Here is a 57,505-nt window from a genome sequence, read left to right as displayed (position 1 = left end):
CAGGACTTAAGATATTACAGTAACAGTTTAGGATATTTGCTAGGGCTTAAATAAGCCTTAGCAGTTGGGAGGGTTAGCTATGAAGGAAGTATATTTATTTGACCCAATAACACAAGACAGAAGACTTGTAACAATAAAAAAGGCTGCTGATATACTTGGTGTTAAGGAGTGCACAATATCAAGTATAAAAAGTAAAGGGATTGCAAATAAAGGATTTTATATTTTAGATGATGTTACAAGTAAGACAATAAAACCACTAATACAGATAGGGGATTTACTAGAAGAAGTATGGAGGTTAATCCCTGGATCAAGCGTGGAGGTTAGTAGCAGGGGAAGATATAGAGGTAAGCGTGGGATACTTGTACTAAATGCTAGAAATAACAAGCCAACAATAACGATAAATGTTGATGGTAAAAATATGTCTTTAAGGGCGCATTACTGGGTAGAACAGTTATTTATGGAAGATAAACCGAAAGGTAAGAAAACTGCTCATAAAGATGGAAATAGCTTCAATAACAAGGTTGAGAATCTTATATATGTTTCAAAAGGGTATATAAACAAACAAATAGCCTTATCAAGTACGGCAATACCTGTTTTACAGCTTGACCCAGTTACTCATGAGGTCGTAGAGGAATATGTAAGCATGAGTGAAGCAGCAAGAGCATTATATACAACAAGAGATACGATTTATAGGGCAGTAGTTGAGAAAAGGCAAAGCTTGGGGTTTATATGGGTTAAAGATGTAGAAGTAATTAATTAAATTTGGAGGAGAAAATGGACAATAATAAGCATTTTACAGAAAAGAAATATGTTGTATACAAGAGGCGTGTAGCGTGGCACCAATACTACACAGATAGGGTTGAGGAAGTAGCAAGAGACCTTAGTTATACAAAGGCATTAAACATGGTTAATTTTAAGCTAACAAGATATAACGATGAATTGCCTCTTGATGTTGCTAGACGATTATACTCATATGTTGAGCAAGATGAGTTCGACAAGTACCAAGATGATTTAAAAAAACAGCTTACAATATGTGAATTAGATGCACCAGGTATTAAAGTAAACGAAGATTACTCAGATTTTAATATGGAATGTAACTAAAATAAGCAGGTGATATTATGGGAGATGTAAAACAGGCAAAAGGATATAGAAAGCTTAGTGATCCAGCGAAGAAGTTTTTCGAAATGATGTATAATAAACATATGAAAGTATGTGGGAAAGAGTTAAAAGCTAAGTGGCTACCAGTAAAGGTGACAGAACACAAAGACCACTTAAAAGTATATATGTGTAATGGTGATTGGTTTCATTATTACGCAGATGGTACCTGGGGGTAAAGACTATGGGTATCGGCAATGAAATAAGAATTTGAGAAGGTGAAAGGATGAAGAACTTAAAAGAGCGAATATTAAATGCTTTGAAAGAAAGTGAGTTTATTACACCTAATGAAAGTGCTTTTCAAGATGAAGAATTTAGTAGCGTTATGAACGCTATACAAGAACTTGTTGATGATGAAATACTTATTAAGAGGGAGTGCGAAGGAATTGCTTATGAGTTAAGGAGTAACTTCCCAAAGTGTTTTAAAGATAACATGCCTAGTAATAAGTGTTACGGTGCACCATATACAACGTTGGGGGCAGTACCAAGAAAATGTGTAAAGTGTAGTCATTTTGCATTTGGAAGTAAATAAAATCAGAGTTTGAAAGGAGTAAGCTATGACAATTACTATTGGTTGTACAGTAGGTGTGCAAGATATGTGCAATAAACATTTATACAGAGTTGGTAAGGTAAAAGAAATTATCAGTGAAAACTGCTGTGTAGTTGAAACTAAAGAGATTGAAGATGGTGAAATGGTCTTTTATGATTTCATAGCATACACTACTGAAATTGATTACTGTAAGGGAACAAAAGGGGGAAATTAAAATGAAAGACAACAAAGACATATTAATTCAAATAGCCTTAATGTGGGCAGTGCAATATGAAAAGGGGAATAAAGAAGCATGTGATATGTTAGTGGTATACTATAGAAAAGAGTTAGGAAATGAATAACAAAGGGAAGCGTTTAAATCAAATTGCAATTAAGTGGCACGAACAATATAATATAAGGAAATAATATGATTTGTGATATATTACTTAGTCATTTTAAATGGTTGTTAGAAAATTAGAGGGCATGAAATTTCGCCCTCTTTTCGTTACCCTATTTGGAATCTTGGAGAACCTAGACTTCTTACAATGATGGCTCCAGCCGTATTTGATGAAATTGGCCTTAACTTATGCCGTACAGTATGCTTAAATGAACTTGAAGATGTATGCCGCTGTAATTCAAGGGATTATACGGATATTTTATTTGACGGTTTAAGCAAAGATGACTTAGCAGAAGCAGATAAAATCCAATTACAAGTAGTAGATGTTAACTTTAATTTTGACAATAATAAATGCGATAGATATTCAGAAATCAAACCAGCAAAAGGTAACCCAAACTTAAGCCGTATTACACTTAAAGATGTAGACGTAACATTAGCAGTACAATGTATTAGCGAATGCTGTAAAGTAACAAAGAGTGGTATGATGACAATTAGATATTTAGGCAGTGAAGACAACTGTGGATATGACTCTTGTACAAATCCATCATCAGTTACTTTTGACCTGTACACACCATATGGTGTAGGTTATGAAAAAGATGACCCAGAAGGTTGCTATAAATTAACACCAACTATTAATTATATGGGATATGTTACAAGTACAGATGACGTAGAAAGATGCAGAGAAAACGGTAGCTTTAATGTAAATAATACAATTCAACAAGGTATTTCAGCCCAAGCACTTGCAAAAGTTATTGCTCAAAATGATGACTGCTTTGCTATTGGTTTAACACTTTATGTAAAAGCTATTTACTTTGTACAATACAAGTTCAAACATGAAGGACTTACAGTTCCACCTAAATTAACACCTATTGATGAATCAAGTAACAATAGTTGCTTAGATTTCGTATGCGGTGACTTACTTGAAGCTAGCATTCAACCACTTGAAGTAGGCAAAAATGCAAAGACACTTGGCAGTAACCAGGATAAAGATGACTGCAGTTGTGTAAGCAATAAATGTAATTGCTCAACATGTGGATGCAGTAAAGGCGCTGGAAGTAACTAAATTCAATCCATGGTCAGATGGCACGAAAGTGCTATCTGGCCTTTTTGAGTAATGTGATTATAGATTTTACATTCATAAATTTTAGTTATTCATAGTTTTGAGTCATGTGAAATTATTGAGAGAAACCTATTTACATACATATATATTTCAAGGTTTTAGTTGTTTTCTCTATAAATGAAATTAAAACAAAAGCGTATGAATGAATATTTGGAAAAATGTGATATAATAGAGGCGTTAATATAATGTTTTAAGCAGGAAGGTGGGAAATATAATGGCTGGGAGAGTGGAAGAAGTCATACCATTATTTCAAGGGGGATTTAATTGTTCTCAAATTGTTCTTATGAGTTTTTGTGAAAAATATGGTTTAGATAAAAAGCAAGCATTGAAGCTTGGATGTGGGCTTGGTGGTGGAATGCGCAGCGGAGAAGTATGCGGTGCCGTATCTGGGGCTATATTAGTGATTGGACTTAAGTATGGACAAAGTGATATGAAGGATCAAGCAACAAAAGAAACTTGTTATGCTAAGACCACAGAGTTTATAAACTTATTTAAGGAAAAGAAACAATCTATTATATGTAGAGATTTATTAGGATATGATTTGAGCAAAGAAGGAGAACGGGAAAGCGCGACTAGAGATGAGATATTTAAAAAAGTCTGTCCTGAAATGATTATAAGTGCAATACAATTATTAGAGGAATTAGGGTATTAATTTGCAATGTAAAAAGGAGATATCATGAAATTGATACCTCCTTTTGTTGTGTGTTGTTGTGTGATATTAGCTGGCAGGTTTGAAAGCTAAGTTGTCGAAGTTACTTACATCAAGGGTATCCCCATAAGTTTCATAGCTGATAGTTACTTCATCGCCTACCTCGGTTAAAGTGATTTCTTCTGAGACAGCAGAAGTTGTACTTAAAATATAGTTACCTAAAGTGTCCAGTGTGAAATAGTAGTAAGTTGTCCCCCCTTGAACATCTTGTCCGATACGAGTGACTTTACCTGTTACTTCTTTTACGCCTGAACTAGAACCTAGGTTTACATTATTTCCTTTAGATTTCAGAACTTCTTTATAGCTTTTAAGTGCTTTTTGTTTTGTTTCACCAAGTCCTACAAGACTGTAATCTTCAACTGAAACAAAAGCAACCATTTTAATAAGGCCAGCTTTATCTTTAAGGGAGATGACGTAAGTAGGTGAACCAAGAACATTGTACATAACTGGTGTTGTGGCAGAGTATCCTTTTTCTTGAACTTTACCCTCAGCAGAACGCATAGCTGCTGTTTCTGTAGCACCTGGTTGTTTGTAAAGTTTAGCCTCTTTTGTACGTGTATTTACAAGAATGAAGCCAATAGTAGAATCATCTGAACCAGAAGAAGTGATACCTGTATACCAGTAAGACTTACCGTCGTCGCCATAAACTAGCGAAGTACCAGGTGTCGCTTTAAGTACGCCTTCTTCAGCAATCATGGCATTTAGATAGCCATTTACGTAAGTACCCCAAGAATTGATTTGACTTTCGATGAAATATTCTGGTTGGATACGATCAATCCAGCTAGGTGCATCTTCTATGCTATAGCGATTGATTTCACCTGTAGCAGGATCAACAGTGGCAACGCCTGTAGCATCAGAACCCGCGAAACCTACTTTGTGTTCATATAAAGTTACAATCCAATAAGGTTTCCCTTCATCATTAATTTCAAATGTGAAATCAGTAAGACCAATATTAGCAAATCCATGTGTATAGAGATGACGTGCTAAATCTTGGTGGAGATATGCGTTTGGTTGATATGTAATATTAATTGGCTGTCCGTTAACATCTTGAATGAAACGTACATCTTGTGGGTTGGTAGCAGATACCATGATATAACCATTTGTTCCATTTAAATTAGTCACCCATTTGATGAAATCACGATGCACGATAGGTGCAACCCAGTAAAGTTCACCCTGAATGCTTTGAATATGAAAGTCTCCAAGTTGGGCAACGCTACCAAGCCCAGGAACTTCCCCTAATTTCTTAACGCCTAGGTTTCTAGCGTTAGCTTCATCTACAAGGCGGATATCTTCTACACTGACAGGACTTACGTCTTTGTTAAAGTCACTTTCCACTACATCACCAAGTAAAGTTCTATAACTATTGGCATGGAAGAAAGGTGTACTTGTAACAAAAGGTACGACAAAGATATAAGCAACTAGAAGAGTGGCTAAGCCGAAACATACCTTTGCTGTTTTAGAAAAAGGATTCATGTCTGAGGCTTTAAAATCTAAGTTTAAGAAACCAAATAAAGCAAGGAACATAATCAGTATCACATAGAAAGATGTGAAGTCTGGTTTTAAAACGGGTAGTTGCACATAAGCAAAGATTGCTAGAACAACTAAGGTGAATATAAAAGATAATATTTTCTTTTTCATTAAAGACTCCTTAAAAAATAAATAGTAATGGTAGTGTAGCATATAAATATGAAGAATAAAAGTGGGGTGAAGGGAAGGAGAAAGCGCCATTGGGAGAGAAAGAAAGGAGGAGGTTGAGATTTTAATTCGAGAGGAATATACGTGTCCATTGGAAATTGTGCATGATATTGTGAAGGGGAAATGGAAGACTTTGATTGTTTTTTTGCTAAGGAGGGGGAGAATGGGACTTGCGGAGCTGCGGCGTGGGATTGAGGGGATTTCTGAGAAGATGCTATTGCAGCAGTTGAAGGAATTGAGGGAGTTTGGACTGGTGGAGAAGGAAAGTTTTGAAGGATATCCATTACATGTGGAATATTTTTTGACACCTAGAGGGGAGAAACTTTTGGAAGCTGTGAAAATTATGCAGGAGATTGGCATTGAGTATATGATTGAGCATGGACAGTCTGATGTTTTAGAAAAGAAAGGAATTTGCAGTGACAACCTATACCCACCAAAAAGTAAGTAATTTACCAATATATTTTTAAGCATATAATTTAAGTATAAGGAAGTAAGTTGCTTATACAAATAAAAATAGAGGTGATTCTTATGAAACAGGGATTATTGCTTATTGATATTCAAAATGATTATTTTCCAGGTGGCAAGTATGAACTGGAAGCACCAGAAAAGGCAGCTGAGGAGACTGCAAAAGTATTAAAATATTTTCGTGAAAGAAACTTACCTATTTTTCATATATGTCATATTAATACAAGTCTTAATGCTGCTTTTTTTAAGCCTAACTCAGTTGGAACAGAATTTTTTAAAACAGTAGCACCTAAAGAAAATGAAACAAAAATTATAAAGCATAGTCCAGATAGCTTTTTAAAAACGAACTTAAAGGAAAAGCTGGAAGCAAAAGGCATCACACATTTAGTAGTATGTGGCATGATGACACATATGTGTGTTGATACAACAGTAAGAGCTGCTGCTAAGTATGGTTATGATGTAACATTAATTAGCGATGCATGTGCCACAAGGGATTTAGTGTGGGAGGATGAAGTGATTTCTGCTAAAGAAGTGCAAGGAGCATTCTTAGCTGCATTGGCTAGCGGCTTTGCAAAGGTTATAAAAGCAGAAAAATGGCTTAAAATGCAAGAATGAGATGAGTAGATAGCATAATAGAATGTGATAAAGTAGACTGCTAGATATTTGAGAGATATGAAAAAGAGAAAAAAGATGCCGCCGATCATAATCTAAGTAGATTCAAATCGGCGGCTAGCATTTTTTGTAACCTAAGTTGTAGAGATTTAAATTTTACGTCTCCTTTGTGGTTTACGCCAAAGAAGTGGAAGTAAGGAGACAATCACAATAGCACCAGCAATGACACCAGCTATTTCAAATGTAAGGGTCGCATAGTTAACCGCTTGAGCATAGTTGGAATCTAGAACGGCTGACATTGTACGGTATAGCCCAAGTCCTGGAACTAAAGGGATAATCCCTGCAATTAAAAAAACTGTAACAGGTGTCTTGCGTCTTCGAGATAAAACATAGGAAAGTTGTGTAACAAGTAAACTTGCTAAAAAAGTAGCAAGTACATCTGTAAGACCTATCTTCATACCAACTAAATAAATAAACCAGCCTAGGGCCCCAACTGTTCCACATATTAAAAGGTGCTTTCTTTGTACGTGAAATACTATGGAAAAACCAATAGTAGAAATAAATGCACTAAATACGCTAATAATCATAAGAGCCCCCCTAACCAGTAACTTAGACCAAGTGATACACCCACACCGGAAGCAATAGCAACGGCTACTAGAAGCGCCTCTACTCCTCTTGAAATACCAGAAAGAAGTTCATCACCAATTGCATCACGAACAGCAGTAGTGAAAGCTACCCCTGGTAAAAGCGGCATAATACAACCAATTACCATAGATTCAACATTGACTTTATCCATAAAAAGAAAGTGGCAAAGGCTTACAGCAAACCCAATAAATATAGAACATAAGAATAAGTTAAAGAAATTAACGAGTCCTTTTTTTCCTAAAAGAGATTGTAAAAATCCGACGCCAGCGCCTACGAAAAATGAGAGGAAGAAGTCTAGAAGATTTCCTTTAAACATAATAGAGAAGAAAGCACAGCTGACGCCAATCCAAAAGATAACGGTTTGAGATGAATAACAGCTAGGCATATTTTTAAGTTCTTCCAAGCGAGCTTCCGCAGTAGGAAGGTCTAACTTTCCATCAACATAATCTCTTGAGAGTTGATTTATAAGTTCAATTCTATCAAGACGTGTACTTCTGTGTTTGACACGAACAACTTTTGTAATCATAGCAAAGGAATCATCATTAATGGTGACCATAATGCCTGTTGGAATAACAAAAGTGTCAACATTTCTATATTTATGTACCTCTAGAATACGGGTAATAGTATCTTCTACGCGATAAGTTTCGGCGCCACTTTTTAACATGAATTCCCCTGTGTAGACAGCGAAGTTTAAAATGCGTTCGTGAAGATGAAATTCAGGCACTTTTATTCCTCCTTTTGTAAGATGTTTTGTTTAAAAATTTACTTCATTACTCTATGTAGAGTATATGCAATTTAAGAAAAATTACTTGTAAAAAGCATAAGTAATCTTATGATTAAAAAACAGTATACACGTCTTAAAAATGAGTGTAAAGCTATAGCCTAGATGTGCCAAAAATATTTAAAAAACTACATTTATATATAAAAGCTTGAAATATACAGAATAATGATGATATGATATGTATAAATTGCATTAGAAAGTCAAAACCAGCTTTAAACAAATAACCAAGGAAATGAGGGAGATATAAGATGAAAAAGTTGATGCTTGGAAATGAAGCGATTGCTCGCGGCGTTTATGAAGCAGGTGCAACGGTTGCTGTAGCTTATCCAGGAACACCAAGTACTGAGATTACAGAGTTCATTGCAAAATATGAAGATATCTATGCAGAATGGGCACCGAATGAAAAGGTGGCTATGGAAGTAGCTATTGGAAGTAGTATTGCAGGTGCAAGATCTGTTGTAGCTATGAAGCATGTTGGCTTAAATGTTGCAGCAGATCCCCTTTTTACAGCTGCTTACACAGGGGTAAATGGTGGTCTTGTGGCTTTTGTAGCAGATGATCCTGGTATGCATAGTTCACAAAATGAACAAGATACAAGAATGATTGCAAGAGCAGCAAATGTTCCAGTAATCGAGCCATCTAACAGTACAGAGTGTAAAGAGTATGTAAAAAAAGCAATGGCAATTAGTGAAGCTTATGATACGCCAGTTATCTTAAGACTTACAACAAGAGTTGCGCATTCACAAAGTATCGTAGAGCTTGGTGAAAAAGAGGCTTATACACTTAAACCATATGAAAAAAATATTAAAAAATACGTTATGACACCAGCGAATGCTAAGCCAAGACATATTGTCGTAGAAGAACGTATGAATAGATTAAGTCAAGATGCAGAAAAGTTAGGTCTTTTTAGCATTGAAAAGACAGATAGTAAAATTGGTATTATCACAAGTGGTATTTGTTATCAATATGTAAAGGAAACAGGTATTAAAGCTAATATTATGAAGCTTGCAATGCTAAATCCACTGCCAATTGAAGCGATTAAACAATTTGCAGAAGGCTTAGATGAAATTTACATAGTAGAAGAATTAGAGCCAGTTATTGAAGAACAAGTAAAAGCAGCAGGCATTAAGGCTAAAGGTAAAGAAATTTTTGGCAGACAAGGTGAAATCACTGTAAGACAACTTAAAACAGCATTTGGTATGGATGTGCCAAGCTTTAGAGAAGCAGAAAAGTTACCTGTTAGGCCACCCGTACTTTGTCCTGGATGTCCACATAGAAGCGTTTATACAGTTATAAATAAACTTAAACTTACTGTAACAGGTGATATCGGCTGTTATACATTAGGGGCAGCTCCTCCACATGGCGCTATTGATACTTGTGTATGTATGGGGGCAAGTATTGGCATGGCTCACGGTATGGAAAAAGCAAGAGGTACAGAATTTACTAAAAATGTAGTCGGAATTATCGGAGATTCTACATTTATTCATTCAGGAATTACAGGACTTGTAGATATCGTGTATAATAAAGGTGTTTCAACAATTATTATCGCAGATAATTCCATTACAGGGATGACTGGTCATCAGCAAAACCCGGGTACAGGCAAAACTTTAAAAGGTGAACAAACTTATGCCTTAGATCTCCCAACACTTTGCAAGGCAGTAGGTATTGAAAATGTAGTTACTGTGAACGCCTATGATATGAAAGCTGTAGAAAAGGCCCTTAGAGAAGAAACAGCTAAAGAGGAACCATCTGTTATTATAACAAAAGCACCATGTAAACTAATTATTAAAGAAAAATGGCCAGTACACAATGTAGACCATGATAAATGTGTAGGCTGTGGTGCTTGTTTAAAACTTGGTTGTCCAGCTATTCAAAAAGGAGATAAGAAAGTAACAATCAATACAGCTTTATGTGCAGGCTGTGGTGTATGTGCAACAGTCTGTCCAAAAGGTGCCATTAGCAAGGGGGTAAACTAAGATGACTAAAAATATATTAATCGTAGGTGTAGGTGGTCAAGGAACCCTTTTAACAGGACGTATCATTGGAAACTATGCCTTATCTAAGAATTATGATGTAAAAATGTCAGAAGTACATGGTATGTCACAACGTGGCGGAAGTGTTGTCATGCAAGTAAAATATGGTGAAGCTGTACATTCACCCCTTGTAGAGCTTGGAGAAGCGGATATCATCTTTGCTTTTGAAAAGTTAGAGGCCTTAAGATATTTACCTTTCTTAAAAGAAGATGGTGTACTCATTGTAAATACACAAGAAATCGATCCAATGCCAGTTGTTATGGGTGTAGAACCATATCCAGCTCATATTGAAGAAACACTTAAAGCAAGTTGCAAAAATATTTGTTTAATGGATGCCTTATCTATAGCAGAGGAGTTAGGTAGCGTCAGAGTGGTCAATATGATTATGATAGGAGCTTATGCAGCTTATGTTGGAGATCTACTTGAAGAGTGGGAAGAACTTGTAGAGAAAACTGTACCACCACATACTATTGAAATGAACAAAGAAGCTGTAAGAAGAGGATATGCAGCATATTTGAACAAATAGAGGTATAGCTACAGTAAAAACATGTCATATTAAGGAAATAGGTATGAGAAAAGCATGTTGTGTAATAAACATAAGTATTAAAAAATAAATTAGAAAATAAATCAAAAAATAAATTGAAAAATCATGGGAGGCTTAAATGTATTCATTAGACGAGTTAAAAAATGTAGATCCAGAAATGGCAGAACTTATTGTAGAGGAAACAAATAGACAAAATAATAAAATTGAACTTATTGCTTCAGAAAACTTTGTATCAAAAGCTGTAATGGCAGCTATGGGAAGCACACTTACCAATAAATATGCAGAAGGTTACCCAGGCAAACGTTACTATGGTGGATGCGAAGTTGTTGATAAAGTAGAAGATTTAGCAAGAGACCGTGCTTGTAAGCTTTTTGGAGCTGAACATGCTAACGTACAACCAAACTCAGGTTCACAAGCTAACCAAGCAGTATTCTTTGCTGTACTTAAACCAGAAGATACTGTAATGGGGATGAACCTTAGCCATGGTGGCCACTTAACACATGGTAGCCCTGTTAATATTTCTGGTAAACACTACAATATCGTATCTTATGAAGTAGATAGAGAAACAGAGACAATCGATTATGATGTTGTTAGAAGTCTTGCAATCACACATAAACCTAAAATGATTATTGCAGGTGCAAGTAACTATTCTCGTATTATTGACTTTAAGAAATTTAGAGAGATTGCAGATGAAGTTGGCGCATACCTTATGGTAGATATGGCACATATTGCAGGACTTGTAGCTGCAGGACTTCACCCAAGCCCAGTACCATATGCACACTTTGTAACAACTACAACACATAAAACACTTAGAGGACCTCGTGGTGGTATGATTCTTTGCTCAAAAGAATTTGCACCAATTATTGATAAAGCAATTTTCCCTGGTATTCAAGGTGGCCCATTAATGCACGTAATTGCTGCAAAAGCTGTAAGCTTTAAAGAAGCACTTGAACCAGAATTTAAAGCTTATCAAGAACAAATTATCAAAAATGCACAAGCACTTGCAAATGGCTTAATGAATAGAGGATTACGTATCGTATCTGGTGGAACAGATAATCACGTTATGAGCTTAGATGTAAGAAGCCTTAATGTAACAGGTAAAGAAGCAGAACATATGCTTGATGAAATTGGTGTAACATGTAATAAAAATACAATTCCATTTGATCCAGCTTCTCCATTTGTAACAAGTGGTGTAAGACTTGGAACACCTGCTGTCACAACAAGAGGTATGGTCGAATCAGATATGGATGAAATTGCAGAAATTATATTCCTTACACTTTCTAACTTTGAAGCAAACAAAGAAGAATGTACAAAACGTGTGGCGGCTTTACTTGCTAAATATCCACTTTACTAGAAGGAAATAGAGTAAAGATTTTATTAAAACAATCTTAATGAATATGAAGAGGCTATCACTAAAATTATTTATAACTTTAGTGGTAGTCTTTTTTTTGTTTTGAAAAATAGTTGATTTACTATGAAAAATTCGTAAAGGGATATTTTTTGTCTAATTTTACTAATAAAATTAGTTATTTTTAAGTTAGCCATAGATTAAAAATAAAATTTTTAAGTTATATCTATTGATATATTGTGAAAATAATAATAAAATAAAGAAAATAAAATATATTATTTCGCATTGCTAAAAACTATAGAGAAACCAAGTAAAAATTTGAAATATACATCTAGGTAAATGGGTTTCTCTCAATGATTTCACATTACTAAAACTATGAATAACTAAATTTTATAAATGTGAAATCTATATGAATAACTAAAATTGATAAATGTGAAATCTATAGTAAGTTAAAAGTCAATAAACTAATGGAGGTTGATTATGAATTACGGTTTCTTTGATGAAAAAAACAGAGAGTATGTTATTACTAATCCTAACACGCCAGCACCTTGGGCAAATTATTTAGGCTCACCTGAGTATGGTGCAATTGTATCTCATAATGCTGGTGGTTATAGTTTCGTAAAAAGTGGTGCTAATGGCCGTATCTTACGTTATATCTTTAATCAAGAAGATAAGCCAGGCCGCTACATTTATTTAAGAGATGATGACACAAATGATTACTGGTCAGCATCTTGGCAACCAGTAGGTAAAAGTCTTGATGTTTATAAAAGTGAGTGCCATCATGGAACAGCTTATACAAATATTAAAGCTGATTATGTAGGTATTCATTCAGAAGCTTTATACTATGTACCTCTTAACAAAACTTATGAAGTATGGCGTGTGAAAGTGACGAATACAAGTGATAAACCTAGAAATCTTTCTGTATTTGGTTATGCCGAATTTACTAATGAAAACAACTATGAAAATGACCAAGTTAACTTACAATATACTTTATTTATTACACGTACATATTTTAAAGGTAATAAAATCCTTCAAACAATTAATGAAAACTGTCACAAAGATTGCAATGGTAGCAACCACAATGAACGTTTCTTAGGCCTCGTGGGTTCACCAGTTGCTTCTTATAATGGTGATAAAGCAAGTTTTATTGGACGTTATCGTAGCTATGGCAATCCTATTGCTGTAGAAAAAGGTGAATGTGACAATACACTTAACTATAACAGCAATGGCTGTGGTGCCCTTCAAACTAAAATGACATTAGCACCAGGAGAAACAAAAGAAATCGCTTTTGTACTTGGTCAAAAAAATGATGAAGAAGCTAATGAGATTTTAGCAAGTTATGAAAACTTGGGTACAGTGGACAAAGAATTAGAAGAACTTAAAGCTTATTGGCATGGTAAACTTAGCAACCTTGTTGTTAAGACGCCAAGTAGTGAGTTTAACAATATGGTTAATACATGGAATGCCTATCAATGTTTCATTACATTTATCTGGTCAAGAGCTGCATCTTTCATTTACTGTGGCCTTAGAAATGGTTACGGTTACCGTGACACAGTTCAAGATATTCAAGGGATCATTCATCTTGACCCAGCCATGGCAAAAGAAAAAATTAAATTTATGTTATCTGCACAAGTTGATAATGGTGGTGGATTACCACTTGTTAAATTTAATCATAATGCCGGGCATGAAGATACACCAGATGATATGTCGTATGTACAAGCAACAGGTCACCCTGCATATCGCGCAGATGATGCCTTATGGTTATTCCCAACTATATTAAAATATATTGGTGAATCAGGAGATAAAGACTTTATCAAAGAAGTCATTCCTTATGCAAATAAAGATGAGGGCACAGTTTATGACCATCTAAAACGTGCAATTAATTTCTCTATGGAACGCCTTGGTAGCCATCATATGCCAGCGGGTTTGCATGCTGACTGGAATGACTGCTTAAGACTTGGTAAAAAAGGTGAATCTACATTCGTAGCTTTTCAGCTTTATTATGCAATGAGTGTGCTTCGTGACTTTGCGAAGGATTTAAATGATACAGAGTATATTGCATACTTAGATGAAGTTCAAAAAGTGCTGGGTGATACAATTCAAGATAACTGTTGGGAAGATGACCGTTTCATCCGTGGTTTCAAAGAAGATGGAGAAGTTATTGGTTCTAAAAAGGACTTAGAAGCGAGTATGTGGCTTAATCCACAATCTTGGGCTGTTATCAGTGGCCTTGCTACAAAAGAACAAGCAGAAAAAGCACTTGAATCAGTACATAGAGAGCTAAATACACCATTTGGTGTACGTGTTATGGCGCCATCTTATAAAGAACATGCTTTTGATGGTGCATTAGCGCTTCTTTTCAATGGTTCAACAAAAGAAAATGGTGGAATCTTCTCACAACCACAAGGTTGGATTATTTTAGCTGAATCTTTAATGGAACATGGTAATCGTGCATTTGAATATTTCATGGAAAGTGCACCAGCAGCGCAAAACGACAATGCGGATGTACGTGTTCTTGAACCATATGTACATGGTCAATTTACAGAAAGCACAGAAAGCCCATTTGAAGGTCGTTCACATGTTCACTGGCTTACAGGTACAGCATCTACTGTTATGGTAGGATGCGTAGAAGGTATATTAGGCCTTCGCCCTGACCTTAATGGACTTAAAATTGCACCAGCTATTCCAAGTGATTGGAAAGGATTCACAATGGATAAAGTTTTCCGTGGTAAAAAACTTCATATCATAGTTAATAATCCAAATGGTGCAGAAGGTGGCGTAAAAGCTTGCTACTTAAATGGTGAAAAATTAGAGAGCAATTACATTTTAGCTAGTAAATTAAATGATGAAAATGAAATTACAATAGAGATGTAAGCATTTTAAAAATAAAAAGAATTAAATTATAAAAAGGCGTAGACTATAAGAGAAATCATATAGGCTGCGCCTTTTTAAAGTTGTATTAAAAGATGCGACAAAGTAACACGGTAAATAGAAGTCTAAATAATTTATTGTTTTACAACTTGTAGAATGATTGCTAATATATACTCATGAAGAAAATTTAAACTATTAAAGCAGAAGAGGTTGATTTATGCGTAAAATGACAGAAGGAAATATTGCAAGACATTTACTTACATATGCGATTCCATTGATATTAGGAAATTTTTTTCAACTGACGTATAATGCAGTAGATTCTATCATTATTGGAAAATATGCTGGAGAGGAAGCGTTAGCAGCTGTTGGGGCAGCAAATCCAGTGATGACGATTATGATATTGGGCGTATCAGGGATTGGCATTGGCGCCTCTGTATTAATGAGTAAGTTTTATGGAGCGGATGATATTGTAAATTTGAAACGGGAAGTGTCGACAACCATTGTTTTTGGTGGGATTTGTTCTTTCGTTGTATTTTTAGTAGGGATGGCTTTATCAGGACATATTTTGAAACTGATGAATGTGCCGGCTGAAATTATGGGGATTGCCAATACGTATCTAAGGATTATATTTATAGGTTTTTTATTTACATTTCAATATAATGTCATGTCGGCGGCGCTTAGAAGTGTTGGTGATTCTAAGACACCAGTTAAGTTTCTAGCCATAGCCTCAGTTCTGAATGCCGGACTTGATATATTATTTATATATGGTTTACATATGGGAGTTGTGGGTGCAGGATTGGCAACAGTTATAGCTGAAGGTGTATCAGCTATTTTATGCTTCGGTTATGTATATATGAAAGTGCCAGAGTTACAGATTAAGCCATCAGAATTCATTATAGATAAGAAATTATTGCGTGAAACTATTCAGAGTGGTTCTATAACAGCATTGCAGCAATCTTGTCAGCCAATTGGCAAGGTCTTTATTCAAAGTGTCATTAATACACAAGGAATTAGTGCTATTGCAGCCTTTAATGCAGTAAATAGGGTGGATGATTTCGCCTGTATTCCAGAGCAAAGCATATCACATGGCATGATGACGTGTATTGCGCAGAATAAAGGTGCGGGGAATGAGGATAGGATTAGGGAAACTTTAAGAGTAGGGCTTATGTTAGAAGCATGCTATTGGGTACTTATCTGTATGGCTACATTGCTCTTAAAAACTTCTATTATGAAGCTGTTTGCTTCAGAGAAAAGTGCAGAGATGATAACTATTGGTGTGCAGTATTTGACGATTATGGCATTCTTTTATTTGTTACCTGGTTTTACAAATGGGATGCAAGGTTATTTTCGTGGTATTGGAAAGATGAGAGTGACCTTAATAGGGACATTGATTCAAATTTCCATAAGAGTGATAGTTGTCTTTGGATTAGTACCAAGGATTGGACTAAATGGTGCAGCGTATGCTTGCTTGATAGGCTGGAGTTGTATGCTTCTTTATGAAGGGGGATATTATGTGATGTTAATGAAAGCTGAGAAAGCAAATAAAGCCGTTTTACAAGCTGAAAAATAAATGTAGTTAAAGGTAGATGCTAATTTAAAGACCTTGAAATTGCCTATACCTAGCAATAGGTATGAAGTCGCTGCAAATGGCTAGTTGTAGAAAGTTATAAAGGCGGTTTATGTAGATTAAGTCTAGTAAGTGGTCTTATGGAGAGCACCTAAATCTCTTCTATACGTATAATCTTGATATAAAATTGGTATAAGCCGCATATAAAATAATATCTATCTCTTATAAAGAAGGTGTTAAAAGTGAGAATCATAGTAACATTTATAGTTTTTGCTATACTTGTAGTCGTTTTACTTTTTGCACTCAGTTTTCTAATTGATTTTATCGGATGGCTTTTTACAAGAGATAAGCATAAATAAAAAGGTGGTGGTGCAAAAGCACCGCCGCCTTTTTGTGAGTTAAGAGACATACTAACGTTTTAGACAGACGCAGTCTTTGGGGCCTAATTTAAGATATTATATATCCTCGGAAGGGGTTGTGCGTGAAGTCATTTTTCCAAATAAATCAGATATATCTTTTAAGTCACAATCTGACTCTAGAGACTGGCTAGTGGCGCCAAAGGCTTGATTATAATCATGCAAATGCCATGTATCAGGCGGTGTTTTCTTATGTAATATTTTTTTTGTTGCAAAGATCATTAAACTGCAAGAGATTAAAAGCAGTAAGATGAATATAGCAGCAAATATTGGAATGACTTGAGAAATAGGTCCCAATAATTCTGATTTTAAAAGGAGTGACATGATAAACCAATTGGTATAAGGAACTTGAACAATACTGCTGACATAAATATTATTGTCGATGGATAGTTCAAGGCTAGTTAATGTATCTTTGGTAAGTATGTCAAGTGTATCTAACTGAAAAATATTTAAATCAGACATGAATTTAAGTACATTTTCAGGACTCTTGCTATCTGCTAAGATTAGTCCAGTAACATCAAATAACATAAAGAACCCAGTATCACTAATAGTTATTTTTGTAGATAATAATTCGCTCAGATAAGTCTGTGAAACATCTATACCAATAATGCCCAATATATCTCCATCAGGATTATAAACAGGCGATATATGACTAATAATAGCATTATTTCTCGTGTCTAGATGAGGTGGTGATTTAAAAACGTTATTACCTGTAGACTGAAAATAGGTAATAAGCGTATTTAATGTAGTTTTATAGGGACTATCTAGATCTGAAATAGGCCACTGAACCTGAGTGCCATCTGGAGTTAAAAAATAAACTGATTGAATTCCGGAATGATTAGTAGCATATTGGGTCAATAAGTAGTAGATGGATTGATTTAATTCAGGAGAGGATTTACTGCTATGTGATGTGAGTGAAGGATGGTTTGCAAATAAATCAAGATCTTCATTAATTCGAAAGTAAAATTTACTGATGGATTGAGCAACTAGGGCCATTTGTTCGGAAGAGTTTACTATGTAATCAGAAGTAAGTCTCTTTTCTATAATTTTAGTGCTTGTTATTAGGAACACAAGACTGATTGTTATCAATAAAGCTATCATAAACGCTAAGAAGGTAGTTGTTATTGATTTGAGGTTCATACCAGTAGTCCTTTCTGATGTAATATATAAATGATTGCATATCATCCCAAAACAATGGATGGTTAAAATCTATGAATGTTAATAATTTGTGCTTATTATTATGCATAAATAATATGTCCAAACTTTTAACAAAATGTATACATTATGACAGGAAAATTAATATGAGGAGCTTGAGCTATATGGTAAGGAAAGACAATAAGAAATGAAACAAGATATGAATTTAAGGAAATATTTCTAAAAAGTGGTATTTTACAAGACGCCTTAAAATAAATATGTAAGTAACAGATAGTTCATCCAATGAAATATCTTACCGAAGGAGGGGTTTTGTATGAAAATATATGAGACAAAGGACATTAGGAATGTTGCCTTAATTGGGCACGGCAGTAGTGGCAAGACGACTTTGGTAGAATCAATGCTTTTTAATGCCGGGGTAACTAATAGGATGGGAAGGGTGGAACAAGGAAATACTGTTTCTGACTTTGAGCAAGAGGAGATAAGGCGTAAGTTTTCGATTCGAACATCTATAGTCCCTATTGAATGGCAAGACCATAAAATCAATGTGTTAGATACTCCTGGATATTTTGATTTCGTTGGTGGCGTAAAAGAAGCTATGAGTGTAGCAGATAGTGCACTTATTGTGGTAAAAGCTTCACAAGGCATAGAAGTGGGTACTGAAAAAGCTTGGGAATATGCTGAGGAAGCTGGCATACCAAAGATGATATTTATTACAGAAATGGACGCACCGGATCAAGATTTTGAAGGCCTACTACAAAATTGTCAACAGAAGTTTGGAAGCAGTATTGCGCCGATTCAAGTGCCTTGGTATGAAGAGGGACAATTCGTAGGTTATGTTCATGTACTTAAAATGATAGGGCGTAAATTTGATGGTTCTAAAGTAGTAGATTGCCCTATCCCTACTCATTTAGAAGATGAGATAAAATCAGTTCGGACAATGATTTTAGAAGCTGTAGCTGAGACAGATGAGACATTGATGGAAAAGTATTTTGCAGAAGAAGAATTAACGGAAGAAGAAATAGAGGAGGCATTTAAAAAAGGTGTTGTAAGCGGTGAGATAGTCCCTGTGCTTTGTGGCAGCAGTCTAAATGGTACAGGAGTTACAGTTTTAATGAACACTATCATTTCATTATTCCCATCACCGGATGAACGCATGAAGGCTGTAGCACAAAATGTAGAGACTGAGGAGATTGAAGAAGTAGCATGTACGGATGAAGAACCTAGTTCCATATTTATTTTTAAAACCTTAGTTGACCCCTTCATTGGAAAGTTTTCGTTATTTAAAGTAAAATCCGGTAAAGTAAAGACGGAGGATACATTATATAATCCTAAGACAGGTGATAGCGAGCGTATGGCACATATTTATGTGTTATGTGGTAAAGAGCAAAAAGAAGTAGCAGAACTTTGTGCTGGAGATATTGGCGCTGTTCCTAAACTTAAAACGCCAAAAACAGGGGATACCTTTGCTGAAAAAGGATTTAATAAAGTTTATCCTGATATTACATTTCCACAAGCATTCGTTAAGATGGCTGTTTTCCCAGTAGGCAAAGGCGATGAAGAAAAAATGTCTACCAGCCTTTATAAATTGATGTCAGAAGATCATACCTTTAGTGTGGAGTATGATCGGGAAACGCATGAAACAATTATCGATGCCATAGGCCAACAGCAGATAGATGTGATTATAAGCATGCTTAAAAATAAGTTCAAGGTAGAAGTTTATATTCAAAACCCAACTACGCCGTATCGTGAAACGATTAAAGGGAAGGCCAATGTACGTGGTAAGCATAAGAAACAATCAGGTGGCCATGGCCAATATGGAGATGTGGTGATGGAGTTTGAGCCTTCAGGGGATTTAGATATGCCATATGTCTTTGAGGAGAAAATTTTCGGAGGTTCTGTCCCTAAACAATACTTCCCAGCAGTAGAAAAAGGACTAGAAGAATGTGTTTCAAGGGGAGTTCTAGCAGGCTATCCAGTAGTAGGAATAAAGGCTATATTATTAGATGGTTCATACCATCCAGTAGATTCTTCGGAAATGGCATTTAAGATGGCGACAACTATTGCTTTTAAAGAAGGCATTACTAAGGCAAAGCCAATTATATTGGAGCCTATTGCCCATGTAGAGATTGTTGTACCTGAAGAATATACAGGAGATATTTTAGGGGATCTGAAAAAGCGTCGTGGCCGCATGATGGGCTTAGATATTGTTGGTAAAAAACAAAAAATCATGGCAGAGATTCCATTAGCAGAGCTTTATTCATATCCTACAGATGTAAGGTCTATGACCCAAGGTAGGGGTGAGGTGGCATATAATTTTGAGCGTTATGAAGAGGCACCTCAGGATATTCAAGAAAAAGTGATTGCAGCTAGAGCCTAAAGTAAAGGGAAAGAAGGGATTTATAGCGCATAAAAATTGCAGAAAGGGAAATACTATAGTATAATGAATATAGTCAAGTAGAAAATGAAAAGCAGTTAACCCCATGAACCTATGTGTGTTCATGGGGTATTTATTGTGATAACAGAAGAAAAGAGGTGCAAGGATGGAATGGATTAAACAAGTTTTAAAGGAGAATACAGAGCGGGGGAAGTTTGACAGCGGTGTGGCGATGTACAAGAATAATGTAGTGACAGAAGCTTATGCAAAAGAACGTGGCCAAGAAGTTTTATTTTATGGTAATGTGCATGATGAGTATCGCAGACAAACATATAGCTGTATGATAAGTGTAGATTTATTGAGACGACGCATTATTGAAAGTAGCTGTGACTGTCATAATATGTTAGCAGAGCATGTAGGACCTAATATTTGTGCACATGTAGTGGCAGTAGCTTATAAGGGACTCAATGTATTAAAGCAGAAAAATACTGAGCCGGATGAACAGTCAATTTTAACGCCTAATATCTATATGACTATGGGGAGCCTGAAAAAAGGGTATTTTGGTATGGGCTTTGAAATAGAAGGTGTACCAAAAAGTGAATATCGAAAAATATTTACAGCCTACAAAGAACGTAAGAAATTATTTTATTTAGGTAATGGGCATTATTTAAATCTAGAGGAAGAAAAATTACAACAAGCTTTATCACTAATTGATATTTTGGGTGTTTATAATGAAATTGAACAAATTAAAATTCCAGAGCAAAAGGCATTATTTCTAGCTGACCAGCTGGAAGAAATGGATTTTGTAGAAGGAAAAGATAATGTTAAAACAGCCCTTAAAAAACTAGTGAAAACGAAAGTAAATGAAAGTGTTCCAGCTTACCTGGAGGATACTTTAAGGAGTTATCAAAAAGAGGGGTTTGACTTTTTGGTAACTGCAGCACGTTATGGCTTAGGGGGAATTTTAGCAGATGAAATGGGTCTCGGAAAGACACTGCAAATGATTGCTTTCTTAGCAGCACAGTCAGGGACGAAAAGTTTAGTTATTACGCCTACTGCCCTTGTTTACAACTGGAAAAATGAAATTGAACGCTTTGCACCTTCTTTAAAAGTAGGTATTGTGCATGGTAGCAGGGAAAAACGTTTAAAAGTATTAGCCGAACATAATGAGTATGATATTTTACTAACGACTTATGGGACTTATAGAAATGATGAAGCTCACTATGAAGATATGGTTTTTGATTACTGCGTTTTAGATGAAGCACAGCAGATTAAAAATGCTAAATCTCAGATTACACAAACGATTAAAGGTGTAAAAAGTAAAGTACGTTTTGCTTTAACAGGAACGCCTATGGAAAATAATTTAATGGAATTATGGTCTATTATGGACTTTATTATGCCAGGGTATTTATATAATTCACTGCGTTTCCAAAATATCTTTATGACTGAACCGCCACAAATTGAGGCGCTTAGAAGTCTGATTAGTCCTTTTATGCTAAGACGTACAAAAAAGGAAGTATTAGATGAATTGCCAGATAAGATTGAACAGAAGGTTGTAGTTACTCTTGACCCGTATCATCAAAGAGCTTATGCAGCGATGAAAAAGCTCATTAAGGAAAAAATTCAAGTAGATGAAGCAAACCGCGCGGCACTGCTTGCATATTTAACAAAGCTTCGTCAAATCTGCTTGGTGCCAGAACGTATGGTGAAACAATATAAAGGCAGAAATTCGAAGTTAGATTACTTAATGAACCTGCTTGAAGAAATAGCTGACCAAAAGGTACTTATCTTCTCACAATTTACAACAGTACTTGGTGAAATTAGAGAGCGCTTGGAAGAAGCTGATATCAGTTATAGTTATTTAGATGGTCAGACTGAAGCTAAGCAGCGTGTAGCGCTTGTAGATGCGTTTAATGAAGACCCAAATAAAAGAGTATTCTTAATTTCACTTAAAGCAGGTGGCACAGGGCTTAATCTAACAAGTGCCAGCACAGTTATTCACTTTGATCCATGGTGGAATCCGGCAGTAGAAAATCAAGCAAGTGATAGAGCGCACCGTATGGGTCAAAAGCAGGTTGTAACAGTTATTAAGCTTATTGCTGAAGGAACGATTGAAGAGCGTGTTATTGCCTTGCAAGAGGAGAAAAAAGAGCTCATTGAACAAGTTATGAGCGGCCAGGCTCAAAATAATTTAAGTGGCTTATCAGAAGATGAACTGATGCAGTTACTGACTAGTGAGTTATAATAAATTAATAAATTAAGTAAAAAGGCCTATTGCGAAATTAGTTTCGTAATAGGCTTTTTATGATAGTGAGTTTAAATAGACCTAGAAAAGGCAAATTATTTGTTTGGTGAGTTAATCCATGTGGCAATATCATTAATATAAGTTGTATCTGCAAAACTATCAAATAAATATTCATCAGGCGTGCTGGGTTTACTACCGCTTACGTAAAGGTGATTAAGGCTGGGGTAAGATTTAAAGGTGAAGTTATCAAAATCTTTAAGTGCTTCTTGCCAAAGGTTGAAGTCTTCCATGGTTACTTGATAGTCTCTTTCGCCTTGTGTAATTAAGGTTGGTACAGAGATTTTTTGGGCTTTAGCTTGTTGGTCATAGGTATTAAGAGCAGCCCAGAAGAGGTCATTGAAGCCTGCAAGACCTAATGTATCACCAGCAGTGCTTACGGTAGCATTTTTAGCAGCATCTACAAAATATTGAACTTGTTCCATATAGCCAACTTTATCAGCTTCAGATAAGGTAGTATCAAGTGATGTTAAATATTTGTACTGCTCAAGTACAACATCAGGCAGGGCTCTAGCAGGTGCACTGGCCATAATATATCCAGCTACATGAGTAGTTTTTTCATTGAGCATAGGAACGAGCATTGCACCAAGACTATGGCCTAATACATAGACTTGATTTGAGTTGATATGTTCTGTTTGCCCCATTAAATCAATGGCTGCGAGTGCATCGTCGATAACTTCTTCATCCAGTGTAAGTGTTGTGCTACCTGTTAATTCTTCTGCATATGTAAAAGTACGTTTGTCATAGCGGAAAGTTGCAATGCCTCTTTCGGCAAGCCCATAAGCTACATCACGAAAGAATTTTGTATTATAGACTGTTTCATCTTGGTCAAGAGGACCAGAACCATGAACTAAGACAACAACTGGATAATTGCCTTCTTTATTAGGCAGTATTAATGTACCTGTTAAAGGATAAGCAGAGTCTGCGCCAAATGTAATTTCTTTTTCTACGGCACCTGCAGGTAAGTTTATTTTTGGTGTATATTGATTGGTATGAATACCGCTAATCTGTTTTTCTTCATTAATAACTACAGCAAGGCTGACAGTAGTTTGTGCATATTTTAATAAGACATCGCCTTCTTCATAGTTATCAAAGCTGCCAGTTTGGAGATAGCTATAAGACTGAATAGGCCCTAAGACAGATTCTAGCTGCGCAAAGACATTTTCTAGATCCTCGGTAGTAAGTGAGGCTGAAAGGGTAGAATCAAATAGGGCGACAATAGGCTCAAACTTTTTATTTTTAATACATTCGGCTACATCTAAAGCTATTTGTTGGATGTTAGTCTTTGAGATTGCTGAGGCTTTAGACAGTGCGACCGTTTGAGATTTACCATCCCAAGAGACATTGTAGCCTAGACCTTCAGAAACCATACGAAGCGGTAAGTAAGCTTTATTATTTTTGAGGATAGCACCTTTGCCAGAAGGTGCAGTGAGGATAGGGAGCGTAAGGACAATATCAGAAGGTGTTGAAATAATGATTTGGCCCTTTTCTTTATCATAGCGTGTATGATAACCTAAAGCATCAGAAAAACTTCTTAAAGGAAGATACACATTTTCACCGACAAAAATAGGCTCTTCTGTAAGTTCTAAGGGTTGAGTATTTAACTTGACAGTAATGGAAGACGCCAATAAATAAGGTGTCATCAAAGAAAAAGCAAGGCAACCGCAAAGCAATTTTTTAAAACGCATAATACAACCTCCTTGTAGGAAAAATAATAAGAATATTCTTTGTATTGATTATAGATTAAAGTATATAGAGAAAACAACTAAAAGCTTGAAATATATATGTAGGTAAATCGGTTTTTAGAAAAAATGGTATTGAAAGGTGGTGGCGTAAAAGTGCTACCGCCTTTCAATACCATTTAAGTACGTTTAGAAAATTCATGATGGCATTTTGGGCAAGTGATACGAATATTACCACGTCCTTTAGGTACACGGAGCGTTTTTTTACAGTTAGGACATTTGTAATATTTATGGTCTTTATCTTTAAGTTGTGTTACCTTTTTTTGAACTTTATTTTTAAAACCTAAAATCTTTTGCCAAATAGGGTGCCAGAAGTTCATGAACTTGCGATTTTCTTCATAACGCTTAGAGATATTTTTAGAGAACATACGATAAATACAAAGAATAAGTGGAATATAAGAGATGATTGCTACAATTGGTGAACCTGTAAGTGGTGATAAAAAGGACAAGAGAATTGAAACAATCAGTAATGCAAGACAAAGTTGATCACTTCCGTAGCGCCCTTGCATAAAGCTTCTAAATTTGTTTCCCATATTATTAAGCCAATTCATAGATAGACCCCTTTCGTAAAATTTCCTAGTCACACCTCTTTAAAACTCTTATAATATTTTTATAAGAGAGTAAAGAAGGCGGAGGAAAAGTAATGAGTGTTTTAATAACAGGTGCTTCAAGTGGCATTGGTTTGGAGCTTGCCAAGGTCTTTGCACACCATGGATATGATTTGATTATAGCAGCTAGAAGTAAAGAAAAAATGGATATATTAAAAAGCGAGTTGGAGACGAAATATAATATTAAAGTTGATGTATGTAAAGTCGATTTAGCACAAGAAGATGGTGCAAGTTTCTTATATGACGAAGTAAAGGCATTAGGTGTTGAAGTAGAAATTTTAGTGAATAATGCTGGAGTAGGTTATGTTGGGGAATTTGTAAAGGCTGGATATGAAAAAGACTTAAGTATGATGGAACTTAATATGACAAATTTAACTTTATTAACTAAATATTTTTCCCGGGAAATGATGAAAAATGGTAGAGGTAAGATTCTAAATGTAGCTTCAACAGGCTCCTATCATCCGGGGCCTTATACAGCAATTTATTATGCAACTAAGGCGTATGTACTATCACTTTCAGAAGCCTTATGGTTAGAATTAAAACCATATAATATTACAGTGTCAGCATTATGCCCAGGTGCAACCAAAACAAATTTTGCTAAAGTAGCAGGTAAAGCAGATCCGCGTATGGCGATGTCACCAGAATTTATGGCGAAGGCAGCTTATAAAGGACTGATGAAAGGCAAGCGTGTCATCGTACCAGGATTTCGTAATAAACTATTTGTCAAATTGCCTAGATGGTTAGTAATTGGTATGATTGGAAGGTATCAAGCTTCTTTAGCTAGTAAAGCAAATGAAAGATAAAATAATGGGTCAGCCCTTAGAGGCATAGGAAAAGCTACTTTCATCATATATATGCTAGTGGTAAATTCATCAGTAAAGGTGTGATAAAAGTGATTGAACCTAACGAGTTTAAAGGTGAAAACATGATGCATAGTATTAAGAGCATGGGGAAATGCGATTCAGATAATGATGATGAAAGTGTTATGAAGAAAGAAAAGAAGCAAAAACAAGAGCAAGATAAAAAGCAGATGAAAGATATGGATTACAATAAAAAAGAAGGAAAGCAGCAAGAATTTGGTTGGAATACGGATTGGTCTACTAAGATAGGAAAAGAATCCGAGTGTGAGAAGAAGCAAGAAAAGAAGGAAATGAATAAGTGTGAGCCAAATAAGTGCGAGCCAAATAAGAAGTATAGTAAAGCGGAGATGTGTAAAGGCAGTAAAATGGAGAAGATGTCTGAAGGCAATATGAATATGGGAATGAAATGCATAATGATGCAAGAGAATATGAAACCATGTAAAGGTGTTACAATAGGTGATAAAATGCCTAAGATGAAAGTACAGACAACTATGGGTAACAAGACATTGCCAGATGATTATTTAGGTAAATGGCTTATTTTATTTAGTCATCCAGGAGATTTTACACCTGTATGCACGACGGAGTTCGTGTCTTTTGCTAAGAACTATGAGAATTTCAAGCAGTTAGATACAGAACTTTTAGGTCTTTCAGTAGATCAAGTACAGCCACACATTAAATGGGTAGAGTGGATTGAACAAAATCTATGCACACCTATACCATTTCCAATTATTGCAGATTCTATGGGGAAGGTAGCAAGCGAACTCGGCATGGTACATAGTGCCAAAACAACTCAGACGGTTCGCGCTGTTTTCTTTGTAGACCCTACAGGAACGATACGTATGATTTTATATTATCCATCAGAAGTTGGGCGTAATATGGAAGAAATCATAAGAGCGCTAGCAGCTCTCCAGATTGCGGATAAACATAAAGTTGCAATGCCAGCTAATTGGCCAAACAATGAACTTATTGGGGACCAAGTTATCGTGCCACCAGCAACAACTATTGAAGGTGCAGAAAAGAATAAGACAGAGAATTGCTGTTATGACTGGTGGTTCTGCTATAAACCTTTAGAGTGATGAGCAATTAATAAATAAGATGATAAAAACAGCGGTACTTCTAAATTGAGGTGCCGCTGTTTTTATCATAGGTGCAATATATGATTAATTGTTGTATAATTTAGTAAATGGTGAAAACTATTGTGAAAATAGGTGAAAGGTAAATAAAAGGAGAGTCTGTAGTATGGAAAGCAAGCTTAGCGAATTAAAACAAAAGATAGATAAGGAAAAAAAGAAACAATATATCAGACAATTAAATGAACCACCACATTTAACATTAGGAGAGGAGGTAGGAAATGCAGTAACCCATGGTGTAGGTGCAATGCTGGCTATTGCGGGGATGATACTACTACTGCTTAAGTCGGATACAGGCTTAAAGGTGATGGCATCTTGCTTTTATGGCATTAGTTTAGTGATGTTGATGCTAATGAGTTGTTTATATCATGCTTTTAGAAGTGGGTCAGGTGTTAAAAGATTGTGGAGAAGATTTGATTATTCTTCGATTTATCTTTTAATTGGAGGAACTTTTGCACCCTTATATCTGGTATATTGGGGAAATACATTAGGGATTGTGCTTTTTTGTGTTCAGTGGGGACTGATTATTTTAGGGATTACCATGATAGGTGTGTTTGGACCTGGCAGGTTGCAGTGGTTACATTTTAGTTTATATTTTGTAATTGGTTGGAGTGCGCTTATGTTCATACCAGATTGGCTAAAGAATGATAGACCATTATTTTGGTTTATTATTATAGGAGGAATTATTTATACAGTAGGAATGATTCCTTTTTCAAAAGGTAAAAAGTATACCCATTTTATTTGGCATTTCTTTGTACTTGCGGGTGCTGTACTGCATTGGTTTGGGATATATTTGTTTGTCTATTAAAGATATAAAATAGGGCACTGTTTTGAGGGGCAATTTGATTTAGTTGCCATGACAGTAAATACAGCTAATGCACCGCATTGTTATGAGATTACGCGAAGGTTTCAAAAGAAAGGAAGTAAAGTGGTTTTTGAGGGGCCTCATGCTACATTGCTGCCAGAGGAAGGAAGATTATTAACCCATGATTGGTCATATTATAATGGAAAAACGCGCGTAGCGTTTCGTCCTAAAAATATGAATCAGGAGGAATTGTTTGAAGGATATATGTGGTTTAGGCGAAACTTTTACTCTCTCAGGTCAATTGTAATACGGTTAACAAAATCAAGGGCTAACATTTTGTATAATTTAATAGTTAATTTGGGGTATAAAGCATCTATAAGAAATTAATAAAAATTTAAAAAATAAAAAATGGAACAATTTTAAATAAAACACGTCATATATAGAGAAACCAACTAAAAACTTGAATACGTGTCGGTAAATAGAATTCTCCCAATGATTTCACATGACTAAAAATCATGAATAACTAAAATTTATAAATGTGAAGTCTATATAGATGTGAAATCTATAGTATAGATTAAATTTAAATTATAAAAGGAGAGCAGTTATGAAGAGGCAATGGGGAAAAATAAGTGGCGCTTTATTAGGGTTGTTAATGGTAAGTTTAACTGTAGGATGTGGCAGCAGTAGCGATAAAACAGGTGTAACAGAGAATTATACAGCATCTCAGGATAGTAGTATATATGAAAATGCTGAAATTACGGAAGAAACAAGTGATGAGGCGGGAGGTGATAACTCATCTGTACCGGAGATTAATACAGAGATTGATTATAATCGTAAGATTATTAAAAATGGAACAATACATATTCAAACAGAGCATTTTAATGAAAGTGTCAATAAACTTACAGAGTATGTGCAATCTTTAAAGGGATATATTGAGAACTCTAATATTCAAGGTGCTGATTTTTATGAGGATTATACAACATCTAGAACGGCTAGTTTAACAGTCAGGATTCCGCAGAAATCTTTTGATACATTTATGAATAAAGGAGGAGACTTTGGGAATGTTTCTTATTTAACTTCTAATAGTGAAGATATCACAAGTCAATATGTGGATACAGAAACGCGAATGAAGGCACTTAATATAAGGAAGGAGCACTTACTGGCATTGCTAGAGCAATCAGGCGATTTAAAAGACCTTTTTGAGATTGAGAAGGAGCTAGGAGATGTAACTTATGAAATAGAGTCTCTAAAGGGAACACTTCAAAGTTATGATAGCTTAGTGGATATGTCCACAATAGAGGTAGAAATTCAAGAGGTAGGTAAGATACAGGTTACTAAACCAGTTAAAACTTTTGGTGATCAAGTCAAAGCAACATTTAATGAGTCTATTCAAGGTGTTATCCGTATCTTTAAGGGATTGGCATTATTTATTATTGCACTGATTCCGTTCTTAGTTATTTTAGTACCAGTAGGTATCCTAGTTTATATTATTTTAAAAAGAAAGAAGCAGCGTGAGGCAGCTAGGGGAGAAAAGCAGACGAAGGAGCAGAAAAAATAGAAATGATTTTACAAGGTTATGGTATAGAAAAGAAGAAGCCTGGGAATAATACATCAAATGTAAAGTAAGGGCAACATGTGGTAAGTAAAGTAAAAAATATGCGGAAGTCGTTGATTTTCATAAAATGATATGTTAGAATTGCCTAAGTAAATATTATAAACTAAAGACTATGAAGCGAAGTAGTAGTAAGAGTCCTTTTTTTCAGAGAGCTATTGGGTGGTGTGAAATAGTAGAAAGCTTTTATGAACTCGTCGCCAAGTTCCAGGCTGAAATGGTAGTAGGTCATGGCGGGACTTCCCGTTATAGAAGAATGAGTGTGCAAATTTAAATTATTGAATTTTTAATAAGTAAAAGTTCAAAGTTTAAAATTGCAAATAAGAGTGGTAACGCGGAAATACAACCTTTCGTCTCTTAAGTGCTTTCATTAGAAGGTCATTTGAGAAGCGAGAGGTTTTTTTATTGTTTTCGTTCATTACAAAGGAGGAGAAGAAAAGTGCAATATAATCACAAAGAAATTGAACAAAAGTGGAGAAAACACTGGGAAGAACATCCAGTAAACGTTGAAACACCAGATAAAAAACCTTATTACTGCCTAGATATGTTCCCATATCCATCAGGAAATGGTCTTCATGTAGGTCACTGGAGAGGTTATGTGCTTTCAGATGTATGGAGCCGTTATAAAATGCTTCAAGGTCATTATGTACTTCATCCAATGGGATGGGATGCATTTGGTCTTCCAGCAGAAAACTATGCAATTCAAAAGAAAGTACACCCAGCTATTGCTACAGCTGAGAATGTAGCAAACTTCAAACGTCAGCTTCATGATATCAGTGCAATTTATGACTGGGATAAAGAAGTTAACACAACAGATCCAGAATTCTACAAATGGACACAATGGATTTTCCTTAAAATGTTTGAAAATGGCTTAGCTTATGAAAAAGAAATGCCAATCAACTGGTGTCCATCTTGTAAAACAGGTCTTGCAAATGAAGAAGTTAAAGAAGGATGCTGTGAACGTTGTGGTTCTACAGTAACTAAGAAAAATCTTCGTCAATGGATGCTCAAAATTACAAACTATGCAGAAAGACTTCTTAATGACTTAGATGGTCTTGATTGGCCAGAAAAAGTTAAAAAAATGCAAGCTGACTGGATTGGTAAAAGCTATGGTGCTGAAATCGACTTCGGAATCGAAGGCACAGATGAAAAAATCAAAGTTTTCACAACTAGACCAGATACACTTTACGGTGCAAGCTTCATGGTAATGGCGCCAGAACATGCAAAAGTAATGGCACTTACTACAGAAGAACAAAAAGCAGAAGTTGAAAAATATGTATTTGATGCGTCTACAAAATCATCAGTAGACCGTATGGCAGATAAAGAAAAAACAGGTGTATTCTTAGGTAGATATGCTATTAACCCACTTAATGGTGCTAAAATTCCAGTATGGATTTCTGATTATGTACTTGCAGATTATGGTACAGGTGCGATTATGTGTGTACCAGCTCATGATGATAGAGACTTTGCATTTGCTAAGAAATTTGACTTACCAATTATCCAAGTTATCTCTAAATCAGGTGAAGAAGAAGAACTTACAGAAGCTTATACAGAACCTGGTGTAATGATTAACTCAGGTGATTTCAATGGTATGCCATCTGAAGAAGCTAAAAAAGCTATTCCAGAATTCCTTGAAACTAAAAATATCGGTAAGAAAACAACTAATTATAAACTTCGTGACTGGGTATTCTCTCGTCAAAGATATTGGGGAGAACCAATTCCAGTAGTTCACTGTGATAAATGTGGTATTGTAGGCGTTAAAGAAGAAGATCTTCCAGTACGTCTTCCGGATGTAGAAAGCTATGAGCCAACAGGTACAGGTGAATCACCACTTGCAGCTATTGAAGAGTGGGTAAATACAACTTGTCCTTGTTGTGGTGGTCCTGCTAAACGTGAAACAAACACTATGCCACAATGGGCTGGTTCATCTTGGTACTTCTTAAGATATCCAAATCCACACAATACACAAGAACTTATCAGCAAAGAAGATATGAAAAAATGGTTACCAGTAGATATGTACGTTGGTGGTATTGAACATGCCGTACTTCACCTTCTTTATGCACGTTTCTATACTAAATTCTTATATGATATCGGTGTAGTAGACTTCGAAGAACCATTCAAACGTCTCTTCAACCAAGGTATGGTAACTAAAGCTGGCGCTAAAATGAGTAAATCTAAAGGAAACGTTGTTTCTCCAGATGAGCTTGTTGAAAAATATGGTTGTGACTCACTTCGTATGTACGAACTCTTCATCGGACCACCAGAACTTGATTCTGAATGGGATGATAGAGGTATTGAAGGGGTTTACCGTTTCATCAATAAAGTATGGAAACTTGTAGATGAAAATACACCAGTTGCTGAAACAAAAGAAATGGAAAGACTTCGTCACAAACTTGTTCGCGATATTACTGTACGTATGGAAAGCTTCAACCTTAATACAGTAGTAAGTGGTTTCATGGAATATACAAATAAATTCATTGAAATCCAAAAGAAAGAAGGCGGTATTGCAAACGAAACACTTAAAGCACTTATCGTTCTTTTAGCACCATTCATTCCTCACGTAAGTGAAGAATTATGGAGCAAAGTTGGCGGTGAAGGAGATGTATTTGATAATACATGGCCTTGCTTCGACGAAGAAAAAATGAAAGAAGACGAAGTAGAAGTTGCTGTTCAAATTACAGGTAAAATCGCAGCACGTATGATGATTTCACCAGAAGCACCACAAGAAGAAGCGATTGCAAAAGCAAAAGAACTTGTAGCTCAAAAATTAGAAGGCAAAACTATCGTTAAAGAAATTTATGTTAAAGGTCGTATTGTAAACCTTGTAGCAAAATAAATGAAATAAAAGACGTTGTATATTAATTTATACAACGCCTTTTATTTAATATAGATTTCACATTTATAAATTTAAGTTATTCATGATTTTTAGTCATGTGAAATCATTGAGAGAAAACAATTTATGTACATGTATATTTCAAGTTTTTAGTTGTTTTCTCTATATAGATTTCACATTTATAAATTTAAGTTGTTCATAGTTTCTGGTCATGTGAAGTCATTGAGAAACAAATTAAAGAGATGATTAAATTTTTGGTTTGTTTACATATATTTAATAATATAAAAAATAATTGAAATAATATTATATTTTTGAGGGTCATTGATTAGCCTGTATGTGTATAGTAGTATGGACGTGGAGAGAGATAGATATATTAACTAAAGTGGAGGAATTTTAAGTGAATAAAAAGCTAATCTTGACTGGAATATTACTAGGTACATTGACAATGAGTTCTGTAACTTATGGTGGGGTAAGAAATATAGTTATAGAGAATCAGTTGGCTCAAGTAGATACTGAGGAGCATGCTTTATATCCTTTAAGAAAAGTATGCGAAATGCTAGGTATACAAATTAGTAGTGTTACAGAGGAGCATATTATTTTAAAACAAAATAACAATGTCGTAACAGTTAACAGAAATAATCAGTATTTAAAGAATAGTAAGGGCTATTTCATCAGTAAATCAATTCCGATTCAAAAGGATGGACAAACATATATTTCTTTAGATGTAATTGAAAAGATGTTTGGTTATACAAGTGTACAAACAGATACAGGTTTAGTAATGAGTAAAGTAAGTGCTTTTAGCTTACCAGAGCCAACACAGGTAGGAAAAAGGCTACATAATGATTTAAACTATATAGAATTAGTAGAAGAAAAAATTAATGTAAGTTACTATAGAGCAGCAATTCAAACAGGTATTAAGGAGTATAATATCGAGACGCTTACAACAGCAAGGCAAAGATTAAATCAAGATATGAGCATGATTAGTGAGGTAGAGAAGTATTTACAAAGTGATACAGGAAAAGCTGTGATAACAAGTTATAAGGAATTATTGAATGCATATAATCTTATTTTAAATAATGCGTTTAATTTAAATGTTGGTGATATGAGTTATTATTTTGTAAGTCTTATGGAAGCTGAGGATCATGTAAAGATGGCGACGATTAACTTTACAAAGGTACTTGAAAAGAATGCAACAAAATTATAGTAACAAGAGAGTATAGATAAATGAGGTAATAGAAGTAATGAATTGTAAAAGATGTGGTAAAGAAATCGTAGGTGAAATTCAACGTTATTGTAATGAGTGTAAAAGGGAAGTAAGAGGCGAAGAGCCTGTTAAGACCTTAGAAAAAGAAGCCTATAGAGAAACTATAAGTAAGAAGGAAGAGAAGATGGTGTGTGAAGAAATCGTATCACCTCCAGCTAAAGAGGAGGAGGTAAGTCAGAAGAAAGAGAAGAAACACCGTATTTTTAGTTTGGGTTATATATTGCTCGTGATTTTTATTATAGCATTAACATTTTTAGCAAGTTGTGTAGTGGGCTTTGCTATAGGGCCAGTATTACCAATATAAAAAGGCAGGTAGTTATGCACCATATTTTAGTGGCATAACTACTTGCCTTTTTATTTGATGAGATTTACTTAGATTTGGTCATAGCTGAGGTAAAGGTTTTAATCATTGCCTCAAATTGATGACGTTTATTAACAGGCAGGCGCCCTTTAAGATATTCTAAGAGGGCAATTTGCATTTCTGGAGTAAATTGTACATTTTTTTTATTGGCTTCATTGGAAATAGCCATTAGTGTAGCAATGACCTCAATATCGCTTTTGTAGGTTAGCGTGTTTAGAGTCTTTTGTAGGTAGATTAAAAAGCTTTTGTCTGCATTGGCAAATGCAGGGTGATTGAGCAGATCCATATAAAGCCTCCTTTTTAATATTTCATAAAAACTTTATTTCATAAAAACTTTATTTCATAAAGGAAGAGAGTATTTTTAGGAGCTGAGCTTGATTAGGTTCTAGTATAGATGAAAGTTTGTCGATGACTTCAGTAGGATTTGTGGATGCGTTTTCAGTAGGCGGTGTTGTATTTATATCTTGAACTGGCTCATTTACCGTAGGGCTAGGTGGGGTAAAAGTATCTCTTGGCGTGTGATTATCAATAAGGTCTCTCACTTCCGTGAGTTTTAAGATTGCATCTATAAAATAACCACGATCTCCAGAAAGATTTTTGCGAACATCTTTGAGAAAGTCTTTTTCCCATCCTACCTCATGAGAGCGAGACATAGAACGCACGAAATCATCTCTAGAAAATAGATCAATAGTGTGCATAAGCTCAAAGGTTTTTATAAAGATGGCAAGAGACTTTTGGTTTTCAGGGGGTAAATAAGGAATGAGAGATTTGGAAATCATTAAGAAGTCATTGTTGACGGCACGATCTAGGCTACTCATTGTAGATCCTCCTTGAATGCCTTTCTTATATAATGTATGAGTGGACATAAATACAATAGAACCATTTATGACATTTTTATAAAAAGTAGAGAATAAAATAATAAGGAACTGAAGTAATAAGGGGAATAGCTTATGGAAAAAGATGAGTTAACCGTTAATCTAGAGCAAGACCTTAATGAGATTTCAGCCTTGATATGGGGGTATATGGACAAAAAGTACATTTCACAATTCAGACAAAGACTGAGTGGTTATCGTAGCGAATGTGAAAATAACCTATGCAGGGAAGCAGAACTTCTACGGGCCGTGATGCCTTTCATGCCAGAACAAAAGAGGTTATTACAGTTTATAGTAGATGCAATTATATACAATGATATGATAGAAAAGAGTTTTAACGAACATAAGGAGTTACAGGACTTATATAGAGATGACAATAAGGAAAAGGAACAGTTAAAGAAATTAATGTATAAACTTATTGCATTTAAATTAATGACAGCTATAGAGAAGGGGAGTATAGAGAGATAAAAACTAATGTGTTCATCTATGTACTTGCCCAACTGCTATAATTCACATGAACTTCTACAAAAACGAGGTCAGGCGGCACTTTCGTGCAACCTGACCTCGTATTATTTTTATTTTTATTGGATGTCGTTTCTAAAGATGCTACCGCAGCCAGTATTGCAGAAGCACATATAAATGATAACAGCAATGATGATCCAAATCCAAGTATTGTTGCCACAACCATCAAATAAACCGTTGAATAAGCAACCTAAGTTATTGTTGCAACCATTATTACAGAAACATAATACGAATACAGCTATGATAATAAGCCACCAAAAGTTATTGTCTAAACATCTAAGATCTTCCATGATATTGCCTCCTATATATAAAATACTTAACAAATAGTTATATTACAAAGTAAAAATATAATGAATAGTATGATTAACCAATGGGAATTACATACGTTGGAATTACATGCTAAATATAAAGCACCAAATATGATGAGGACTGGTAGGAGCCAAGAATTGTTGCGCCCTTTTTGTATACCAAGAAGTGAGTTGTTGCAAGGATCGCAGCAGTCAAAGCTATTACAGTTATTGCAACAACTATTGAAACCAGACATATTTGACCTCCTTATAATAAAATAATCTAAAAAGATAATTTAAAGTAAGAATGAATGAAATGTGTAAAGTGTGAACTTCATTCTTCATTAACATAGTATGACGGATGGAAATAAATGTTACAATTGATAAAATTTTTTTTAAAGTGAAAAATGTTCAAATTATTTTTTGTTGACATGTGAAAGAGAATTGTATACAATTATACATAAGAAAATTGTCAGACAATTACAAGATTACAAGCATGATATTGCAAAGGGAGGATATAATATGTTTGAACTCAATAAGAGAACTAATTTACTTACAAGGCCAGAAAAGAACCACCAATTAGAAGATGTAGATACACCAAATATGTTTAGAGAGTTTTACCCATATGATGAAATTCCAAGAGTTGCATTCAATGACTTACATGTACCTATGTGTATGCCAGATGAAATCTTTATTACAGATACAACTTTCAGAGATGGACAACAATCAAGAGCACCTTACACAACAGAACAGATTGTAGATATTTATAAGATGCTTCATCGCTTAAGTGGACCAAAAGGTATTGTAAGACAAAGTGAGTTTTTCTTATATAGCGAAAAGGATCGAAAAGCTGTAGAAAAATGTATGGAGCTTGGCTATGACTTCCCTACAATTACATCTTGGATCAGAGCGTCTGAAAAAGATTTTCAACTTGTTAAACAAATGGAGATTAAAGAAACAGGGATTTTAGTAAGTTGTTCTGACTATCATATTTTTCATAAGTTAAATATGAAACGTTCAGAGGCAATTGCTCATTATACAAAGATTATTAGACAATGCATTGAACAAGGTATTATTCCAAGATGTCACTTTGAAGACATTACAAGAGCAGATATTTACAATTTCGTAGTACCATTTGCAAGAGAACTTATGAAGATAAGTGAAGAGACTAAAATGCCTATTAAAATTCGTGCTTGTGATACTATGGGATATGGTGTGAGTTATCCTGGAGCAATGATTCCACGAAGTGTACCTGGTATTATGTATGCATTACATCAATATGCAGGCGTTCCTCATGAATGGATTGAATGGCATGGGCATAATGACTTTTACCGTGCGGTAGCAAATTCAACTGCAGCTTGGCTCTATGGTTGCTGCGGTATCAACTGTTCACTGTTTGGTATCGGCGAAAGAACAGGTAATACACCTCTTGAAGCAATGGTTATGGAATACGCTCAAATTAGAGGAACACTTGATGGCATGGATACAACAGTTATTACAGAACTTGCAGAGTACTTTGAAAATGTCATTGGTGAACATATTCCAGAACGTACACCATTTGTCGGTAAAAACTTTAATGTTACAAGAGCAGGGATTCATGCTGATGGCTTATTAAAAAATGAAGAAATCTACAATATTTTTGATACAGACAAACTCCTAAATAGACCAGTACGAGTAGCAATCAGTAATACATCAGGACTTGCAGGGATTGCGCATTGGATTAATGCAAATCCTAAATACTCTAAACTTAAAGGCATTGATAAAAATGACACACTTTGTCTCGATATCAAAGAGTGGGTAGATAAAGAATATGCAAATGGTCGTATCACAGTAATCAGTGATAAAGAAATGGAAGAATACATAGATAGATATTTAGAAGAAAACAAGTAAATGGACAACAAGGTTCAATTAATGATAAATTTTATATTATTATACAAAAATAAATAGTTTTTGTTATAATAAATATATGAGCATATAAATGCGAATATATTCAGCAAATGTAGGAGGATTAGAATGGATAAGTTACAATTAGCAAAAGAGCATTTCGCAGCACTAGTAGAAGCGCAACTTGCGAGAGTAGAAAGAATGAAAGCTGATACAGGTGCAGTAGACTATAGCAAAATGGATAAAATTATTATTGGATGTTGCGGTGGTGACGGTATTGGACCTGCTATTACAAAAGAAGCAGAACGTGTACTTCGAGCAGTACTTAAAAATGATGTAGAAAGTGGTCGTATTGTTTTCAAACAAATTGATGGTTTAACAATTGAAAATCGTATTGCAGCTAATAAAGCAATCCCAGATGATGTACTTGCTGAACTTAAAGCTTGTGACATTATTTTAAAAGGGCCAACAACAACACCAAGTAAAGGTGATGGACCAAATATTGAAAGTGCTAATGTAGCAATGAGACGTGAACTTGATTTATTTGCGAATGTAAGACCAGTAGCAGTACCAGAAGAAGGAATTGACTGGACATTTTTCCGTGAAAACACAGAAGGGGAATATGCACTTGGTAGCAAAGGTGTAGTTATTGATGAAGATATGTCTTTCGACTTCAAAGTAACAACTACACAAGGAACAGAAAGAATTGCACGTCAAGCTTTTGAATTTGCACGTAAAAATGGTAAAAAACATGTGGCAATCATTACAAAGGCAAATATTTTAAAGAAAACAGATGGTAAGTTCTTAGAACTTTGCTATAACATTGCAAAAGAATATCCAGAAATCCAAGTAGATGACTGGTTTGTAGATATCATTTCTGCTAACTTAATTAATGAAAAAGTTAGAAAGAACTTTGAAGTATTTGTACTTCCTAACCTTTATGGAGACATTATTACAGATGAAGCAGCTCAAATTCAAGGTGGCGTAGGAACAGCAGGTAGTGCCAATATTGGTAATAAATATGCTATGTTTGAAGCCATTCATGGTAGTGCACCTAGAATGGTGGAAACAGGGCGTGCACAATATGCTAATCCAGCAAGTATGATTAAAGCAGCAGAACTTTTACTTCGTCATATTGGTTATGCAAAAGAAGCTGACCGCGTGATTAAAGCATTACAAATTGCAAATGAAACAGTTCATATGACAGGACGTAGTGATGGGGCAACTGGAGCAGACTTCGCAAACTGCGTTATTGAAAATTTATAATTATCACATAGTACAGGGTTCAAACAAATCACATTCCTATAAAAAGTCTGTCACGAAATTTCGTGACAGACTTTTTCAATGTTAAATCAAGAGATAGAGCGTACATATAATATAAGCATAAAGAAAGTGTGAAAATCTGTAAAAAATAAAAATTTAAACTATTATTAAGGGGCGTACAATTTAAGATTAATTTGGTATAATTGTAGTATAGCCAGAAATGAGGCAAAATAATGTTATAATTCAGGAGGAATAGAACTTGAAGATTAATCCAAAATTAGTCACGGTCTTAACAACGATTTGCTCAGTTGTGACAGTATTATTAGTTATATTAGTATTAATGGGAAGTATTACAGTAGACCTTGGGATGTTAGTAGGTGGGATATTACAAGTTGTAAGTGGTCTGATCCAGCTTTATACAGCAAAACATGCAGAGTCAGAAATTATTCAAAAAGAGACCTATGGAACATGTAAGTTCACACTTATCATTGGGATTGTTATGTTGGGGTTTATTGGATTAAAGGTATTGCTTCTTGCAATGAAGGGGTAAGTACATAATTATTGAAGAAGGCATATTTTAAGGTTATTATCGTAAGATAAATGATACTTTAAAATATGTCTTTTAATTTTGAATAGTATATAGATAAAAAAGATAGCATTTAGTATAATTAGAATATATAAAAAATTACTTCAAATAGATTTATATAGAGAAACCAACTAAACCCTTGAAATATACATGTAGGCAAGTAAGTTTCTCTCAATGATTTCACATAACTACAAACCATGAATAACTAAGATTTATAAATGTGAAATCTATATAGAGAAACCAATTAAATCCTTGAAATATACATGTAGGCAAATAAGTTTCTCTCAATGATTTCACATAACTAAAAACTATGAACAACTAAGATTTATAAATGTGAAATCTATATCACTAGATAAATAATGAAGTATGAGCATGTTGAATGATAAACTTTGGAGAGGAGACTAAAATGAAAAAAGAATTAAAAGAATTACTAGAAGAGGCTGGGTTTGAGGTGAAAGTTATGCCGGTACATAATGATATGTTTAGTTCAGTAAAAGGGCTGATTGTAAATGATAACTTAAAGTTTATTTATGAAATAGAAGACGATGGGACAGTTATGATTAGACAAATTGAGGTGGCAGAAGCTTATTTAAACTTGGGTTATACAACACGTTTACTAGAATTTTTAAGCAAGCAAAGTGAGTATAATGTTATTCTACCTTTTGTAACAACGCCTAAATTGGCACACATTTGCAATAAATTAGGAATCCAAAGAGATGATAGCTGTGTGGAAAAGTATGGCTATAATAGTGCCTTTTACTCTATTGCAAAGAATTTCGCATTTTACGAGGGGAAGTATGGACATTATGTTGTAAGAAGATTGGAATAAAATACGCATAGTGGAGAGTGAGATATATGGGTAAGGGCAAGAAAAAAGGAGTTAGAAAGATAAGTACAAAGAAGATAAAATTATATCATCAGCTTGTAGGAATTTTTTTAGTGATTAGTATTTTACCTGTAGTTTTAATCGGGGGATTAACACTTAATGGCGTAAGTGATAGTATGCGAGAATCCGTAGGGGGGTATTCTCAGAAGATTGTAGAACAGCTTAACTATAATATTGAATATCAGATTAATTATGTGAAGATTACTATTGCAGATTTGTCAGTAAATAACACATTAATTAACTATGTACATGATGCATTGACGTTAGATAATAGCGATAAGATACAGTATACTAAAGAAATTAATAGTAAGATGGCAAGTATATTTAATGTACAAGATGCAATTACAGGAATAGATATTATTAAGGATGATCAAGTAATTTACAACAAGTATAAGAAGAAGGCCAAAAGGGATATAAATGAATTTATACAAACTGATGAATATAAAGCATTAAAAGAGCTTTCTAATTCTCAGTTTAAGTGGATTTTTGAGATGATTGATAATGGTGATGGCACGTGGACACCGGAAATATATGTGGCTAGGAAGTTTAATAACAAAGACACGATTTGTATATTTGAAGTCAATACAGATTACTTTCAAGAAATTTTAGACTTAGCAAGCATTCAAGCAGATATACCTCTTATGATTGTAAATCAAGAAAATAAGATTATTACTAGCAATGATGCGCAGAAGTTAGCTGTAGGTAGTAATTTAAATGATACGGATTATATGGCCTATATAGACAAGCAAAAAGAAGATACATGGACAGGAATGTATGGGGCAAATATCCTAAGTTACTTTAAATGTTCAAATGGATGGAAAATTGTAAGCTTAGCACCAATGAATGTGTTAATGAAATCAGTTAATACAACACTAATATATATCGGTGCTATATTGTTGCTATGTATCTTAATTATTGTGGTTGCTAGTATTGTCATTGGTAAACGAATTACAGCACCTATTAAAAAGGTATGTGAATATATGGCACGTGTAGAGGAAGGGGAGTTAAATGTAGAAGAAGAAATCTACAAGGAAGTACACCTTTCTAATCTAGAATCAAAACAATTGGTAGATGGCTTTGTAAATATGACGATTAACTTAAAAGAGTTAATAAAAGATGCAAAATCGGTTACGGTGAGTGTGGAAGAAAATTCATCTACATTACAAGAGATTGCCATGAAGACGACCAGTTCAGCAGCAGAAATTGATAAGGCCATAGAGAGTGTAGCGATAGGTGCACAGAATCAGAATAAAGAGATGGAGATATCTGCAGAACTTATTGGTAAGCTTTCAAATAATATTAACAAAGTAAGCAATATGATGGCAGAGACAAAGAAGGCTTCTTATGCTACGATGAAAGCAAGTGAAGGGGCACAAGGAGAACTAAATACTTTATTAAATCAAGCGGAGACAACGATTACAATTAGTAATGAAGTAAGTAAACATGTTGAATCGTTAGGTGAGGAAGCAGCTAATATACATAATATACTCACTATGATACAGGGGATTAACAAGCAGACTAATCTACTAGCAATTAATGCAGCTATTGAAGCAACTAGAGCAGGCGATACGGGCAAAGGATTCGGCGTTGTGGCGGATGAAGTAAGAAAGCTTTCAGCAGAAATTGAAAATGCTGTAGATATTATTGCACAGGCATTAAAGAAGGTAGAAGAAAAGAAAACAGCTACCATTAAGCATCTTGCAAAGGCGACGGAGGTATTTGGAAAGCAGCTTCCAATTGTACAGGAAACAGCAGCAACCTTTGAAAATATATATGCTCAGATGGAAGAAGTAGATGCAAGTATGGATGAAGCTAATAATGTCTTGCAAGAAATTATGAATCAAAAAGAAGAAGTTTCACAAAAGATGCAGGAAATTACAGGAATCATTGAGCATACAGCGAGTGTAGCAGAAGAGGTAAGCGCAGAAAGTACAAATCAGACAGAAACAATCAACCAGATTGGAACGCTCTCTAATCAATTGGCAGCTACAATTGAAACGCTTAAAGGTGCTTATGGGAAGTTTAGATAAGAAATAAAGAATAAAAAGGGTTATAGCTAAGTTTTCTCTAGCTATAACCCTTTTTATTAGAAATTATTTGCCTGGTTTGAATGAGCTTTTAAGCGCTACAATTCTGTTGAAGCATAATTTTTCTGGTGTAGTGTATTTAGAATCTACACAGAAGAAGCCATTTCTTACGAGTTGGAATTTATCAAGTGGCTTAGCATCTTTGAATGCTACATTTTCGATGAATCCTTCAAGAACTTCCATAGAGTTTGGATTAATTTGTTCTAAGAAGTGTTTACCTTCATTCTCTGGTGCATCATCTAAGATAAGTGGTTCATAAAGTCTAAACTCAGCTGGAAGAGCAGTTTTAGCATCTACCCAGTGAATTGTAGCTTTTACTTTACGTCCTGTGAAGCCAGAACCACTTTTAGTTTCTGGATCGTAAGTACAATGCACTTCTACAATATTACCATTTTCATCTTTGATAACATCTGTACATTTAACAAAGTAAGCACCTTTAAGACGTACTTCATTACCTGGGAAGAGGCGGAAGTATTTAGGCGCTGGTACTTCCATGAAATCGTCTTGTTCGATGTAAAGTTCACGAGAGAATGGTACCATACGAGTGCCTTTTGTCTCATCTTTTGCATTGTTTTCGATTTCAAGCATTTCTGTTTGATCTTCTGGATAGTTTGTGATTACTAATTTAAGTGGTTTAAGTACTGCCATAGCAAGTGGTGCTTTTGGTTGTAAGTCTTCTCTTAAGAAGAAGTCAAGCATTTGGCTATCGACTACAGAGTCAGATTTAGCAACACCAATTTCACGGCAGAAGTTACGAATAGCTTCAGGTGTGAAACCGCGTCTTCTCATACCAGCAATAGTAGGCATGCGAGGATCATCCCAGCCATCAACTACACCTTCATCTACAAGCATTTTAAGTTTACGTTTACTCATTACAGTGTTTGTAATGTTAAGTCTAGCAAACTCGATTTGTCTTGGATGACATGGCATTTCACATTCTTCAACAACCCAGTTATAAAGTGGGCGGTGTGCTTCGAACTCAAGTGTACAGATAGAGTGTGTAATGCCTTCAATGGCATCTTCAATTGGGTGAGCGAAGTCGTACATTGGGTAAATGCACCATTTATCACCTGTATTGTGGTGAGTAGCATGAGCAATACGGTAAATGATAGGGTCACGCATATTCATGTTAGGTGATGACATATCGATTTTTGCACGTAATACTTTTTCACCATCTTTAAATTCACCGTTTTTCATACGTTCAAAAAGGTCAAGGTTTTCTTCTACTGAGCGGTTACGATATGGGCTTTCTTTACCTGGTACAGTAAGTGTGCCGCGGTATTCTTTAGCTTCTTCTGGTGTAAGATCACATACATAAGCTTTGCCTTTTTTGATAAGAAGTACAGCACGGTTGTACATTTCATCGAAGTAATCAGAAGCAAAAAGAAGTTTATCCCATTTTACACCTAACCATTCAACATCATGCTTGATTGATTCAACATATTCAGTATCTTCTTTAACTGGGTTTGTATCATCAAAACGAAGATTTGTTTTACCACCAAAATCTTCAGCAAGTCCAAAGTTTAAAAGTATAGATTTAGCGTGACCCACGTGTAAGTAACCGTTTGGTTCTGGTGGGAAACGTGTAATGATTTCTTTATGTTTGCCAGATTGTAAGTCTTCGGTAATAATGGTTCTAATGAAGTTAGATGCATTATTGTTTTCTAGTGACATATTAATCTACCTCTCTTTAAAAAATATATTAAAGTGTTTCCAAAATATTTGAAAAATATTATAATAAATATATGTAAATTTTAACTTATCTATAGAGAAATAACTATAGAGTTGCACATATACACTTGCGATTTACAAAATATTTGCTATCATTATATTTTAATGCAAGATATCCTAAAAATAAAGGGTATATGAAGAAAAAGTTTCAAGAAGTAGGAAAATAATTACTTTATGAAAGGGAGATAAGGGGATTATGGAAGATGGTAGACACAAAGTGAAACAAGTAAGCGGTATAAGGAAAGAAAAACGATTTTACGAAGAACAGTGGTTCTGGATGGCAATTACTATTATTGTAATTTGTCTTACACGAAGCGTAAAAGTTATTATATGTGGGAATAACAACAACGCCTATAAACAATAGAATAGCGTTAGCAGGTACAATTTTAGTAGGTACAATTAAAGAAATAGCTTTTTGTAATTTAAAGGAGAATTAGACAAATGTTTAAGCTTAGAAAGTATAAGTTAACTTATACACAAATGAGTGCCATTGGTTTCATGCTTATTATATTAATAGGCGCCTGCCTTCTATCACTACCAATTGCTTCTAAGGCAGGTGTGGCAACACCATTTATTGATGCATTATTTACATCAGCCTCTGCGACTTGTGTTACAGGACTTGTTGTGTATGATACTTTTACACATTTTTCGGTGTTTGGGCAAGTTGTAATTTTAGCGCTTATACAAATAGGTGGGCTTGGTTTTATGGCAGTAGCAACCTTGTTTTCGTTGATGCTTAGAAGAAAGATTGGACTTCGTGAAAGAGGACTCTTGCAGGAATCTGTAAGTACCATACATATTGGTGGCGTTGTGAGAATGACAAAGCATATTTTAATAGGCACCTTGATTTTTGAGGGAATAGGTGCAGTATTTTTATCTTTAAGATTTATACCTGAAATGGGGCTTGGAAAAGGAATTTATAATGGCGTTTTCCATTCGATTTCTGCTTTTTGTAATGCAGGGTTTGACCTTATGGGACGTTTTGAACCAGGATCTTCGCTGACAAGATATAGTGGAGATTATCTTGTAAATATTGTGGTTATGGCACTTATAATAATAGGTGGCATTGGATTTTTTGTTTGGGAAGATATATGGAAGAATAAGTGGCAGTTTTCAAGGTATCATCTACATACTAAAATTGTTGTAGTGATTACCACACTTTTAATATTTGTGCCTACCTTACTTTTCTATGGGATGGAGAAAAATAATACATTAGCAGGAATGAGTGGACCGCATGCGATGCTTGCTTCGTTTTTTCAGGCAGTTACCCCAAGAACAGCAGGATTTAATACGATTCCAATAGGAGAACTTACAGAAGGGTCGGCATTACTTACAATGGTGCTTATGATTATAGGTGGATGTCCTGGCTCTACTGCGGGTGGTATTAAAACGACTACTTTTGTAGTTATTATTCTTTCATTTATCTCATCTATTAATCATACAGAGGATTTAAATATTTTTAATAGAAGATTAGAACCTAGTATAGAAAAAAGGGCATACAGTGTCATAACAACCTATTTAATAGGAAGTACTTTAGCAGTATTACTTATTTGTATGATTCAGCCACTACCATTAAAAGAAGTGTTCTTCGAGGTGTTATCGGCACTAAGTACAGTAGGAATGTCTATGGGAATTACTAGTAAGTTAAATGCTATTTCAAAATTTATGATTGCCCTAGTGATGTTCTGCGGACGTGTAGGCAGTTTATCAGTTGCACTTGCCTTTGCAGAGAAAAAGGTAGCGGTGCCTATTAGGCAGCCTATTGAAAAAATAGCCATTGGCTAAGACAAATACATAAAATAAACATTAAATGCATAGTCAGATGCAAAAGGAGAAGCATATGAAATCAGTATTAATTATTGGGATAGGTCGTTTTGGAAGACATTTAGCAATGAAATTTGCAGAGCTTGGAAATGAAGTAATGATTGTGGACCAATATGAAGAAAAGATAGCAGGTATTGTTTCAGAAGTAACCTCGGCACAAATTGGAGATTGCACGAATCCAGATGTACTGGCTTCTTTTGGCGTACGTAATTTTGATATTTGTTATGTATGCATTGGCTCTAATTTCCAAGCATCTTTAGAGATTACATCTATGCTTAAGGAAATGGGTGCAAGCTTCGTAGTCTCTAAAGCAAATCGTGATATTCATGCAAAATTCCTACTGAGAAATGGTGCAGATGAAGTGGTATATCCAGAGAAGGAAATAGCAGAAAAAACGGCTACTAAGCATAGTGCCAATCATGTATTTGATTATATTGAGCTAACACCAGAGTACTCAATATATGAGATTCCAACTATGCCGGCATGGGTAGGGAAAACAATTGTGGAAGCATCTATTCGTAGTAAATATCAAATCAGTATTCTTGCAACGAAAGAAAAGGGTCAGATTTTCCCATTGCCAAAAGCTGATTATGTACTGAAAGCTGATGAACATTTAATTGTTGCTGGACGAAAAAATGATGTTGTAAAAGTCTTAAATAAAATTTAGTACTTAAAAACTATGATTTTATAAATGTGAAATCTATATAAAAATTAAAAAATAGAGTGCTGTGAAATAAGTTACTTTAAAAATAAGGAGGAGCTCCTGCGAAACGAGTTAAATAGTTTCGTAGGAACTCCTTTTTAGATAGAAAGATTAGACGGAAGTAACCTTTTCGGTGAGATGATTTGTATCATTAAGGCCTATGAGCATAGGACTAAGCTGCGCATTGAAGTTAATGGTAGTAATACAAGTATTGCCAAGTGCAAAGTGATGATACATGGACATTTTCCAGCCAAATAAACCGATAAGGGTGGCTTTGATGAAGCCGCCATGGGAAACAACTGCGATTGTTTCATTAGGATGCTTTCGTATAAGCTCTTCAATGCAGTTTTTGCCACGAATGCTTGCGTTATAGGTGCTGCCTTCGCCGTCATACATAGGACCAGTTTCATCATCTGCTTTCCAAGTGGCAAAGTGATTAGGATAGTCATGGGCAATTTCTTTAAAGGTCATGCTTTCCCAAGAACCAAAATCTATTTCACGTAAATCATTTACCTTAATAGGTTCTAAATCTGTATTTTCACAGAGTATACATGCTGTGTCATAGGCGCGATTTAGAGGGCTAGAATAAACCGCTGTAAAATTTCCTCGCAGACGATCTCTCAAACATTTTGCTTGCATAATGCCCGCTTCAGATAAATCAATATTATGTACCCCTTGCACTTTACCTAAAGCATTCCAAGGGGTTTCGCCATGGCGAATAAGTAAAAGTGTTGTTGTCATAGAAGTCTCCTTGAATATATGTATTTTAGATTAATTATAGACACCTAATAAAATAAGTGCAAGAAACATAGCTATATAAAATTGTTACAGCAGTATCAGGAAATACTTGTAAATAAGTACAAACACTATTTTTAAAAATAAGCTCCTAAAGTATGTTAAAATAAGAGTAACTTGTGAAAGAAAGTAGGAAAATAAATGGCAACAACAGGGATTGAACAAAAACTCAATGAGTTAATGAAAGAATATTATGTGACATTTGGCGAATTGGCTACAAGATTAGGTGTAAGCAAACAAACACTAACAAGAAAAATGAAAGGGGCAACAGATTGGACTTATCCTGAAATGATGCTGTTAGCACAAATATTTAATATTCAGGATATACCAGAATTCTTCTTTTCATAAAAAGATGCATTTAAATAAAATGGTAAGAGCGAGCAAGGCATCATCTTACCATTTTGTTTATTATAGATTTCACAGTTAAGAATTTCAGTTATTTACAGTTTTTAGTCATGTAAAATCATTGAGAGAAAACAATTTACCTACATTATATTTCAAGTTTTTAGTTGGTTTCTCAATAGAGTAGATTAAAAAATAAAAATAGAGGTATAATTATAAAAAGAAAATAAAGGAGGAGGTGTATTTAGTGAAGAATATTTATAGTGTCATTAATATAGATATTGTAAATTCAAGAAAGATAACGCATAGAGATGCTTTTCAGGAACAGTTAAAAGCTTATCTGAATGCATTATCACAGCAATATGCTGCCGTACTAGTTGCACCTATTACGATTACTTTAGGGGATGAATGGCAGATTGTGCTTAAGGACATTGGGGAATCATATAATATCTGTATGAATGTACAGCAGTATCTCACCCAGTTGGGGGCAACTTGCTACTGTGGTATTGGTATAGGTGAGATGAGCACTAGAGAATCACAAGACACCAGGGAGATGGACGGACAAGCCTTCATTTTAGCTAGAGAGAGTTTAAATATAGCAAAGTGTAATAAAAATGCTTATAGTAAAATGATTCCAACGAAAGATTGTAAGATATTTTTTAAAGGACCTAATTTGTCAGAGGCGACCGGTCAAGGGCAAGAAGAGGACTTTACACATATAATCTTTGAAGACATCATTAATAATATCATTCAAAATAATGAGACACATCTTAAAAAAATTACAAGAGTGCAGCAGCAAGTTATTAATGCTTATGAGGAACTAGGAAGTTATAGTGCTGTAGAAAATAAGGAGAAGATTAGTAAGAGTAATGTATCGAATCGATTAAAGGCATCTAATTATTGGCTTATAGAAGCAAATAGGCAGATGATTGGTAAACTTTTGAAGCAGTATGAAATCACACTAAAAAGGGGCGTTTAGTATGATAGAAACGCGGCTTGTTTCATTAATGATTTTAGCACACCTATTAGGAGACTTTGTTTTTCAAGGGGATAAAATTATTCAAATGAGGTTTCCTAAAGGGCTAAATCAGATTATAAAAAATGCTTATAATCAGGAAGTGTCGCATAAAGCTAAAAGTAAAGTTATAAAAGTAAAGAAAATCATAGACTATACTGTAAAGGGGAATTTGCTGCATGCAGTGATTCATAGTTTCATATTGTGCAGTGTAATCTGGGGGAATAATATTTTAGGGAGTTTGAGATTAAAGTATTTCAGAAACGTTCCTTTGGTATTTGATATGAAGCTTATAATATGTGTGATAGGTGGCATATTGCTTATTCACTTTCTGATTGACCAGTGCAAGGTTATATTAGGATTTCGCTATCCTACTTTATCAAAGACTATATGGCTTTTTGTGATGGATCAAATAGCGCATTTCGTATCGTTTTTATTGATTTTAGGTTTATATAATGGAAGAATGTCATGGCAAGTGGTAGATACATTTATAGCCAATCCTATAAGCTTGATGAAGGCGGATAGACTCATTTTTATAGCAATTATTTTTATAGGCATTACAAGCTTTGCAGGTATTTTAATTGCTCAGATTATTGGACATATTGATTATAAACATGCAGTACATAATAGTACCTTGGAGACGTTAAATCATACAGAAGAAATACGACATGGAGGATACATCATAGGGATTTTGGAACGTATTTTAATTCTATGTTCACTATTAATGGGAAATATACAGCTTATAGGTTATATTTTAACAGCTAAATCTATTGCGAGGTTGACGAAGCTTAAAGAAGATAAGTTTGCAGAGTATTTTTTGATTGGCAATTCTTTGAGCTTTATCATTGCTATAGCAGGCGGAAATCTGATTAAGCTTTTAATAGAAGGTTAATTCGAGAGAACAACGAGCTGGTGTTTTTTGCGCTTGGCATAATTAATGGCCTCCCGGGCGAGATAAAAGGCAGGCCCATCGAGTTGATTGACTGTAAGTTCAAAGTTAGAAATAGTAATAGGACCAATCCCAACGCCTATACAGAAAGAGAGGTCTTGAGGTAAATTTAATTTAAAGAACTGAATGATACATCTATAGTCTGAATTTGGTTTAAGAAGACCTTGCCATTCGTCGCCGAGGGTAATAATAAAAGGTGCAGCTAAAATATCTTTAAACTGTGTATTACATTGCTTAAGCAAATCAATTAAAGTATATTGTAACAAAGCGCGATTAGGATAATGACGGGAATCTTTAATATCAAAAACCATAGTAATATAATCCATAACGACCTCCTTATACAGATGAGGAAAAGTTACAATGGACAAGTTTTCGTTTTGAGATAAACGGTGGACAAGTTTTCGCTTTAAAGTAAACGATGAAAACGGAAAACTTATCATTGAAAGTGACTATAATTATAATATCAATAGATTCACTAAAATGTTACAAATAAAAATAATATAAAGAAATAAACTAAAAGATTGAAAAATAGTAGAAAAAATATTATAATAAATAAAATATTTATGAGGACGAAAGGAGAATGACATGTATACTATGTAATTTAATTCAGAGATTTTTATTTTTACAATTAAAAAAGAGGGACTTTTTTTGTTGTGCAAAAATTTAAATCATATCCAATGAATTAATGAGGCATAGGCAGTCATTTTCAGTAATCGAAAGTTATAGTAGAAGCAAGGCTTCTCTAAGAACAGGAGATCGGGAAGAAAAAGGCTGTAAATGTAATGCATTTACAGCCTTTTTTATAGAATAGAAAGGTTTGCTTTTTAGCTTTCCTATCTTCAAACTTAAAATTTGAATTAATAATGTGACGCTAGTCGCTTAATTTTGTACAGCAAAGAAGCACCTTTAAAATTAGAGGTGATTTTATGTCAGTCGTATTAGAATGTAGAAAAATTAATAAGGAATATGGTGAGCATCAGATTTTAAAGGATGTAAACTTAGAAATATATCAAGGGCAGAAAATAGGCATCGTAGGTGTAAATGGTGCAGGAAAAACAACATTAGCCAATATTATAATGGGAGAAATAGAACCTACATCAGGGCAACTTATTTGGCAAAATGATGGGTTACGTATAGGCTATATGAAACAGATTATAGATGCTAAAATGCTGAAAGAAACATTAAGTGGGGGAGAAAAGACAAAGGCACTTCTCACACAGATTTTGTATAATAAATATGATGTGCTCATATTGGATGAACCGACAAACCATTTAGATTATGCAGGTGTTAATTGGCTGATTAAGCAGCTTAAAGCTTTTAGAGGAACTGTCATTGTTATTTCACATGATCGATATTTCTTAGATCAATGTGTAACACAGATTATAGAGATTGAACAGGGGAAAGCGGTATTATATAAAGGGAATTATTCATGGTACCGCCAGGAAAAGAAGAAACAGTATGAAGCAGCACTTCGTGTATATTTAGAAGAGGAAAAAAATAAAGAAAGAATACAAGGACAAATTAAAGCACTACGTAACTGGTCAAGTAAAGCGCATAGGGAATCGGCTAAGAAAGCAATTATGACAGGTAATAAATTTGGTGGCAAAGAATACAATAGAGTCAAAGCTAAGAAAATGGATAAGGCAATTAAGTCACGTATTAAGCGCCTAGAAAAGATTGCGTTAAATAGTACAGGATGTCCTAAGGAAGAACAAAAGGTTTTATTTGAGGTAGGCAAGGCGCCAAAGGTAGGGACCGTTATTTTAGAAGCAAAAGATATTCGTAAATGTTATAATCATAAGGTTCTGTTTGAAGAAAGCTCTTTTTATGTCAAACGTGGTGAAAAGGTTGGCTTATATGGTGCTAATGGTTGTGGGAAGACCACTTTGATAAAAGCTTTGTTAGGAGAAATACAGGTAGAGGGGATGCTTAAGTTAAGCAGTGCAAGAAGAATCGGGTATATCAGCCAAGAGGTATTAGGACTAGAAGAGCAGAAAACAATTTTAGAATTATTTACGGCTACGACGAAGCAAGAGTATACCAAGATACGTAGTGAATTGGCACAAATAGGCTTTGAAGATAATGATTTGAATAAGAAAGTAAGCTGCTTAAGTCTAGGCGAACGTATGAAGTTAAAGTTACTTTTAATGATTAAAGAGGGGTGTGAAGTACTAATATTAGATGAACCAACTAATCATATCGATCTTCATGTAAGAGAGCAGCTAGAAGAAACACTTGCAGCGTATAATGGAACGATACTATTAGTCACACATGACCGTTATATGCTGGAGCGACTTTGTGATAAATTATTAGTGTTTAAAGAAAAAAGGATTATTCGTTATGAATATGGCTTTAAGGCGTATTGTGAAAGACTTACAGATTATAGTGCTTCTAAAAAGTCAGAAGGGAATAAGAGAAAACAGCAGTTAGAGGCAAATATGATATTAGAGCATCAGATTGCTTATTTAGTAGGTAAGATGAGTACGCTTGAGGTAGGCAGTGAAGAATATATAGCTTTAGATAAAAAGTATTATGAGCTGATGCAGAAAAGGCAAGCATATTAAAATAAAAGACAGGACAGCCATTATGTAATATGGTGTGTCCTGTCTTTTTATACTGATTATTTTAATGAATAAAGTTAATGAATATTGTAATAATGGCTGAGTTAACAAAGTCAATGAATAAGCAGCCCACAATAGGTACAACGAAGTAAGGCGTAGGAACAAAGCCATATCTATTAGTAAGTTCATCCATATTAGCTATGGCATTAGGTGTGGCACCCATACCGAAACCACATATAGCAGAAGAAAATACTGCAGCTTCATAAGTTTTACCCATTACCTTGAAGGTTATGATATAAGCAAATAAACCAACAAGAAGAACTTGTGCAATGAGCATGACAATAAGTGGTAATGCTAAGTCGAAAAGCTCCCATAACTTAAGCCCCATTAATGCCATTGTTAAGAAGAAGGAAAGGCTAAGTCCGCCTAAAGTTTCAATTTCCTTTTCAACAAGTTCCTTGCCACTAAAGTCATAAATATTTCGTATGATAGCAGCGACTAGCATGGCACCAATATAGGAAGGGAATGTAAGTCCTGTAAGCTGAATAAAGTCAGAAACAATAGAACCAAGTCCCATAGCAATGAATAAGAGGCAAGCACCATTCATTAATTTTTTGAAAGATAAAATATTATGATTTTCCTCATTATAATCTCCAACTTCTGTAGGTGGATTCTTTGAATTTTCGTCACGTACAGTTTTGAGCTTCTTGCCATGGATTAAAAGTCTAGCAACAAGCCCGCCGATAATACTACCCATAATTAAGCCAAAGGTAGCAGAAGCAAAGGAAACAGTTGTAGCACCGGTAACGCCCATTTCTTCAAGAATTGGTCCGAAGGAACCAGAAGTACCATGCCCTCCAACCATAGGAATGGAAGCAGTACAAAGACCAAGTAATGGGCTTAAGTGGAAGGCAGAAGCTAAGCTAACCCCCACTATGTTTTGTAAAATAACAAGTGTAACGGCCAATCCGAGAAAGGTAATAACTTTAAATCCACCTTGTTTTAAAATTTTGATACTAGCGGTAAAACCGATACTTGTAAAGAAAGCTGTCATAAATATATTTTGAAGTGTTGTATCCAAGGTAACTGTTGCAATGTCAGTCATTTTGAAGATGAGTATTAATAAAGCAAATACAAAACCTCCTACAACAGAGGGGGGGATACAATATTTAGAGAGTAAAGAAAATTTATTTCTAAGAAATTTACCCAAATAAAATACAAGAGAAACCAAGGCCATAGTCTCATAGATGTTTAAATTAAATGTCATGTTTTCTTGTCCTTCCTTTAGTAAGTTATTTTGAAAATATATATTTAATATGTGTTATATATAGAGAAACCAACTAAAACCTTGAAATATGCATCTAGGTAAATAGGTTTCTCCCAATGATTTCACATTACTCAAAACTATGAATAACTAAATTTTATAAATGTGAAATCTATAGATATGAAATCTATAGCATAAAAAGATTAAAACACAGTTAAATATTTATGTAAAGGATAATTTTAAAAAAATTGCCTATCTTTTCCTGTGCTAAATAGTTAAATAAATGTATAGAGAAAACAACCTTGTATGAGTAGGAATTAAAAATGATGACATACTATAATTAGGATGAGTCATCATAAAGTATGAGATAAAAGAGGTTTTTTTATGAGAAAATACTTAGATAAACTGCAGTATATGCACATTGGAATAAGTGGTACTTGTTTAGCCTTTATCACTTTAAGCAATTGTTGGCGGCTAAAAGATATAAATTATTTAAAGCCTATAGCAATTACAATAGCGGTGATTATGTTAATACTTATGATTATAAGGCTTATTATGTTTCCTAAGGTCATGTACAAAGAACTAAAGGATCCAGTAACGGGGACATTTTATCCAACGATGGGCATGGTAACATGGTTAGTTGCAGCCTATTTCTATCCTAAATTTCCGACCATATGTAGTGTCATATGGCTAGCTATGGTGGTTTATCACTATGGGATAGTACTTTTCTATACAATTATTAGATTAAGGGAAGCACGTTTTAGTAATATTATGCCCACTTGTTTTATAGTATACACAGGAATGATAACTGGGAGTGTAGCAAGTAAGGGAATGGGTGGTATTATACCCGCTGTAGCACATTTTATGTTAATGTTTGGTTTTGTTTTTTATACCCTATTGCTACCTTTCGTGCTTTACATTGTATTTAAAAGTGAAATTTTAGATGATCGCAAACTACCGACGGTGGGGATTGTTTGTTCACCAGCCCCATTAGGAATCGTTGGTATATTGACGATAGAACCTGAACCTAATATTTATATGTTAATATGGCTTATTGTAACAGGCTTAATTTTACTCGTGGTTGTTTATAGCTATATTATAAAATTATTTAAAGAAGGCTTTAAGCCGGCATATGCTTCATTTACATTCCCATTGGCTATTGCAACACTAGCAGCATATGATTTAGGAATCTATTTTAAGCAAAGAGGTGAACTTTTATTAGGTCAGCTATTTGAGCTTTTAGGAAATATAGAAATTTTTATAGCGACATATGTGGTATTCTTTATTTTATTAAACTTTATTAATATGTTCTTCACAGCAATTAATCCAAGAGTAGGTAAATATCTGGAGCAAGAAGAACAACTCCTTGCAGGGGCCATTTATGCACCAGAGGATCCTGAGAGTGAGACAGATTACAAATAATAATAAAACGGCTGTAGCATAAAATGCAAACAGCCGTTTTATTATTATTTGTTGAGATCTTTACCTGTAAAGGCTAAAGGTAAAAGTTCTTCTAATGTATATTCAAGATATTCATCTCTACTTTTTGCAATGTAAATTTTAAATGTTTTAAGGTCACAAAACTCAGCCATAACCTGTCTACATACAGCACAAGGTGCACAGTAATCACCTTCGCCTACTGAAATACCACTTTTATTTCCTACAATAGCAATTGCTACAAAATCTTTTTGACCTTCGGCTATAGCTGTGAAGATTGCTGTTCGTTCTGCACAGTTAGTAGGTGTATAGGCCGCATTTTCAATATTGCATCCTTGATAGATCTTACCATTTGCACCTAAAAGTGCAGCACCTACTTTAAAATTTGAATAAGGAGAATAAGAATGTTGTTGGGCTTCGAAAGCTTTGTCAATTAATAATTTTACATCTATCATATAATCACCTACTTTTCATGGTTTTCCTCTTGGGAAAAGTATTATACCATTAAGGATTAGTCCTGTAAAGGCAAAAATAAAAAATGCGCAAAAAAATTAAAGATAAAAATAAAAAATGATTAAATTTAAAGTAAAGTTAATGAAAATTATAAAAAATAGTGCATTTTAAAGTGGACAGATGATGAAAATTTGTTAGAATTGCAAAAAAATAATAAAATCATATTAATTATATTGAATTGGTGGGAAATAGTTATTATAATGTGCTTAAATAAATCAAATTCTATTGGAATACTGGGAATTAAAAAGCAAAGGGGAGAGGACGATGGAAAATAGTATTGTATCAGTAAAGGATGAACAAAGCATAGGTGTACAAAAGTGGCAGTGGTCAGATTTATATAAACATGAAGACTGGTTAGCTATATGGATAGGTTTCATAGTGATTGGCATGGGAATTTTAAGTGTCATCACAGGAAAGTTTAGTTGGGGTGCAGTCAAGATTCCAAAGTGGGGAGGAGAAGGCAATGTAACCTTTAGTCAACTTTTTGATTTAGGAGAGGTTTCTGTGAGTTTAGTAATTGGAACACTTGTTACTTTTAGTATATTTGCTTTGTTATTTGGTGTGGGTTATAAGCTGCAAGGTGGGGAAGGTTTAGCATTTTTTAAAGCCTTTACAGGATTATTTATAATCGCTTTTATAGTTTCTTTAATTTCTGCACAGGTAGTCATGAAGAAATACTTAGAATATGCGTTTTGGGCACTTGTAATAGGGATTTTAATCAGTAATACAGTAGGGACGCCTAAATGGTTAAAACCAGCACTACGTACCGAGTTTTATATAAAGACGGGTTTAGTAATTATGGGGGCTGAGGTTTTATTTTCTAATATTAATAAATTTGGATTTTATGGCCTAGGAATAGCTTGGCTTGTAACGCCAGTTGTTATTATTTTTATTTGGATTTTAGGAACTAAAGTACTTAAAATCCATAACAAACCAATGGTTATGATTATAGCAGCAGCAACATCTGTATGTGGAACGTCAGCAGCTATTGCGGCGGCTGCTGCAAGTAAGGGAAAGAAAAATGATTTAAGCTTTGCAGTAGGAATTTCACTTATCTTCACTGTGGTTATGATGGTCACAATGCCTTTATTTATTAAAGCAATAGGTATGGATCCATTAATTGGTGGGGCTTGGATTGGCGGAACAGTAGACTCTACTGGTGCAGTAGTATTAGCAGGCGAAGCATTAGGCGGCGTAGGAGGACAAGTAGCCTCATTAGTGAAGATGATACAAAATATTTTGATTGGTTTTATTGCATTTGCGATTGCTATTTTCTTTGCAAAACATGTTGAGAAGAATGAGGTTGCAAATGGAGAAAGAACAGTGGGGCTATCACAGATTTGGCTTAGTTTTCCTAAGTTTATATTAGGATTTTTAGGCGCATCGCTTATCTTTTCATTTGTAATCCAACCTACATATGGCAAGGAAACTGCTGATAGTATCATTAGTACATTAGGAAGTTTTAAGACATGGGCATTTTGCTTAGCGTTTACAAGTATTGGATTAGAATCTAATTTAAGAGATATGAAAGAACAATTTCAAGGCGGCAAACCCGTAGTCCTATATATTATTGGGCAGACCTTTAATTTGATTTTAACATTACTTGTAGCCTGGCTTCTATTAAGTGGAAGGATTTTTCCAGTGCCCAATATTGTGGCATAGAAGAGAGGGGAAGATAAAATGGAGCATACTGTTAATATTATTTCAAAAGTCGGCATTGCAATATTGATTGCAGCAGTTCTAGGGAGTATTTATATTATGAAGAATAATTTAGGAATGATAGAAGGGCTAGACTTTGGATGCGGGCAATATTACTACACAGATGTGCCGAATTGGCAGTTTATATTTTCTGGAAGAGGATATAAGGCAGATGGCCATATGGGTCTTTATATAGGAGGATTTTTCTTATGGGGAGCCCTAATGTACAAACTATGGGTTTATTTGGATAAGAAGTAATGCAAAAATAAAAGGAGGGGGAGCCCCCCTTTTATTTTTATTGTGGTGTGCCCAGCATGGGCGTAGTCTAACGGGTGAAAGTCCCGAGTGTGGGT

General features: G+C 34.7%; 54 protein-coding genes and 1 other annotated feature. Of the genes, 40 read left to right on the top strand and 14 right to left on the bottom strand.

Features of this window, described 5'->3' with window-relative positions:
* Positions 1 to 79 precede the first annotated feature (79 nt).
* The 8 genes from AC1VAQ_RS11390 to AC1VAQ_RS11355 all read left to right on the top strand — a co-directional run bounded on the left by AC1VAQ_RS11390 (position 80) and on the right by AC1VAQ_RS11355 (position 3,853).
* The gene (locus AC1VAQ_RS11390) at positions 80 to 760 is read left to right on the top strand and encodes an HNH endonuclease family protein (protein ID WP_302599665.1); all 681 of its coding nucleotides are present in this window, start codon (positions 80 to 82) and stop codon (positions 758 to 760) included.
* A 14-nt stretch (positions 761 to 774) separates the two neighbouring features.
* Positions 775 to 1,101 (top strand): hypothetical protein, encoded by a 327-nt coding sequence (locus AC1VAQ_RS11385; RefSeq protein WP_302599666.1) that lies wholly within the window; start codon positions 775 to 777, stop codon positions 1,099 to 1,101.
* 17 nt (positions 1,102 to 1,118) lie between these two features.
* Entirely contained in the window at positions 1,119 to 1,334 is a 216-nt protein-coding gene (locus AC1VAQ_RS11380) for a hypothetical protein (protein WP_302599667.1), read from the top strand.
* A 47-nt stretch (positions 1,335 to 1,381) separates the two neighbouring features.
* On the top strand, positions 1,382 to 1,687 hold the full coding sequence (locus tag AC1VAQ_RS11375) for a hypothetical protein (protein WP_302599668.1): 306 nt from the start codon (positions 1,382 to 1,384) through the stop codon (positions 1,685 to 1,687).
* 25 nt (positions 1,688 to 1,712) lie between these two features.
* A complete protein-coding gene (locus AC1VAQ_RS11370; protein ID WP_479903916.1) occupies positions 1,713 to 1,919 on the top strand; it encodes a hypothetical protein in 207 nt (68 codons plus the stop codon).
* Position 1,920: 1 nt separating this feature from the next.
* Positions 1,921 to 2,046, top strand: a complete 126-nt coding sequence (locus AC1VAQ_RS11365) for a hypothetical protein (protein WP_302600345.1) — start codon at positions 1,921 to 1,923, stop codon at positions 2,044 to 2,046.
* A 186-nt stretch (positions 2,047 to 2,232) separates the two neighbouring features.
* Positions 2,233 to 3,144, top strand: a complete 912-nt coding sequence (locus AC1VAQ_RS11360) for a hypothetical protein (RefSeq protein WP_479903915.1) — start codon at positions 2,233 to 2,235, stop codon at positions 3,142 to 3,144.
* A gap of 271 nt (positions 3,145 to 3,415) precedes the next feature.
* Positions 3,416 to 3,853: a C-GCAxxG-C-C family protein gene (locus AC1VAQ_RS11355; RefSeq protein ID WP_302598721.1), complete on the top strand. Its 438-nt coding sequence runs from the start codon at positions 3,416 to 3,418 to the stop codon at positions 3,851 to 3,853.
* A gap of 66 nt (positions 3,854 to 3,919) precedes the next feature.
* Here AC1VAQ_RS11355 and AC1VAQ_RS11350 read toward each other — a convergent pair whose 3' ends face one another.
* Positions 3,920 to 5,548 carry a hypothetical protein gene (locus AC1VAQ_RS11350; protein WP_302600070.1) on the bottom strand — a complete coding sequence of 543 codons (1,629 nt, stop codon included), beginning with the start codon at positions 5,546 to 5,548 and terminating at the stop codon, positions 3,920 to 3,922.
* Positions 5,549 to 5,666: 118 nt separating this feature from the next.
* Here AC1VAQ_RS11350 and AC1VAQ_RS11345 point away from each other — a divergent pair, with 118 nt between their 5' ends.
* Both AC1VAQ_RS11345 and AC1VAQ_RS11340 read left to right on the top strand, forming a co-directional pair.
* The gene (locus tag AC1VAQ_RS11345) at positions 5,667 to 6,053 is read left to right on the top strand and encodes a winged helix-turn-helix transcriptional regulator (RefSeq protein ID WP_302600071.1); all 387 of its coding nucleotides are present in this window, start codon (positions 5,667 to 5,669) and stop codon (positions 6,051 to 6,053) included.
* Positions 6,054 to 6,133: 80 nt separating this feature from the next.
* Positions 6,134 to 6,685, top strand: a complete 552-nt coding sequence (locus AC1VAQ_RS11340; protein ID WP_302600069.1) for a cysteine hydrolase family protein — start codon at positions 6,134 to 6,136, stop codon at positions 6,683 to 6,685.
* 146 nt (positions 6,686 to 6,831) lie between these two features.
* Here AC1VAQ_RS11340 and AC1VAQ_RS11335 read toward each other — a convergent pair whose 3' ends face one another.
* Positions 6,832 to 7,269 carry a threonine/serine exporter family protein gene (locus tag AC1VAQ_RS11335; protein WP_302600068.1) on the bottom strand — a complete coding sequence of 146 codons (438 nt, stop codon included), beginning with the start codon at positions 7,267 to 7,269 and terminating at the stop codon, positions 6,832 to 6,834.
* Positions 7,266 to 8,051, bottom strand: a complete 786-nt coding sequence (locus AC1VAQ_RS11330; RefSeq protein ID WP_302600067.1) for a threonine/serine exporter family protein — start codon at positions 8,049 to 8,051, stop codon at positions 7,266 to 7,268. Before AC1VAQ_RS11330 ends, AC1VAQ_RS11335 begins: the two co-directional genes overlap by 4 nt.
* 305 nt (positions 8,052 to 8,356) lie before the next feature.
* On the opposite strand from AC1VAQ_RS11330, the gene iorA reads away from it, so the two are divergent.
* The 5 genes from iorA to AC1VAQ_RS11305 all read left to right on the top strand — a co-directional run bounded on the left by iorA (position 8,357) and on the right by AC1VAQ_RS11305 (position 16,474).
* Positions 8,357 to 10,084 (top strand): indolepyruvate ferredoxin oxidoreductase subunit alpha, encoded by a 1,728-nt coding sequence (gene iorA, locus AC1VAQ_RS11325; RefSeq protein WP_302600066.1) that lies wholly within the window; start codon positions 8,357 to 8,359, stop codon positions 10,082 to 10,084.
* A gap of 1 nt (position 10,085) precedes the next feature.
* Positions 10,086 to 10,667, top strand: coding sequence for an indolepyruvate oxidoreductase subunit beta (locus AC1VAQ_RS11320; protein WP_302600065.1), 582 nt, complete (start codon positions 10,086 to 10,088; stop codon positions 10,665 to 10,667).
* 136 nt (positions 10,668 to 10,803) lie between these two features.
* Complete coding sequence (locus AC1VAQ_RS11315) at positions 10,804 to 12,039, top strand: serine hydroxymethyltransferase (RefSeq protein ID WP_479903914.1); 1,236 nt, start codon at positions 10,804 to 10,806, stop codon at positions 12,037 to 12,039.
* A 474-nt stretch (positions 12,040 to 12,513) separates the two neighbouring features.
* Complete coding sequence (locus AC1VAQ_RS11310) at positions 12,514 to 14,907, top strand: glycoside hydrolase family 94 protein (protein WP_302600063.1); 2,394 nt, start codon at positions 12,514 to 12,516, stop codon at positions 14,905 to 14,907.
* A gap of 214 nt (positions 14,908 to 15,121) precedes the next feature.
* Entirely contained in the window at positions 15,122 to 16,474 is a 1,353-nt protein-coding gene (locus tag AC1VAQ_RS11305) for an MATE family efflux transporter (protein WP_302600314.1), read from the top strand.
* 452 nt (positions 16,475 to 16,926) lie between these two features.
* Here AC1VAQ_RS11305 and AC1VAQ_RS11300 read toward each other — a convergent pair whose 3' ends face one another.
* A complete protein-coding gene (locus AC1VAQ_RS11300; RefSeq protein WP_479903913.1) occupies positions 16,927 to 17,988 on the bottom strand; it encodes a cache domain-containing protein in 1,062 nt (353 codons plus the stop codon).
* Positions 17,989 to 18,355: 367 nt separating this feature from the next.
* Between AC1VAQ_RS11300 and fusA the strand changes: the two genes are divergently transcribed.
* Both fusA and AC1VAQ_RS11290 read left to right on the top strand, forming a co-directional pair.
* Positions 18,356 to 20,419: an elongation factor G gene (gene fusA / locus AC1VAQ_RS11295; protein ID WP_479903912.1), complete on the top strand. Its 2,064-nt coding sequence runs from the start codon at positions 18,356 to 18,358 to the stop codon at positions 20,417 to 20,419.
* Between the two features lie 163 nt (positions 20,420 to 20,582).
* Positions 20,583 to 22,661: a DEAD/DEAH box helicase gene (locus tag AC1VAQ_RS11290; RefSeq protein WP_303244206.1), complete on the top strand. Its 2,079-nt coding sequence runs from the start codon at positions 20,583 to 20,585 to the stop codon at positions 22,659 to 22,661.
* Between the two features lie 95 nt (positions 22,662 to 22,756).
* On the opposite strand, the gene AC1VAQ_RS11285 is transcribed toward AC1VAQ_RS11290, so the two are convergent.
* Together AC1VAQ_RS11285 and AC1VAQ_RS11280 are read right to left on the bottom strand one after the other, a co-directional pair.
* On the bottom strand, positions 22,757 to 24,406 hold the full coding sequence (locus AC1VAQ_RS11285; protein ID WP_479903911.1) for an alpha/beta fold hydrolase: 1,650 nt from the start codon (positions 24,404 to 24,406) through the stop codon (positions 22,757 to 22,759).
* Positions 24,407 to 24,579: 173 nt separating this feature from the next.
* On the bottom strand, positions 24,580 to 25,011 hold the full coding sequence (locus tag AC1VAQ_RS11280) for a hypothetical protein (RefSeq protein ID WP_302598628.1): 432 nt from the start codon (positions 25,009 to 25,011) through the stop codon (positions 24,580 to 24,582).
* 92 nt (positions 25,012 to 25,103) lie between these two features.
* Here AC1VAQ_RS11280 and AC1VAQ_RS11275 point away from each other — a divergent pair, with 92 nt between their 5' ends.
* The 7 genes from AC1VAQ_RS11275 to AC1VAQ_RS11245 all read left to right on the top strand — a co-directional run bounded on the left by AC1VAQ_RS11275 (position 25,104) and on the right by AC1VAQ_RS11245 (position 33,876).
* On the top strand, positions 25,104 to 25,871 hold the full coding sequence (locus AC1VAQ_RS11275) for an SDR family NAD(P)-dependent oxidoreductase (RefSeq protein ID WP_302598629.1): 768 nt from the start codon (positions 25,104 to 25,106) through the stop codon (positions 25,869 to 25,871).
* Positions 25,872 to 25,960: 89 nt separating this feature from the next.
* On the top strand, positions 25,961 to 27,004 hold the full coding sequence (locus AC1VAQ_RS11270) for a peroxiredoxin (RefSeq protein ID WP_302598630.1): 1,044 nt from the start codon (positions 25,961 to 25,963) through the stop codon (positions 27,002 to 27,004).
* 163 nt (positions 27,005 to 27,167) lie between these two features.
* Positions 27,168 to 27,866, top strand: a complete 699-nt coding sequence (trhA, locus tag AC1VAQ_RS11265) for a PAQR family membrane homeostasis protein TrhA (protein WP_302598631.1) — start codon at positions 27,168 to 27,170, stop codon at positions 27,864 to 27,866.
* 601 nt (positions 27,867 to 28,467) lie between these two features.
* Entirely contained in the window at positions 28,468 to 29,421 is a 954-nt protein-coding gene (locus tag AC1VAQ_RS11260; protein ID WP_479903910.1) for a DUF4349 domain-containing protein, read from the top strand.
* A 160-nt stretch (positions 29,422 to 29,581) separates the two neighbouring features.
* Positions 29,582 to 29,836 (top strand) — a binding site (T-box leader).
* Positions 29,837 to 29,914: 78 nt separating this feature from the next.
* Positions 29,915 to 32,311 (top strand): leucine--tRNA ligase, encoded by a 2,397-nt coding sequence (gene leuS, locus AC1VAQ_RS11255; RefSeq protein ID WP_479903909.1) that lies wholly within the window; start codon positions 29,915 to 29,917, stop codon positions 32,309 to 32,311.
* A gap of 394 nt (positions 32,312 to 32,705) precedes the next feature.
* Complete coding sequence (locus AC1VAQ_RS11250) at positions 32,706 to 33,512, top strand: stalk domain-containing protein (RefSeq protein WP_302598635.1); 807 nt, start codon at positions 32,706 to 32,708, stop codon at positions 33,510 to 33,512.
* Between the two features lie 37 nt (positions 33,513 to 33,549).
* Positions 33,550 to 33,876: a hypothetical protein gene (locus tag AC1VAQ_RS11245; RefSeq protein WP_302598636.1), complete on the top strand. Its 327-nt coding sequence runs from the start codon at positions 33,550 to 33,552 to the stop codon at positions 33,874 to 33,876.
* 64 nt (positions 33,877 to 33,940) lie between these two features.
* Here the strand turns inward: AC1VAQ_RS11245 and AC1VAQ_RS11240 are convergent, their stop codons facing one another.
* Positions 33,941 to 34,219 (bottom strand): hypothetical protein, encoded by a 279-nt coding sequence (locus AC1VAQ_RS11240; protein ID WP_302598637.1) that lies wholly within the window; start codon positions 34,217 to 34,219, stop codon positions 33,941 to 33,943.
* A 49-nt stretch (positions 34,220 to 34,268) separates the two neighbouring features.
* Complete coding sequence (locus AC1VAQ_RS11235; RefSeq protein WP_302598638.1) at positions 34,269 to 34,751, bottom strand: hypothetical protein; 483 nt, start codon at positions 34,749 to 34,751, stop codon at positions 34,269 to 34,271.
* A gap of 132 nt (positions 34,752 to 34,883) precedes the next feature.
* Between AC1VAQ_RS11235 and AC1VAQ_RS11230 the strand changes: the two genes are divergently transcribed.
* Complete coding sequence (locus tag AC1VAQ_RS11230; RefSeq protein ID WP_302598639.1) at positions 34,884 to 35,273, top strand: hypothetical protein; 390 nt, start codon at positions 34,884 to 34,886, stop codon at positions 35,271 to 35,273.
* A 113-nt stretch (positions 35,274 to 35,386) separates the two neighbouring features.
* Here the strand turns inward: AC1VAQ_RS11230 and AC1VAQ_RS11225 are convergent, their stop codons facing one another.
* A complete protein-coding gene (locus AC1VAQ_RS11225; protein WP_302598640.1) occupies positions 35,387 to 35,617 on the bottom strand; it encodes a hypothetical protein in 231 nt (76 codons plus the stop codon).
* Positions 35,618 to 36,136: 519 nt separating this feature from the next.
* On the opposite strand from AC1VAQ_RS11225, the gene AC1VAQ_RS11220 reads away from it, so the two are divergent.
* From AC1VAQ_RS11220 to AC1VAQ_RS11200, 5 genes are all read left to right on the top strand, one after another.
* A complete protein-coding gene (locus AC1VAQ_RS11220; RefSeq protein WP_302598641.1) occupies positions 36,137 to 37,504 on the top strand; it encodes a beta/alpha barrel domain-containing protein in 1,368 nt (455 codons plus the stop codon).
* Positions 37,505 to 37,627: 123 nt separating this feature from the next.
* Complete coding sequence (locus tag AC1VAQ_RS11215) at positions 37,628 to 38,764, top strand: isocitrate/isopropylmalate family dehydrogenase (RefSeq protein ID WP_302598642.1); 1,137 nt, start codon at positions 37,628 to 37,630, stop codon at positions 38,762 to 38,764.
* A gap of 256 nt (positions 38,765 to 39,020) precedes the next feature.
* The gene (locus tag AC1VAQ_RS11210; RefSeq protein WP_302598644.1) at positions 39,021 to 39,311 is read left to right on the top strand and encodes a hypothetical protein; all 291 of its coding nucleotides are present in this window, start codon (positions 39,021 to 39,023) and stop codon (positions 39,309 to 39,311) included.
* 442 nt (positions 39,312 to 39,753) lie between these two features.
* Positions 39,754 to 40,176: a hypothetical protein gene (locus tag AC1VAQ_RS11205; RefSeq protein WP_302598645.1), complete on the top strand. Its 423-nt coding sequence runs from the start codon at positions 39,754 to 39,756 to the stop codon at positions 40,174 to 40,176.
* Between the two features lie 26 nt (positions 40,177 to 40,202).
* On the top strand, positions 40,203 to 42,263 hold the full coding sequence (locus AC1VAQ_RS11200) for a methyl-accepting chemotaxis protein (RefSeq protein ID WP_302598647.1): 2,061 nt from the start codon (positions 40,203 to 40,205) through the stop codon (positions 42,261 to 42,263).
* A gap of 63 nt (positions 42,264 to 42,326) precedes the next feature.
* On the opposite strand, the gene AC1VAQ_RS11195 is transcribed toward AC1VAQ_RS11200, so the two are convergent.
* Positions 42,327 to 43,994 (bottom strand): glutamine--tRNA ligase/YqeY domain fusion protein, encoded by a 1,668-nt coding sequence (locus AC1VAQ_RS11195; protein WP_302598649.1) that lies wholly within the window; start codon positions 43,992 to 43,994, stop codon positions 42,327 to 42,329.
* 253 nt (positions 43,995 to 44,247) lie between these two features.
* Between AC1VAQ_RS11195 and AC1VAQ_RS11190 the strand changes: the two genes are divergently transcribed.
* From AC1VAQ_RS11190 to AC1VAQ_RS11180, 3 genes are all read left to right on the top strand, one after another.
* A complete protein-coding gene (locus tag AC1VAQ_RS11190) occupies positions 44,248 to 44,415 on the top strand; it encodes a hypothetical protein (RefSeq protein ID WP_302598650.1) in 168 nt (55 codons plus the stop codon).
* 77 nt (positions 44,416 to 44,492) lie between these two features.
* The gene (locus AC1VAQ_RS11185; protein ID WP_302598651.1) at positions 44,493 to 45,836 is read left to right on the top strand and encodes a TrkH family potassium uptake protein; all 1,344 of its coding nucleotides are present in this window, start codon (positions 44,493 to 44,495) and stop codon (positions 45,834 to 45,836) included.
* Positions 45,837 to 45,891: 55 nt separating this feature from the next.
* On the top strand, positions 45,892 to 46,542 hold the full coding sequence (locus AC1VAQ_RS11180; RefSeq protein WP_302598653.1) for a potassium channel family protein: 651 nt from the start codon (positions 45,892 to 45,894) through the stop codon (positions 46,540 to 46,542).
* Positions 46,543 to 46,689: 147 nt separating this feature from the next.
* Here AC1VAQ_RS11180 and AC1VAQ_RS11175 read toward each other — a convergent pair whose 3' ends face one another.
* The gene (locus AC1VAQ_RS11175; protein WP_479903908.1) at positions 46,690 to 47,319 is read right to left on the bottom strand and encodes a histidine phosphatase family protein; all 630 of its coding nucleotides are present in this window, start codon (positions 47,317 to 47,319) and stop codon (positions 46,690 to 46,692) included.
* Between the two features lie 195 nt (positions 47,320 to 47,514).
* Between AC1VAQ_RS11175 and AC1VAQ_RS11170 the strand changes: the two genes are divergently transcribed.
* The 3 genes from AC1VAQ_RS11170 to AC1VAQ_RS11160 all read left to right on the top strand — a co-directional run bounded on the left by AC1VAQ_RS11170 (position 47,515) and on the right by AC1VAQ_RS11160 (position 49,622).
* Entirely contained in the window at positions 47,515 to 47,721 is a 207-nt protein-coding gene (locus tag AC1VAQ_RS11170; protein WP_302598655.1) for a helix-turn-helix domain-containing protein, read from the top strand.
* A gap of 241 nt (positions 47,722 to 47,962) precedes the next feature.
* Positions 47,963 to 48,694, top strand: coding sequence for a SatD family protein (locus AC1VAQ_RS11165; RefSeq protein WP_302598656.1), 732 nt, complete (start codon positions 47,963 to 47,965; stop codon positions 48,692 to 48,694).
* 1 nt (position 48,695) lies between these two features.
* A complete protein-coding gene (locus AC1VAQ_RS11160) occupies positions 48,696 to 49,622 on the top strand; it encodes a DUF3307 domain-containing protein (RefSeq protein WP_303244011.1) in 927 nt (308 codons plus the stop codon).
* Here the strand turns inward: AC1VAQ_RS11160 and AC1VAQ_RS11155 are convergent.
* Complete coding sequence (locus AC1VAQ_RS11155) at positions 49,619 to 50,005, bottom strand: SatD family protein (RefSeq protein ID WP_302598658.1); 387 nt, start codon at positions 50,003 to 50,005, stop codon at positions 49,619 to 49,621. The genes AC1VAQ_RS11160 and AC1VAQ_RS11155 overlap by 4 nt on opposite strands.
* Before the next feature lie 600 nt (positions 50,006 to 50,605).
* On the opposite strand from AC1VAQ_RS11155, the gene abc-f reads away from it, so the two are divergent.
* Positions 50,606 to 52,243 (top strand): ribosomal protection-like ABC-F family protein, encoded by a 1,638-nt coding sequence (gene abc-f, locus AC1VAQ_RS11150; protein ID WP_303244010.1) that lies wholly within the window; start codon positions 50,606 to 50,608, stop codon positions 52,241 to 52,243.
* A gap of 61 nt (positions 52,244 to 52,304) precedes the next feature.
* Here abc-f and gltS read toward each other — a convergent pair whose 3' ends face one another.
* A complete protein-coding gene (gene gltS, locus AC1VAQ_RS11145) occupies positions 52,305 to 53,507 on the bottom strand; it encodes a sodium/glutamate symporter (RefSeq protein WP_479903907.1) in 1,203 nt (400 codons plus the stop codon).
* Between the two features lie 381 nt (positions 53,508 to 53,888).
* On the opposite strand from gltS, the gene AC1VAQ_RS11140 reads away from it, so the two are divergent.
* Entirely contained in the window at positions 53,889 to 54,926 is a 1,038-nt protein-coding gene (locus tag AC1VAQ_RS11140) for a TDT family transporter (RefSeq protein ID WP_302595977.1), read from the top strand.
* A gap of 44 nt (positions 54,927 to 54,970) precedes the next feature.
* On the opposite strand, the gene cdd is transcribed toward AC1VAQ_RS11140, so the two are convergent.
* Positions 54,971 to 55,396, bottom strand: a complete 426-nt coding sequence (gene cdd, locus AC1VAQ_RS11135; protein ID WP_302595978.1) for a cytidine deaminase — start codon at positions 55,394 to 55,396, stop codon at positions 54,971 to 54,973.
* A gap of 322 nt (positions 55,397 to 55,718) precedes the next feature.
* Here cdd and AC1VAQ_RS11130 point away from each other — a divergent pair, with 322 nt between their 5' ends.
* Both AC1VAQ_RS11130 and AC1VAQ_RS11125 read left to right on the top strand, forming a co-directional pair.
* Positions 55,719 to 57,116: a YeiH family protein gene (locus tag AC1VAQ_RS11130; protein WP_302595979.1), complete on the top strand. Its 1,398-nt coding sequence runs from the start codon at positions 55,719 to 55,721 to the stop codon at positions 57,114 to 57,116.
* A gap of 18 nt (positions 57,117 to 57,134) precedes the next feature.
* Positions 57,135 to 57,410, top strand: coding sequence for a hypothetical protein (locus tag AC1VAQ_RS11125; protein ID WP_302595980.1), 276 nt, complete (start codon positions 57,135 to 57,137; stop codon positions 57,408 to 57,410).
* Positions 57,411 to 57,505: the final 95 nt, after the last annotated feature.

The organism is Cellulosilyticum sp., from assembly GCF_982396655.1.
This window is presented reverse-complemented; position numbering and strand designations above follow the sequence as displayed.

What these genes read in the sequence shown, in the direction of transcription:
- AC1VAQ_RS11390 (WP_302599665.1), top strand. Translation starts at nt 80, where the DNA reads ATGAAGGAAGTATATTTATTTGACCCAATAACACAAGACAGAAGACTT.
- AC1VAQ_RS11385 (WP_302599666.1), top strand. Translation starts at nt 775, where the DNA reads ATGGACAATAATAAGCATTTTACAGAAAAGAAATATGTTGTATACAAG.
- AC1VAQ_RS11380 (WP_302599667.1), top strand. Translation starts at nt 1,119, where the DNA reads ATGGGAGATGTAAAACAGGCAAAAGGATATAGAAAGCTTAGTGATCCA.
- AC1VAQ_RS11375 (WP_302599668.1), top strand. Translation starts at nt 1,382, where the DNA reads ATGAAGAACTTAAAAGAGCGAATATTAAATGCTTTGAAAGAAAGTGAG.
- AC1VAQ_RS11370 (WP_479903916.1), top strand. Translation starts at nt 1,713, where the DNA reads ATGACAATTACTATTGGTTGTACAGTAGGTGTGCAAGATATGTGCAAT.
- AC1VAQ_RS11365 (WP_302600345.1), top strand. Translation starts at nt 1,921, where the DNA reads ATGAAAGACAACAAAGACATATTAATTCAAATAGCCTTAATGTGGGCA.
- AC1VAQ_RS11360 (WP_479903915.1), top strand. Translation starts at nt 2,233, where the DNA reads ATGGCTCCAGCCGTATTTGATGAAATTGGCCTTAACTTATGCCGTACA.
- AC1VAQ_RS11355 (WP_302598721.1), top strand. Translation starts at nt 3,416, where the DNA reads ATGGCTGGGAGAGTGGAAGAAGTCATACCATTATTTCAAGGGGGATTT.
- AC1VAQ_RS11350 (WP_302600070.1), bottom strand. Translation starts at nt 5,548, where the DNA reads ATGAAAAAGAAAATATTATCTTTTATATTCACCTTAGTTGTTCTAGCA.
- AC1VAQ_RS11340 (WP_302600069.1), top strand. Translation starts at nt 6,134, where the DNA reads ATGAAACAGGGATTATTGCTTATTGATATTCAAAATGATTATTTTCCA.
- AC1VAQ_RS11335 (WP_302600068.1), bottom strand. Translation starts at nt 7,269, where the DNA reads ATGATTATTAGCGTATTTAGTGCATTTATTTCTACTATTGGTTTTTCC.
- iorA (WP_302600066.1), top strand. Translation starts at nt 8,357, where the DNA reads ATGAAAAAGTTGATGCTTGGAAATGAAGCGATTGCTCGCGGCGTTTAT.
- AC1VAQ_RS11320 (WP_302600065.1), top strand. Translation starts at nt 10,086, where the DNA reads ATGACTAAAAATATATTAATCGTAGGTGTAGGTGGTCAAGGAACCCTT.
- AC1VAQ_RS11315 (WP_479903914.1), top strand. Translation starts at nt 10,804, where the DNA reads ATGTATTCATTAGACGAGTTAAAAAATGTAGATCCAGAAATGGCAGAA.
- AC1VAQ_RS11310 (WP_302600063.1), top strand. Translation starts at nt 12,514, where the DNA reads ATGAATTACGGTTTCTTTGATGAAAAAAACAGAGAGTATGTTATTACT.
- AC1VAQ_RS11305 (WP_302600314.1), top strand. Translation starts at nt 15,122, where the DNA reads ATGCGTAAAATGACAGAAGGAAATATTGCAAGACATTTACTTACATAT.
- AC1VAQ_RS11300 (WP_479903913.1), bottom strand. Translation starts at nt 17,988, where the DNA reads ATGATAGCTTTATTGATAACAATCAGTCTTGTGTTCCTAATAACAAGC.
- fusA (WP_479903912.1), top strand. Translation starts at nt 18,356, where the DNA reads ATGAAAATATATGAGACAAAGGACATTAGGAATGTTGCCTTAATTGGG.
- AC1VAQ_RS11290 (WP_303244206.1), top strand. Translation starts at nt 20,583, where the DNA reads ATGGAATGGATTAAACAAGTTTTAAAGGAGAATACAGAGCGGGGGAAG.
- AC1VAQ_RS11285 (WP_479903911.1), bottom strand. Translation starts at nt 24,406, where the DNA reads ATGCGTTTTAAAAAATTGCTTTGCGGTTGCCTTGCTTTTTCTTTGATG.
- AC1VAQ_RS11280 (WP_302598628.1), bottom strand. Translation starts at nt 25,011, where the DNA reads ATGAATTGGCTTAATAATATGGGAAACAAATTTAGAAGCTTTATGCAA.
- AC1VAQ_RS11275 (WP_302598629.1), top strand. Translation starts at nt 25,104, where the DNA reads ATGAGTGTTTTAATAACAGGTGCTTCAAGTGGCATTGGTTTGGAGCTT.
- trhA (WP_302598631.1), top strand. Translation starts at nt 27,168, where the DNA reads ATGGAAAGCAAGCTTAGCGAATTAAAACAAAAGATAGATAAGGAAAAA.
- AC1VAQ_RS11260 (WP_479903910.1), top strand. Translation starts at nt 28,468, where the DNA reads ATGAAGAGGCAATGGGGAAAAATAAGTGGCGCTTTATTAGGGTTGTTA.
- AC1VAQ_RS11245 (WP_302598636.1), top strand. Translation starts at nt 33,550, where the DNA reads ATGAATTGTAAAAGATGTGGTAAAGAAATCGTAGGTGAAATTCAACGT.
- AC1VAQ_RS11240 (WP_302598637.1), bottom strand. Translation starts at nt 34,219, where the DNA reads ATGGATCTGCTCAATCACCCTGCATTTGCCAATGCAGACAAAAGCTTT.
- AC1VAQ_RS11235 (WP_302598638.1), bottom strand. Translation starts at nt 34,751, where the DNA reads ATGAGTAGCCTAGATCGTGCCGTCAACAATGACTTCTTAATGATTTCC.
- AC1VAQ_RS11230 (WP_302598639.1), top strand. Translation starts at nt 34,884, where the DNA reads ATGGAAAAAGATGAGTTAACCGTTAATCTAGAGCAAGACCTTAATGAG.
- AC1VAQ_RS11225 (WP_302598640.1), bottom strand. Translation starts at nt 35,617, where the DNA reads ATGGAAGATCTTAGATGTTTAGACAATAACTTTTGGTGGCTTATTATC.
- AC1VAQ_RS11220 (WP_302598641.1), top strand. Translation starts at nt 36,137, where the DNA reads ATGTTTGAACTCAATAAGAGAACTAATTTACTTACAAGGCCAGAAAAG.
- AC1VAQ_RS11215 (WP_302598642.1), top strand. Translation starts at nt 37,628, where the DNA reads ATGGATAAGTTACAATTAGCAAAAGAGCATTTCGCAGCACTAGTAGAA.
- AC1VAQ_RS11205 (WP_302598645.1), top strand. Translation starts at nt 39,754, where the DNA reads ATGAAAAAAGAATTAAAAGAATTACTAGAAGAGGCTGGGTTTGAGGTG.
- AC1VAQ_RS11200 (WP_302598647.1), top strand. Translation starts at nt 40,203, where the DNA reads ATGGGTAAGGGCAAGAAAAAAGGAGTTAGAAAGATAAGTACAAAGAAG.
- AC1VAQ_RS11195 (WP_302598649.1), bottom strand. Translation starts at nt 43,994, where the DNA reads ATGTCACTAGAAAACAATAATGCATCTAACTTCATTAGAACCATTATT.
- AC1VAQ_RS11190 (WP_302598650.1), top strand. Translation starts at nt 44,248, where the DNA reads ATGGAAGATGGTAGACACAAAGTGAAACAAGTAAGCGGTATAAGGAAA.
- AC1VAQ_RS11185 (WP_302598651.1), top strand. Translation starts at nt 44,493, where the DNA reads ATGTTTAAGCTTAGAAAGTATAAGTTAACTTATACACAAATGAGTGCC.
- AC1VAQ_RS11180 (WP_302598653.1), top strand. Translation starts at nt 45,892, where the DNA reads ATGAAATCAGTATTAATTATTGGGATAGGTCGTTTTGGAAGACATTTA.
- AC1VAQ_RS11175 (WP_479903908.1), bottom strand. Translation starts at nt 47,319, where the DNA reads ATGACAACAACACTTTTACTTATTCGCCATGGCGAAACCCCTTGGAAT.
- AC1VAQ_RS11170 (WP_302598655.1), top strand. Translation starts at nt 47,515, where the DNA reads ATGGCAACAACAGGGATTGAACAAAAACTCAATGAGTTAATGAAAGAA.
- AC1VAQ_RS11160 (WP_303244011.1), top strand. Translation starts at nt 48,696, where the DNA reads ATGATAGAAACGCGGCTTGTTTCATTAATGATTTTAGCACACCTATTA.
- AC1VAQ_RS11155 (WP_302598658.1), bottom strand. Translation starts at nt 50,005, where the DNA reads ATGGATTATATTACTATGGTTTTTGATATTAAAGATTCCCGTCATTAT.
- abc-f (WP_303244010.1), top strand. Translation starts at nt 50,606, where the DNA reads ATGTCAGTCGTATTAGAATGTAGAAAAATTAATAAGGAATATGGTGAG.
- gltS (WP_479903907.1), bottom strand. Translation starts at nt 53,507, where the DNA reads ATGACATTTAATTTAAACATCTATGAGACTATGGCCTTGGTTTCTCTT.
- AC1VAQ_RS11140 (WP_302595977.1), top strand. Translation starts at nt 53,889, where the DNA reads ATGAGAAAATACTTAGATAAACTGCAGTATATGCACATTGGAATAAGT.
- cdd (WP_302595978.1), bottom strand. Translation starts at nt 55,396, where the DNA reads ATGATAGATGTAAAATTATTAATTGACAAAGCTTTCGAAGCCCAACAA.
- AC1VAQ_RS11130 (WP_302595979.1), top strand. Translation starts at nt 55,719, where the DNA reads ATGGAAAATAGTATTGTATCAGTAAAGGATGAACAAAGCATAGGTGTA.
- AC1VAQ_RS11125 (WP_302595980.1), top strand. Translation starts at nt 57,135, where the DNA reads ATGGAGCATACTGTTAATATTATTTCAAAAGTCGGCATTGCAATATTG.